Source organism: Agrobacterium tumefaciens (assembly GCF_013318015.2).
Classification (GTDB): Bacteria; Pseudomonadota; Alphaproteobacteria; order Rhizobiales; family Rhizobiaceae; genus Agrobacterium; species Agrobacterium tumefaciens.
Genome location: NZ_CP115842.1, coordinates 1,277,772 through 1,335,442 on the forward strand (window position 1 = coordinate 1,277,772; position 57,671 = coordinate 1,335,442).

General features: G+C 58.9%; 51 protein-coding genes (2 of these 51 cut by a window edge). 17 read left to right on the top strand and 34 right to left on the bottom strand.

The features are described from left to right. A protein-coding gene (locus G6L97_RS19345) for an ABC transporter substrate-binding protein (RefSeq protein WP_004431723.1) crosses the window boundary here: on the bottom strand, positions 1-392 show its start. 607 nt of this gene lie to the left of the window's left edge; the window shows 392 of its 999 coding nt (coding positions 1-392); the start codon lies at positions 390-392; its stop codon lies off the left edge, out of view. 317 nt (positions 393-709) lie between these two features. On the opposite strand from G6L97_RS19345, the gene G6L97_RS19350 reads away from it, so the two are divergent. Continuing rightward, positions 710-3,685, top strand: coding sequence for a PAS domain-containing protein (locus G6L97_RS19350; protein WP_013762051.1), 2,976 nt, complete (start codon positions 710-712; stop codon positions 3,683-3,685). Positions 3,686-3,703: 18 nt separating this feature from the next. Here G6L97_RS19350 and G6L97_RS19355 read toward each other — a convergent pair whose 3' ends face one another. The 10 genes from G6L97_RS19355 to G6L97_RS19400 all read right to left on the bottom strand — a co-directional run bounded on the left by G6L97_RS19355 (position 3,704) and on the right by G6L97_RS19400 (position 16,213). Next, entirely contained in the window at positions 3,704-4,648 is a 945-nt protein-coding gene (locus G6L97_RS19355; protein WP_174003601.1) for a 2-hydroxyacid dehydrogenase, read from the bottom strand. A gap of 133 nt (positions 4,649-4,781) precedes the next feature. After that, positions 4,782-7,130, bottom strand: coding sequence for a polysaccharide biosynthesis tyrosine autokinase (locus G6L97_RS19360; protein ID WP_004431729.1), 2,349 nt, complete (start codon positions 7,128-7,130; stop codon positions 4,782-4,784). A 107-nt stretch (positions 7,131-7,237) separates the two neighbouring features. Continuing rightward, entirely contained in the window at positions 7,238-8,143 is a 906-nt protein-coding gene (locus G6L97_RS19365; RefSeq protein ID WP_004431732.1) for a UTP--glucose-1-phosphate uridylyltransferase, read from the bottom strand. Between the two features lie 81 nt (positions 8,144-8,224). After that, positions 8,225-9,220, bottom strand: a complete 996-nt coding sequence (locus tag G6L97_RS19370; protein WP_174003603.1) for a glycosyltransferase family 2 protein — start codon at positions 9,218-9,220, stop codon at positions 8,225-8,227. Beyond that, complete coding sequence (locus G6L97_RS19375; RefSeq protein ID WP_013762054.1) at positions 9,220-10,164, bottom strand: glycosyltransferase family 2 protein; 945 nt, start codon at positions 10,162-10,164, stop codon at positions 9,220-9,222. The genes G6L97_RS19370 and G6L97_RS19375 overlap by 1 nt, the downstream gene beginning before the upstream one ends. Further along, the gene (locus tag G6L97_RS19380) at positions 10,161-11,159 is read right to left on the bottom strand and encodes a glycosyltransferase family 2 protein (RefSeq protein ID WP_013762055.1); all 999 of its coding nucleotides are present in this window, start codon (positions 11,157-11,159) and stop codon (positions 10,161-10,163) included. Before G6L97_RS19380 ends, G6L97_RS19375 begins: the two co-directional genes overlap by 4 nt. A gap of 17 nt (positions 11,160-11,176) precedes the next feature. Continuing rightward, positions 11,177-12,358 carry a glycosyltransferase family protein gene (locus tag G6L97_RS19385; RefSeq protein WP_060641910.1) on the bottom strand — a complete coding sequence of 394 codons (1,182 nt, stop codon included), beginning with the start codon at positions 12,356-12,358 and terminating at the stop codon, positions 11,177-11,179. Between the two features lie 60 nt (positions 12,359-12,418). Beyond that, entirely contained in the window at positions 12,419-13,210 is a 792-nt protein-coding gene (gene exoK / locus G6L97_RS19390) for an endo-1,3-1,4-beta-glycanase ExoK (protein ID WP_004431747.1), read from the bottom strand. 4 nt (positions 13,211-13,214) lie between these two features. Next, positions 13,215-14,363, bottom strand: a complete 1,149-nt coding sequence (locus G6L97_RS19395) for an acyltransferase family protein (protein WP_004431750.1) — start codon at positions 14,361-14,363, stop codon at positions 13,215-13,217. 371 nt (positions 14,364-14,734) lie between these two features. Further along, complete coding sequence (locus G6L97_RS19400; protein WP_174003605.1) at positions 14,735-16,213, bottom strand: lipopolysaccharide biosynthesis protein; 1,479 nt, start codon at positions 16,211-16,213, stop codon at positions 14,735-14,737. Between the two features lie 119 nt (positions 16,214-16,332). Here G6L97_RS19400 and G6L97_RS19405 point away from each other — a divergent pair, with 119 nt between their 5' ends. Then, positions 16,333-17,298: a glycosyltransferase family 2 protein gene (locus G6L97_RS19405; RefSeq protein ID WP_004431756.1), complete on the top strand. Its 966-nt coding sequence runs from the start codon at positions 16,333-16,335 to the stop codon at positions 17,296-17,298. Between the two features lie 51 nt (positions 17,299-17,349). After that, positions 17,350-18,303, top strand: coding sequence for a polysaccharide pyruvyl transferase family protein (locus tag G6L97_RS19410; protein ID WP_004431759.1), 954 nt, complete (start codon positions 17,350-17,352; stop codon positions 18,301-18,303). Positions 18,304-18,495: 192 nt separating this feature from the next. On the opposite strand, the gene G6L97_RS19415 is transcribed toward G6L97_RS19410, so the two are convergent. Both G6L97_RS19415 and G6L97_RS19420 read right to left on the bottom strand, forming a co-directional pair. Then, entirely contained in the window at positions 18,496-19,485 is a 990-nt protein-coding gene (locus G6L97_RS19415) for a glycosyltransferase family 2 protein (protein ID WP_004431762.1), read from the bottom strand. A 110-nt stretch (positions 19,486-19,595) separates the two neighbouring features. Further along, positions 19,596-19,874: an exopolysaccharide production repressor protein gene (locus G6L97_RS19420; RefSeq protein WP_004431765.1), complete on the bottom strand. Its 279-nt coding sequence runs from the start codon at positions 19,872-19,874 to the stop codon at positions 19,596-19,598. A gap of 338 nt (positions 19,875-20,212) precedes the next feature. Here G6L97_RS19420 and G6L97_RS19425 point away from each other — a divergent pair, with 338 nt between their 5' ends. Continuing rightward, on the top strand, positions 20,213-20,479 hold the full coding sequence (locus tag G6L97_RS19425; protein ID WP_004431768.1) for a DUF6074 family protein: 267 nt from the start codon (positions 20,213-20,215) through the stop codon (positions 20,477-20,479). A 73-nt stretch (positions 20,480-20,552) separates the two neighbouring features. Here G6L97_RS19425 and G6L97_RS19430 read toward each other — a convergent pair whose 3' ends face one another. Both G6L97_RS19430 and rpsU read right to left on the bottom strand, forming a co-directional pair. Continuing rightward, complete coding sequence (locus G6L97_RS19430) at positions 20,553-21,449, bottom strand: tetratricopeptide repeat protein (RefSeq protein WP_025595237.1); 897 nt, start codon at positions 21,447-21,449, stop codon at positions 20,553-20,555. Positions 21,450-21,570: 121 nt separating this feature from the next. Further along, on the bottom strand, positions 21,571-21,798 hold the full coding sequence (rpsU, locus tag G6L97_RS19435) for a 30S ribosomal protein S21 (protein WP_003498359.1): 228 nt from the start codon (positions 21,796-21,798) through the stop codon (positions 21,571-21,573). Between the two features lie 315 nt (positions 21,799-22,113). Between rpsU and G6L97_RS19440 the strand changes: the two genes are divergently transcribed. From G6L97_RS19440 to G6L97_RS19460, 5 genes are read left to right on the top strand one after another with little or no spacing between them, the layout of a single operon-like run. Further along, positions 22,114-23,367, top strand: coding sequence for a sarcosine oxidase subunit beta family protein (locus G6L97_RS19440; protein WP_004431781.1), 1,254 nt, complete (start codon positions 22,114-22,116; stop codon positions 23,365-23,367). Beyond that, on the top strand, positions 23,367-23,777 hold the full coding sequence (locus G6L97_RS19445) for a hypothetical protein (protein ID WP_004431784.1): 411 nt from the start codon (positions 23,367-23,369) through the stop codon (positions 23,775-23,777). The genes G6L97_RS19440 and G6L97_RS19445 overlap by 1 nt, the downstream gene beginning before the upstream one ends. A gap of 13 nt (positions 23,778-23,790) precedes the next feature. Beyond that, positions 23,791-24,105: a sarcosine oxidase subunit delta gene (locus G6L97_RS19450; RefSeq protein ID WP_004431787.1), complete on the top strand. Its 315-nt coding sequence runs from the start codon at positions 23,791-23,793 to the stop codon at positions 24,103-24,105. Further along, the gene (locus tag G6L97_RS19455; RefSeq protein WP_004431789.1) at positions 24,102-27,062 is read left to right on the top strand and encodes a sarcosine oxidase subunit alpha; all 2,961 of its coding nucleotides are present in this window, start codon (positions 24,102-24,104) and stop codon (positions 27,060-27,062) included. Before G6L97_RS19450 ends, G6L97_RS19455 begins: the two co-directional genes overlap by 4 nt. Continuing rightward, positions 27,055-27,609, top strand: coding sequence for a sarcosine oxidase subunit gamma (locus G6L97_RS19460; RefSeq protein WP_004431791.1), 555 nt, complete (start codon positions 27,055-27,057; stop codon positions 27,607-27,609). The genes G6L97_RS19455 and G6L97_RS19460 overlap by 8 nt, the downstream gene beginning before the upstream one ends. Here G6L97_RS19460 and G6L97_RS19465 read toward each other — a convergent pair. From G6L97_RS19465 to G6L97_RS19515, 11 genes are all read right to left on the bottom strand, one after another. Continuing rightward, positions 27,606-28,646 (bottom strand): DUF2332 domain-containing protein, encoded by a 1,041-nt coding sequence (locus tag G6L97_RS19465; protein WP_035199923.1) that lies wholly within the window; start codon positions 28,644-28,646, stop codon positions 27,606-27,608. The two genes, G6L97_RS19460 and G6L97_RS19465, sit on opposite strands and share 4 nt — an antisense overlap. 28 nt (positions 28,647-28,674) lie before the next feature. After that, complete coding sequence (locus G6L97_RS19470; RefSeq protein ID WP_309509976.1) at positions 28,675-29,403, bottom strand: transporter substrate-binding domain-containing protein; 729 nt, start codon at positions 29,401-29,403, stop codon at positions 28,675-28,677. A 30-nt stretch (positions 29,404-29,433) separates the two neighbouring features. Continuing rightward, positions 29,434-29,922, bottom strand: coding sequence for a MaoC family dehydratase (locus tag G6L97_RS19475; RefSeq protein WP_004431798.1), 489 nt, complete (start codon positions 29,920-29,922; stop codon positions 29,434-29,436). Positions 29,923-29,976: 54 nt separating this feature from the next. Then, the gene (gene glgX, locus G6L97_RS19480) at positions 29,977-31,932 is read right to left on the bottom strand and encodes a glycogen debranching protein GlgX (protein WP_174003608.1); all 1,956 of its coding nucleotides are present in this window, start codon (positions 31,930-31,932) and stop codon (positions 29,977-29,979) included. A 133-nt stretch (positions 31,933-32,065) separates the two neighbouring features. After that, positions 32,066-33,694, bottom strand: coding sequence for an alpha-D-glucose phosphate-specific phosphoglucomutase (locus G6L97_RS19485; RefSeq protein WP_004431805.1), 1,629 nt, complete (start codon positions 33,692-33,694; stop codon positions 32,066-32,068). A 4-nt stretch (positions 33,695-33,698) separates the two neighbouring features. Beyond that, positions 33,699-35,141 carry a glycogen synthase GlgA gene (gene glgA / locus G6L97_RS19490; protein WP_004431807.1) on the bottom strand — a complete coding sequence of 481 codons (1,443 nt, stop codon included), beginning with the start codon at positions 35,139-35,141 and terminating at the stop codon, positions 33,699-33,701. A gap of 5 nt (positions 35,142-35,146) precedes the next feature. Continuing rightward, entirely contained in the window at positions 35,147-36,409 is a 1,263-nt protein-coding gene (gene glgC, locus G6L97_RS19495) for a glucose-1-phosphate adenylyltransferase (RefSeq protein ID WP_004431809.1), read from the bottom strand. A 22-nt stretch (positions 36,410-36,431) separates the two neighbouring features. Beyond that, the gene (glgB, locus tag G6L97_RS19500) at positions 36,432-38,639 is read right to left on the bottom strand and encodes a 1,4-alpha-glucan branching protein GlgB (RefSeq protein ID WP_004431812.1); all 2,208 of its coding nucleotides are present in this window, start codon (positions 38,637-38,639) and stop codon (positions 36,432-36,434) included. Next, the gene (locus tag G6L97_RS19505; protein WP_004431815.1) at positions 38,639-41,101 is read right to left on the bottom strand and encodes a glycogen/starch/alpha-glucan phosphorylase; all 2,463 of its coding nucleotides are present in this window, start codon (positions 41,099-41,101) and stop codon (positions 38,639-38,641) included. Before G6L97_RS19505 ends, glgB begins: the two co-directional genes overlap by 1 nt. 442 nt (positions 41,102-41,543) lie before the next feature. Continuing rightward, complete coding sequence (locus tag G6L97_RS19510) at positions 41,544-42,314, bottom strand: class II glutamine amidotransferase (RefSeq protein ID WP_004431819.1); 771 nt, start codon at positions 42,312-42,314, stop codon at positions 41,544-41,546. Beyond that, entirely contained in the window at positions 42,315-43,028 is a 714-nt protein-coding gene (locus G6L97_RS19515) for an aspartate/glutamate racemase family protein (RefSeq protein ID WP_004431822.1), read from the bottom strand. Positions 43,029-43,196: 168 nt separating this feature from the next. Here G6L97_RS19515 and G6L97_RS19520 point away from each other — a divergent pair, with 168 nt between their 5' ends. Further along, complete coding sequence (locus G6L97_RS19520; RefSeq protein ID WP_003498392.1) at positions 43,197-43,658, top strand: Lrp/AsnC family transcriptional regulator; 462 nt, start codon at positions 43,197-43,199, stop codon at positions 43,656-43,658. A 20-nt stretch (positions 43,659-43,678) separates the two neighbouring features. Here the strand turns inward: G6L97_RS19520 and G6L97_RS19525 are convergent, their stop codons facing one another. From G6L97_RS19525 to G6L97_RS19535, 3 genes are all read right to left on the bottom strand, one after another. Then, positions 43,679-44,662 carry an aldose 1-epimerase gene (locus tag G6L97_RS19525; RefSeq protein WP_127966396.1) on the bottom strand — a complete coding sequence of 328 codons (984 nt, stop codon included), beginning with the start codon at positions 44,660-44,662 and terminating at the stop codon, positions 43,679-43,681. A 172-nt stretch (positions 44,663-44,834) separates the two neighbouring features. Continuing rightward, on the bottom strand, positions 44,835-45,728 hold the full coding sequence (locus G6L97_RS19530; protein ID WP_127966417.1) for an NAD(P)-dependent oxidoreductase: 894 nt from the start codon (positions 45,726-45,728) through the stop codon (positions 44,835-44,837). 43 nt (positions 45,729-45,771) lie between these two features. Next, entirely contained in the window at positions 45,772-46,527 is a 756-nt protein-coding gene (locus tag G6L97_RS19535; protein WP_025595224.1) for an SDR family oxidoreductase, read from the bottom strand. 220 nt (positions 46,528-46,747) lie between these two features. Here G6L97_RS19535 and G6L97_RS19540 point away from each other — a divergent pair, with 220 nt between their 5' ends. From G6L97_RS19540 to cydX, 7 genes are all read left to right on the top strand, one after another. Further along, positions 46,748-47,779: an L-idonate 5-dehydrogenase gene (locus tag G6L97_RS19540; protein ID WP_127966395.1), complete on the top strand. Its 1,032-nt coding sequence runs from the start codon at positions 46,748-46,750 to the stop codon at positions 47,777-47,779. Between the two features lie 291 nt (positions 47,780-48,070). Then, a complete protein-coding gene (locus tag G6L97_RS19545; RefSeq protein ID WP_013762080.1) occupies positions 48,071-48,646 on the top strand; it encodes a GbsR/MarR family transcriptional regulator in 576 nt (191 codons plus the stop codon). Positions 48,647-48,663: 17 nt separating this feature from the next. Continuing rightward, positions 48,664-50,448, top strand: coding sequence for a thiol reductant ABC exporter subunit CydD (gene cydD, locus G6L97_RS19550; RefSeq protein ID WP_127966416.1), 1,785 nt, complete (start codon positions 48,664-48,666; stop codon positions 50,446-50,448). Next, positions 50,445-52,136, top strand: a complete 1,692-nt coding sequence (gene cydC, locus G6L97_RS19555) for a thiol reductant ABC exporter subunit CydC (RefSeq protein WP_035199932.1) — start codon at positions 50,445-50,447, stop codon at positions 52,134-52,136. The genes cydD and cydC overlap by 4 nt, the downstream gene beginning before the upstream one ends. A gap of 69 nt (positions 52,137-52,205) precedes the next feature. Continuing rightward, the gene (locus G6L97_RS19560) at positions 52,206-53,783 is read left to right on the top strand and encodes a cytochrome ubiquinol oxidase subunit I (protein ID WP_013762083.1); all 1,578 of its coding nucleotides are present in this window, start codon (positions 52,206-52,208) and stop codon (positions 53,781-53,783) included. Between the two features lie 6 nt (positions 53,784-53,789). Next, positions 53,790-54,947, top strand: coding sequence for a cytochrome d ubiquinol oxidase subunit II (cydB, locus tag G6L97_RS19565; protein ID WP_004431850.1), 1,158 nt, complete (start codon positions 53,790-53,792; stop codon positions 54,945-54,947). 27 nt (positions 54,948-54,974) lie between these two features. After that, entirely contained in the window at positions 54,975-55,097 is a 123-nt protein-coding gene (cydX, locus tag G6L97_RS19570) for a cytochrome bd-I oxidase subunit CydX (protein ID WP_004431852.1), read from the top strand. 87 nt (positions 55,098-55,184) lie between these two features. On the opposite strand, the gene G6L97_RS19575 is transcribed toward cydX, so the two are convergent. The 5 genes from G6L97_RS19575 to G6L97_RS19595 form a co-directional block, all read right to left on the bottom strand. Next, entirely contained in the window at positions 55,185-55,373 is a 189-nt protein-coding gene (locus G6L97_RS19575; protein WP_174003611.1) for a hypothetical protein, read from the bottom strand. 22 nt (positions 55,374-55,395) lie between these two features. Beyond that, positions 55,396-55,815, bottom strand: a complete 420-nt coding sequence (locus tag G6L97_RS19580) for a DUF3597 domain-containing protein (protein ID WP_004431862.1) — start codon at positions 55,813-55,815, stop codon at positions 55,396-55,398. 12 nt (positions 55,816-55,827) lie between these two features. Next, positions 55,828-56,079 (bottom strand): GlsB/YeaQ/YmgE family stress response membrane protein, encoded by a 252-nt coding sequence (locus tag G6L97_RS19585; RefSeq protein ID WP_004431872.1) that lies wholly within the window; start codon positions 56,077-56,079, stop codon positions 55,828-55,830. 135 nt (positions 56,080-56,214) lie between these two features. Next, complete coding sequence (gene nadC / locus G6L97_RS19590; RefSeq protein WP_174003614.1) at positions 56,215-57,072, bottom strand: carboxylating nicotinate-nucleotide diphosphorylase; 858 nt, start codon at positions 57,070-57,072, stop codon at positions 56,215-56,217. 1 nt (position 57,073) lies between these two features. Then, positions 57,074-57,671: the final stretch of an L-aspartate oxidase gene (locus G6L97_RS19595; RefSeq protein WP_127966392.1), read on the bottom strand. Its footprint extends 968 nt past the window's final position; only the last 598 of its 1,566 coding nucleotides appear in the window; its start codon lies beyond the right edge, outside the window — the gene reads right to left on this strand; its stop codon occupies positions 57,074-57,076.

Consider the following 57,671-nt stretch of genomic DNA (forward strand, 5'->3'; position numbering starts at 1 on the left):
TTGAGATCGGGGTTTGCATCGGCGACATATTTCGGGATCCACCATCCCTGCACAGCGCCGTCCGACAGGATCTTGGCGGCCGCCACGACCTTGCCGCCCTCAAGTCCCTGTTTGACGATTTCCGGCTGCAGGCTGACCCAGGCCTCCGGCGCGATATCAGGCTGGCCCTTTTCGGCCATGGAGGTCAATGTCGGTACGGTGTCGCCTGTGACGATTTCAGCGCTGCAACCGTAACCCTTTTCCAGAATGATCTTGTCGAGATTGGCGGCGACTTCAGCGGATTGCCAGTTCATGCTGGCGATCGTGACGTTTCCACAGTCCGCAGCAAAGGCTGCACCGCCTGTAAGGGCGAAGCCGGCGGAAAGAATTGTGGCACCCAAAAGTATTTTCATTTTTGTTCCCTCTGGTCGCGGTGTGCGAAGACCCGGGCGCTGACGGCACCGCGACCGCCAGCACCCGCATTGAGCGTTAATAATTACTTTGTTGCCGTTCCGTTTGCGGCAGTTTTTGGCGTATTGAGGATGGCAATCGTCAATCAATCATCACGCTTGTGGGGTGCTTCTGCGAAATTTGCGGCGTGCGAATTCCCCAGTCTTGCCGGTCGCGCTTCTGAAAAGCCGTGAACAACAAGCAGAAGTTTCTGTTTTCTTGGACATTTATTCCGTTCTGTACTACGGAAAATTTCGTCTCTTTTTTGTGGTGATATTGAATGACCAATCTTCGTGCTGCCCCGGTATGGCCGATCGGCGGCGGTGAAACGGGTGAGCTTGTGCGTGGCTTCGACTGGTCGAAGACATCGCTCGGTCCGATTAGCGACTGGCCGCAGAATTTGAGGCAGAAGGCCAATTCCGTCGTCAACTCTCCCATTCCGCAGGTGCTGATGTGGGGTGCGGATCATGTGATGATCTACAATGACGGCTATGCGGAAATTGCCGGCAATTATCACCCGCGGGCGCTGGGCGGAACGGTGCCAGGTATCTGGCCCGAGATCTGGGACTGGAACAGCCGCATTCTGGAGGCTGGCTTTCGTGGCGAGGTCATGGCTTATCGCGACCAGCCGATGACGCTGATGCGGCACGGTCAGCCGGAAGAGGTGATCTTCGATCTGTTCTATACGCCGATCTACAATGATGGCGGCGCGGTGGACGGCGTCCTGTGCACGGTGCTTGAAAACACCGAAAAGGTGAAGGCCGTGGAGGCGCTGGAGCAGAGCCGCAAGGAGCTGAGCCGGCTTACCAATGCCCTGCCGATCCTGGTGGGATATGTCGATCGCGACTATGTCTATAAATTCGCCAATGACGGTTATCTGGAGTGGTTCGGCCGCAGCGCCGAGGAGGTGATCGGCCGCAGCGTTCCGGAAATTGTTGGAGACGCGTTCTTCAGTTCGCGCAGGGCCTATCTCGATCGTGCGCTCGGCGGCGAAAAGATCGTTTCGGATACGGTGATCAGCAGACCGGATGGCAGCAAGCGAGCCGCCGAAATCCGTTATGTTCCCCGCTATATCGCCGATGGCTCGGTTGACGGCATTTATGTGCTGATCATCGATATCGAGGACCGGAAACGTTCCGAGCACGAAATCGTGCTTAGCAATAACCGTTTCCGCGCCGCTGTTGATGCGGTCCACGGCGTGCTTTGGACCAATACCGCCGACGGCATGATGCTGGGTGAGCAGCCTGCGTGGGGTGCACTTACCGGGCAGAGCTTCGACGAGTATCAGGGGTTCGGCTGGGTCGAAGCGGTTCATCCCGAAGACAGGGACCATTCGCTGGAAAGCTGGACAAAAGCCGTTTCCGCGCGGGCGACCTATATTTGGGAGCATCGCGTTCGCCGCCATGACGGCGTCTACCGCACATTTGCGATCCGTGGCGTTCCGATTTTCGACAATTCCGGTGATATTGCGGAATGGGTGGGTGTCCACACGGATATCACCGAACAGCGGCTGGCCGAGAACACGCTTAAAGAACATGCCAGCAATCTGGAACGCGAGATTCGCCACCGCATAAGAGCGGAAGAGCAGCTTCGCCAATTGAATGAAGGGCTGGAAGCGCGGGTCGAGACGGAAATCGCCGAGCGCCGCCAGACCGAAAGAGCGTTGCAGCAGGCGCAGAAAATGGAATCCATCGGCCAGTTGACCGGTGGCGTCGCGCATGATTTCAACAATCTTCTTCAGGTAATCGCGGGCAATCTGCAATTGCTGTCAAAGGACGTGATTGGCAACGAGCGTGCCGAACGGCGGCTGGAAAATGCGCTGGCCGGCGTTCATCGCGGTGCCAAGCTTGCAAGCCAGCTTCTGGCCTTTGGCCGCCGTCAGGCGCTGGAACCGCGCGTTATCAACATCTCCCGCTTCGTTACCGGCATGGACGATCTCCTGCGCCGTTCGCTTGGTGAGGCGATCGAGGTTGAGGTCATCACCTCCGGCGGCCTGTGGAATACCTATGCCGACCCCAACCAGGTGGAAAACGCTCTCCTTAATCTGGCGATCAATGCGCGTGATGCCATGGAAGGGCACGGCAAGCTGACAATCGAGGTCGGCAATGCGGTTCTCGATCGCGATTACGCGCGCAAGCATTCGGAAGTCTCGCCGGGGCAATATGTCATGCTGGCTGTTACCGATACCGGATCGGGCATGTCGCCGGACATTCTGGAAAAGGTGTTCGAGCCGTTCTTTTCGACGAAACCGGAAGGCAAGGGCACCGGTCTCGGCCTTTCGATGGTCTACGGTTTTGCAAAACAGTCCAGTGGCCATGTCAACATCTATAGCGAGGTGGGGCAGGGCACGACGGTGAAGATGTATCTACCGCGTTCCGCCGCCGACGAGGACAGGGAAGTGGTGATACCGACTGGCCCCGTCGAGGGTGGCACGGAAACGATCCTTGTGGTGGAGGATGACGAGGAGGTGCGCAGCACCGTCGTCGAGACACTGAGCGATCTCGGTTACCGCGTGCTCACTGCCCGCGATGCGCAGGCTGGTTTGACGGTGGTCGAAAGCGGCATTCCGATTGACGTCATCTTCACCGATGTGGTGATGCCGGGACCTTTGAAAAGCCGGGAAATGGCGCGCCGGGCGCAGGAAAGGTTGCCTAATCTCGCCGTTCTCTTCACATCCGGTTATACGGAAAACTCCATCGTGCATGGCGGCAAGCTGGATTCCGGGGTGGAACTGCTCTCCAAGCCTTACACGCGCGAAGCGCTGGCGCGGCGCATCCGCCATGTCATCGCCAATCGCAAGCAGGTTTCTCTCGCCAAGACGAGGCCGGTATCATCACCGCGTCATTCCAAAACCCCCGAACCCGCGCAGGTCGTCGGAGACGAGACCAGATCGGTTTGCGTGCTTCTTGTTGAGGATGACGAGTTGATCCGGATGAATTCGACCGAGATGCTGGCCGATAACGGCTTTGCCGTCGTCGAGGCCGGAAATGCTGTGCAGGCGCTAAAGGCGATCGAGACGGAAGAGATCGATGTTCTCGTTACCGACATAGGCCTGCCGGACATGAAGGGCGGCGAGCTGGCGGTTGAGGCATTGCGCCGGAAACCAGGACTAGCCATTGTGTTTGCCACGGGAGACAACCAACTGCCGAACGGCGCGCCGGAAACGGCAGTGCTTTTGACCAAGCCCTATGACGAACAGCAGATCGTCTCAGCTGTCGAACTGGCCCATACGGCAAACACGATGGCGGGCGAATAAACCGCCCGCCATCGTGTCTCAATAACCGCGCGTCATATCGACCGTTTCCGGTAGCGTGCCTGTTTCACGCCATGTCTTGACATTGCCTGCCACTATTTTCGCGGAACTTTCCCGGCTTGTCGGCGCGGAAATATGTGGCAGGACGGTCACTTTCGGGTGCTGCCAGAATGCGGAGGCGGGAGGTAGCGGCTCCTGTTCGAAGACATCGAGAACCGCATGCGAAAGCTGGCCGGAATCAAGCGCCGCGATCAGGTCATCGGCGACGACGACGGCTCCGCGGGCAAAATTGATGAGTGCGGCTCCCTTTTTCATGGCGCCGAGACGGTCGGCATTCAGAAGGCCGCGCGTCGCATCGGTCAGCGGCACCAGACAGACGAGAATGTCGCTTTTTTCCAGCAAGTCCTCCAGCCCGTCATCGCCCGTCAGCGTTGCCACTCCCTCGATTGCCTTGGCCGAGCGGCTCCAGCCGGAAACGTTGAAGCCTGCATGAAGCAGGCGTTGCGCCGCAGCCGTTCCAAGCGCGCCGAGGCCGAGGAGGCCGATGGTCATCTCGCCCGGATGCCGATAATCGAGTTCCTGCCAGAGGGCTTTTTGCTGGTTTTCGCGATAGGCCGGCATGTCGCGTTGCAGGTAATAGGTCCATGCCAGCACGGCTTCCGCCATCACGCGTGAAAGCTCCGGGTCTTTCAGCCTGACGATCGGCGGCGCCTTGTCTCCCAGTTCCAGCACGAGCCGTTCGACACCTGCCCACAGGCTGTGAATCCACGAAAGACCCGGCAAGGCGGCAATGTCGACTGGATCGGGATTGGCGACGATGGCGAAGTCCACCGCGCGTTTCTGCTCCCCGCTCAATTCGGAAAAGGAGAGGATTTCCTCTTCCGGCATGGCGTCGCGAAGCTCTTGCTTCCATATGGCCTCCGCTTGCGCATTCATCCGCGAAACAAGGGCGATGGGTGATGGCATGAAACTGGTCCTGCTTGCTGGCGATTGGTTGGTCGCCATCAATGCGTAATTTTGCGGGCAACGCCATAGGCTGGATGGCAAAATTTGAGCTGCAAAAAAAAGCGGCCCGGTTTGCACCGGGCCGCTACACCATTCAGGCGTTTTCCTTCACCGGCGGTTTGGCGTCGCCGTAATAGGCCGCGAATGTCTCGTGATAATGCTCAGAACCACCGGGGCCTGCATAACGCTGCAATTCCGTCATATCGGTCTTGTTGAGCACGATACCCAACGTCTTGTTGGCAATCTGTGGTTCGTTGGCCATCAGGTTCTGCACCATCTGGATCGGCGTCTTGCCCCATTCCGTCACGAAGACGAAACCATCGACCTGCGGTGCGAAGGCTTTTGCGTCGATGACGGGAACGACGGGTGCAAGGTCGACAATGATGTAGTCGCAGGCCTCACGCGCCGATTCGATGAATTTGCGCATGCCGGAGGAGGCAAGAAGCTCGCTTGAATGGGCAAACTGGTTGCTTGTGGAAACCGGAAGGATGCCCATTTTCGTGCGGGTATCGACCTTTACCGCCTGCGTCCACGGTATCTCGTCAAGCACGACCTCCACCAGACCGGCGGATTGCCGCGTTGTCAGCATGCGGCTAAGGCCAGGGTTGCGGATGTCGGCATCCACCACAAGCGTGCGCTTGCCGGTGGAGGCGATCAGACCGGCGAGATTGAGCGCCACGACCGATTTACCCTCGTTCGGCAGGCACGAGATGACGCCGATTACCCGGCACTGTCGTTCCTGGATAACGACATCAGCCGTCAGCTTCACGTTGCGCAGCGTCTCGGCAAAGCTTGAGCGCGGGCTGTCGACGGCAAGGCGCAGCATTTTCTGGAACGAGACCTGACCGTTTTCATCGATGGTCGTGCTCTCGCTGCCGGGGGTGGCGGCAGGGGTACCCGACTTTGCGGTTTCTGCACCCCGTTCCCCGATAAAGGGCAGGTAGCCCAGAAAACGCATGCGCAGATTGTCGCGCACATCGTTGCCGGTGTGGAAAAAGCGATCCCGGAACTCAAGAAGCGCTGCGATGCCGCCGCCCAGCATAAGGCCGAGAATGACGGAAAGCGCCATGGTCATCGTCTTTTTCGGGCTGGACGGAGCTGTCGGCAGACCCGCTTCGGAGATGATGCGGGCCTTGGCGATCGGCAGCGACTGTTTCTGGGATGCTTCTTCGAAGCGGCCGAGGTAGGACTGGTAAAGTGTGCGCAGAGCGGTTGCCCGCTGCTCCAGCTCACGCAATTGCACCATGGTGATATTGGCCTGCGAATTGCGGCCCGCCACGCGGTCGATATTGTCGCGAAGCGATTGCACACGGGAATTGGAGACGTCGTATTCGTTCTTCAGGCTGCCCGTAACCTGCTGCAGTTCCTGGAAGATCTGCCTTGCAATCTCTTTCTTCTCACTCTCCAGCGCTACCGCCTGAGGGTGGTCGGCGCCGAATTGCTGGACGACGCCCTGCAATCGGTCAGAGATCGTGATGTAGCGCTTGCGAAGGTCCTGAATGACCGAGTTATCGGCATCCCGCGCGGAAACGACTGCATTGTCAACGGCTGCATCCGGTCCCCGGTCGATGATGGATTTGTACTGGCCATAACGTGCAGCAGCCGTCGCGACATCCGCCTGCGCGGCAATCAGCTGGCCGTTGAGATCGGCCAACTGGCCTTCCGACATGAGCTCGCCGCGCGAAGAAACGATATTATTGTCCGTCTTGAATTTTTCGACGGCAAGCTGGGCGGCCTGCGCACGCTGGTTCAGGTCGCTCATGCGCTCCTGAAGCCACACGGAAGCGCGCTCGCTGGCGTCGAAATTGGCGTTCAGCTGTTCGGTCAGATAGGCCTGCGCATAGGTCTTGGCGATGAGCGCGGCAAGCTGCCGATCCGTCGAACGGGTGGAAATGGCGATGACCGAACTGCGGCCGACACGCTCTACGATCAGCGATTGTTGCAGCACGGCGGCTGCCTTTTCGCGGCGTCCGGCGCGGATTGCCGCTTCGGAGGCCGGCGGATCTCCGGGCAGGATGAGATCGACGATACCGCGCACGGAAGATTTCACGAGATCGACCGGCGACAGCGACGGATTGACGATGGTGTCGTTCTCGTCGAGCTTGGCCTTGTCGACCACGGTCAGCGCCATTTCCTTGGATTTCAGAATTTCCACAGCACTGGCGATACGGTTGTCGACGATCTGGGCGGCAGGTACCGGCGATTCCTCTTCCGCGTAACGGGAAAGGCTTTCATCCAGAAGCACCTGAGTCATCGCGGTGTAAACGGGGGTTGCAAGCACCAGATAAAGGCCGGCCAGAACCACAGCGGCGATGACCGAGGCGGCAATGACATTGGCGCGGCGCACCACGGCTGCCCAGAGGCGATCGAGGTCAATAAATGTGTCGGCATCCTTGCCGGGATCCGGAAAACCGATGCTGGATTTAAAGGTCTTGTGGTGCATGGACCTACCTTGTGAATTAAAAATGGTACGCGGGAAGCCGAGCAACGCTCGGCTTCCCGCCCCCCGTTATTGATGTGCCGACCGCCTCCCCGGCAGCACGATTAAAGTCAGGCCGCCTGAACGCGGCTTTCATGGTTTGCGACGAGTTCCTTGACGGAAGCGAGAACCTGCGCCTCCATGTCGGCACGCATCAGCGAGAAAGCGACATTGGCGGCGATGAAGCCCTGCTTGCTGCCGCAGTCGAATGTGCGACCGCTATACTTCTGCGCATGGAAGGCCTGCTTCTCAGCGAGCCGCTTCATGCCGTCAGTCAGCTGGATTTCGTTGCCCGCGCCACGCTCCTGTTTGGCGAGAATGTCGAAGATTTCCGGCTGCAGAATATAACGGCCGTTTAGATAATAATTCGAAGGCGCCCTGGATGGTTCCGGCTTCTCGACCATTTCGGTCACCGCAAAGCCGTGATTGACCTTCTGGCCGACACCAACGACGCCGTAGGATGACACTTCTTCCGGCAGGCATTCCTCAACACCGAGGATATTGCCGCCGACTTCGTCGTAGAGTTCCATCAACCCGGCAATGCAGCCGCGTGCGCCATAGGAAACCATATCAGGCAAAAGCAGCGCAAAAGGCTCCTTGCCCACCAGTTCGCGCGCGCACCAAACCGCGTGGCCGAGGCCGAGCGGCACCTGCTGGCGCGTGTAGCTGACTGTGCCTGCGACTGGCAGCATCTTTTCAAGCTGCAGCACCTGCACCGTCTTGCCGGAGCGGGTGAGCGTGTTGATAAGCTCGGGCGCGCTGTCGAAATAGTCTTCGATGGCGGTCTTGTTGCGGCTGGTTACGAAAATAATGTGCTCGATGCCGGCCTGCATTGCCTCATCGACGGCATATTGCACGACCGGCCGGTCGACGATCGTGAGCATTTCCTTCGGCATCGCCTTGGTGGCGGGCAAAAACCGCGTGCCGTTGCCGGCTACGGGAATGACGGCTTTTCTGACAGTTTTGTTCAGGTCCATCGCGTTCTCCTTCATCAAGGTTTGATCTGTCCCCAGTCCGCTTGCAGATTTTTCGCGCACAGATTTGTCCGCTCACAAATTTTACGAAATCTGCCTTTTCACCCCAGTATTTGCCGCGGGCGCAAACATCGCGTTCCGCAACCTCTTCAGCCGCACGGCAATGGGCATTCTCAAATGGCCCAGCACGGCGGGATCTCTGATCGTTGTCTTCAGCGCGCCGATAATCGAGCGGCGCTTGATGTCTTCCACCAATGTCAGGAAGTTACGGGCCAGTTGCAGGCTACGGCTTCTGGCCTGCTGCGCATCCATGGCGGCGGGCAACAGCGCGTAGTGGCTCAGAAACTCCTGGTCCGCCCGCATCATTCCTTCGACGTGGTGGATTTCGAGGACGCGCGAGATCGAACCTTCGCGACTATTATAGATGTAGCCCGGTTTCGGCTCGATGACGCAGAGGCCGCCGGCGGCAAGCGCCGAGGCAAGCAGGATGTAATCCTCGCCGATGCGGATGTCCTCGCGAAAACGCAATCCCTCGCTATTTAGGAAATCGCGCCGGAACATCGGCTTCATGTAGCCGAAGTTGAAGGTGGAGCGGAAAAGGATGTTGGAGGAAATGAAGTCCTCAAGGGTAAGGACGGGTCTTTCCTCCAGAAACTCTTCCGAGAACATCGTTTCCATCGGCCTGCCGTCCGTATAAGCGACATCGAGATTGTCTACAGCGATCACTGCATTCGCCGCATCTGCCCGGCACATCATGCAGGCGGAACGGTCGGGGCGGATGACGTCGTCCGAATCGAGAACGGCGATAAAGCGTCCGGTTGCTGCGTCGATACCGGCATTGCGCGCGCCTCCCGGTCCGAGGTTCTGTTCAAGGGCAAGCAGCCGGACACGCGGATCGTTGGCCGCAATGGCCTCGACGAGCGAGATCGTCTCGTCGGCGGAGCGGTCATCCACGACGATCACCTCCAGCGTCACGCCCTGCTGGTCAAGCGCACTTTGAATGGCGGCTTCGATCGTCTCGGCGGCATTATAGGCGGCAATGACGAAGCTGATATCGGGCTGAGGGTTAAGGTTCTCCATCAGGTTGCCTCCACCGCGCCGTATTGGCGGATTTCGCGCACTCCGAAGGCGCCGCTTACCGAGCCGAGATGCAAGGCGCCGCGCAGGGCATAGCGGTTGCGGCGCACGGCGTTGAAACCGTTCAGGGCGGCAAAGACGGCGCAATAGAGAACTTTCGATCCTGCCTTCAGCACCTGCATCACGCGTCTTGCGCCGGGTTTCTTTTCGGCAAGCACACGGCCATGGGTCTGGCCGGAGCGGAAGCGACGTTTGGCAAGCCACATGAAACGGGCGCGGTTTTCCGGCACCGGCTCGGAGAGCACGGCCTTTTGCGCAAAGACGATGCGACCGCCCGAAGCATGGAGATGCGAGAAGAAATGCGTGTCCTCACCGCCGCTCTGGCCGAGCGCCAGCGCAAAACGCCGGTCCTTTACCGATGGGGCGTCCATCTTGAGAAGCGTGTTGCAGGTGTAGCCGGTGATGATCTCGCCATTCACCCAGACGGGCACGGTCGAGTGAAAATCGCCACGTTTCATCCAGCCCGGCGCATTCTCACGGTAAACCGCCGTCACTGGGCCAAGAACGACATCCGCGCCGGTTTCGCCTGCCTTTTCCAGAAGTGCGGCCAGCCAGTGCGGCGGGGCGGTCTCATCATCGTCGATAAAGGCCAGATAGTCTGCCCGGCATTCAGAGAGGCAGGCGTTGCGGGCAATCGAGATATTCGATTTCGGGCAATGGACATAGGCGATCTCGAAAGGCGAAGTTTCACGCAGCCGATCCACACTTGCCTTGGCACTCGGTTCCTCATCATTGTCGGCAACGATCAGGCGAACTGTCACGCCTTCGGGCACTTCCAGTTCGAACAGTGACAGAAGTGTGGCGACCAGCGCCGGACGTCTGTAGGTACAGATGCCGATATCGACGGTCTTTGAATTGTGTGGTTCGGTGACGATGAGGTCGGTCATGAGACAGCCTTTTTTCCCCGGAATTTCAGGAGTTCCAGCCAGAAGCCGGTGGACCACGCCAGATGCATCACCATTGCGGAAAAGGCGGCGAGCGGGCCGTATGGGTTTTTCTGACCTATTGCCATCCACAAGCCATAACCCACACATGCGGCGATCCAGAGGCCGAGCGGAATAAGTGCTGCCCAATGCACAAGCGACAGCAGGGCAAGCACGAAGACCGGCAGGACAGCCAGCGGAATCATCTGGCGGATCTTCGGGATCGAGCGATGTTTCAGCAGGTTCTTTGCCCGGCCACGGCCATAGGCGAGATATTGCTTGAACAGAGGCATGACGCTGGCGCGCGGATAATAGGTCATGCGGGTCTTGTCGGTCATCCATATACGGAAACCGGATTTGCGCAGCCGGAAATCCAGTTCGGCATCCTCGTTGTGGCTGAAGCTTTCATCGTAACCACCGACCGCGTCGAAGGCGGCGATCCGCATCAGCGCGTGGTGGCCATGGTCGATCCAGTGTCCCTTGGCGCCTTCGCGGTGCTTGGAGCCGCCATTGCCGAGTTTGGAATTCTGCGCAATCGCCGTCGCTTTCTGGAACAGGCCGTGCCCGACCGTATCCATGGCGACCACGACGGAATCCGCGCCGGTGCGATCCGCGTCCTCGATTAGCCGCTGGCAATAATCATCCGGATAATCGCCATGGGCGTCGATGCGGATGAGGTAGTCGAAATCCTCGCCGAAAGTGGATACGGCCAGGTTTATACCGGCGCTCTGGATGCGCTTGGGATTGGGAAGGAGCGTAACGCGGTCATCCGTTACGGCGAAGGCGGAAACGATGTCGCGCGTGCCGTCCGTGCTGCCGCCATCGGCAACAACGATGCGGAAAATACGTCCGTCCATCGCGCCGGTGAATTTTCGCAGCAAGGCCTCGATCGTCTTTGCCTCGTTGAGGCAGGGAATGACGATCAGAGTTTTGATGCCGGAATGACCAAGACCTTCCATGATTTGCCCCCTACGCACTACACGGGTGAAAACGCAGCTTCACGGGCATGGCCGGAAGCGGATTTTGTAAGAGAGGACAATTGCTGGACCAGCTGACGGCAATCGTCGCGGTCGGTCAGCCATTGTTTCTTATCGAGTGCCGAGAGGGCGTCGAAGGCGTCCGTATACGTTTGTGGAGTCATAGTGTTGAAAAGAGCGGCCAGATCATCTGCGCCGGCATTTTGCAGAACAAAACCGATATTGCGCTTTTCGATGAAACGAGCCGTTTCCGTGCCTGCAAGTGCAATCGGCAGGGTGCCGTAAAGGCATCCCTCATAGAGCCGATTGGGCAGCAGCCAGCTTGAATTCTGGCCTTCCTCGAAGAAGTCGATCGCCCAGGTGAACTGCACTTCATTATAGATGGTGGCCAGATCTTCAGGGTTCTTGTAGGCCCCGTGGAAATGCACATGCGGCGCGGCAGCCACGAAACCATCGAAATCCGCAAATTCCGAATAGGCCGGCCGGCCGCGCAGGATGATCTCGACCTTGCCATCCATGCGCCTTGCAAAATCGGCGAGTATTTCGAGCGATTTGCGGCATCGAAGCGCCCCAAACCAGCCGATTTTCCACGGTTCGCCGGAGGCAGGCGGGCGCGGTTGTGGGGTGGCTGCTACAGCGGCATCAAGCGCCAGCACCCTGTTTTCCTGCAACAGCACGGGAAGGTTCAGGCCGGAAACGGGTTTGAAATAATGCTCGACGAAAGCTGGAGAACTCGTCATCAGCAGCTTGGCATCCCGGGCGAAATAGCGCTGGGCCGCATTGAGAAGCTGCCCCGGCTTGCCCTCATTGAGAAGCAGGCGGTGAATGTCGAGACATTCGTAAACCAGTGCCGGCTGGCGGTCGTAAAGCGACATGGCCCGTTTTGCGAGAGCCAGCATTTCCAGGTTTCTGGCAAGAATGACGTCGGGCGTGGGGGTGCCGCGTAATGTTTTGCCGAGCGAGAGGCTGGCTTTGGCGACGGCTGCCATGCGCTGAAGAAACTGCCCATCGGCGGTTTCTCCGAGAATGACCGGCACCACGCCCTCGATCTCTGCAAGCCGGTTCTGTCCGCGCCGGAAGCCCGCCAGCGTGACCCGCGCGCCGCCCGCAACCAAGGTCAACACCCGCCGGCGAATGGCGGGGTCCGACAGATCATGCGCGAGATAAAGAACATGGATCATGCATGGGTTCCGGTTGGTTTCATGCGTCAAGGACGCCGAGGCTCAGGTTTAAAAAGGCAATCAGTTAAGGGCGCAGGCGATGGATTCGGGAAACTGGCATTTGTCGCCGAGCGCCGTGAAGGCGAAGCGGTCAACAATCATCTGTGTTGCGCCGGAATAGGAAAAGGCACCCATCCAGTCCTTCAACGTGTCGGTTCCCCACAGGCTGAAGAAAATCTTCTGGGCATTCTGCGGAATCTTGGTCTCATCCGTGACTTCGTGAACGAGCTTGCCGTTGACGTAGTAACGCAGGCGCTGAGGCTCCCACACGAAGGCGTAATCGTTGAAGCCAGCATCAGCTCCGCCTTCTACCGGCACCAGTTTCTCATTGCCGCCCTTGGCGGAAATATACTGGTTCAGCTGCACCTTGCCCGTATTCTTGCCCAAAACCTCGAAGTCGATTTCATCATGGGGCTTTTTGTCGGTCGGGCCGATATAGGTGAAAAAGGCGGAGTTCAACCCGGAGCCGGTAGCGGCTTTCATCCGTGCTTCATAGGTGCCGTAGCGATAACGCCCCTTGGTCTGGATTTCACCGCAGGCGAAGTTGCGGTCGCCGGACTTTGCTTCCTCAAAACCAAGCGTCAGCTGGCCGTTTTCCACCGTGGCCAGTTTCTTCGACCAGGTGCAGTTCTGATGCGCACCGTTGTTCCAGCCGTCGGAGACGTACCAGAACGACCGGTCCATCTGATCGAAATTCTCGATGAAGGATGCACCGTTGCCTTCTTGTGCCTGGCTCGGTGTCGTGAAGGGTGTCGCCAGCAGGGCGGCGGCGAGAAGAATGCGTGTCTGAACGCGGGTGACAAATGTTGTCATTGGTTCACCTCTGTCGTTGCGAATAAAGTGTTTCGGATGTGGGCGGGCCGATCATGGAGGCCCGTTTTGCAGCGAATTCGGACGTTGTCTTGCGTTTGCCGTTCCGGCTTCCGGTCAGCACGGCATAGACGGCCGGCAGGTATTTGCGGGTTTGTGCATTGCTCACCACCAGAATGACAAAGGCGGACAGCGTGGCGATGACATAGAAGGCGGGGTAGAAATCGGGTCCGCCCTTGTTCCAGACCATCCACATGATGACGAGCAACGGATAGTGAGCGCAGAATATCCAGAAGCTGAGGCTTCCGGTCTCGGAAAGCCGCTTGCCGAGCCTGCTCCGGATCAAAAGCGCCGACGACGCCCAGAAACCGAGCGCGCCAAAAACAGCGAGCAAATTGCGCGACATGTTCAGCCAGAAGGTGAACTCCGGGCCGGTGAAATAGAGGCCTGTTGCCAGCATGGCCGCAGCGACAAAGGTCAGCGCCATGATCGGGAAGGCGTAGGGATCGAGTGCCTTGACATCGACGCGGTGCAGCGCAAGTGCGATGCCCAGCGAGAAGCTGAACAGGATCGATTTCTTCTGGACGATGAAGATCGTCAGATCAGGCATGGCGGTTATGAAGAGCAGGATAGCGAGGGTTGGCAGCGCAAAGCGGCGCATGAGAAATGCAAGCACCGGCGACAGCAGGATGCAGACGAACAGGTCACGCAGGAAATAAAGCGGCACGTTTACCGGCAGTTCTTCGAGCGCCGTGCCATGGCTGATGATTTCACGCGGGCTGGCGTTCCAGAGGTCCGGGAAATAACCCACACCAACGTCAAACAGCTGGATAAGCAAAATTGCGGCAAACAACGCGCCATTCCACAGCAGGAAGGGCAGCAGTACCGTTTTCGACTTCGAACGGATCGTCGCCGGATAATCGAACCCGCTCATGCCGCGACGAAACAGCAGATAGCCGGATATCGCGCTGAGACAGGGCACACCGATGCGAAACAGGGCGTCGCCCAGAAAAACACGCAGCCAGTCGAAGAAGCCGTAAAGGCCAAGAAAAGGGCTGGTTTCGGCATCGTGCGGCACATGGACGAACACGATTCCAGAGATCAGCAATATACGCATCAAATTGATACGGGAGGATAGGTTCTGATCGACAGTCACATCAGTCACCCCTATTGGGCGGCGTCCACCCACGCCGCGTTGCAACCAGAGCGAACTTAAGCCCGCACTCGTAAGTCTGGTTTCGACTTTAGGGTAAAATGTGGCGACGCGGGAAAAACACAAGCTTAGATATTGCGGGTGATTGTCTGGCGTTCCGGCATTCCGTGCGACTTAAAAAAATTAAGCAACTGAAAATATTTAATTTTTTCTAGATTTAAGTCGTCGCTAAAAATCGCCAGAGGAAGCGTTATTATCATTGTAAGCGATATTGCATCGCAAAAAAATGGTTTTGCCATGCCGTCACGGAACACATATCCGTGACGGGTGAGACCTGTTAACGGCCGAAATGAGGCGCTTTCAGTGACGAGCCGCTAACCTTGGGTTGCGTTTTCACGCATTCGCCGCGATTTGACCATCCCGTGGATTTTTCCAAGCAGGGCGCGTTCCGTCAACAAAATCAGCACCGCATAGATGATACCGCCGACTGCGGCGCCAACGAGGACCTGAAGCGTTGCGCTAGGGATGCGTTCGGCAAGGATGTGAAGCAGGTAACGCACCGAAACGGCCATGACCAGCGCTGCAATCATCGGTCTGCTGCTGACATAGAGGCCGCTAAGAAAGGGTGTATCGCTTGCCTTGAACACCGCCCATGAGTAGGCAACCAGCGTCACCGCATTGACGATGCAGAGCCAAATCATCGCGTCGATCAGGCTGCCGTAGACGGCTGCAGCCCAGACGGCAACCGTGGTGACGATGGCACGGATCGTGGCCGACCAGAACAGAACACGCCCATAGCCGGCACCCTTGAGATAGGGGATAAAGGTGCTGCATGGGGTCAGAATGGCTTTCGAGAGGGCAAGGAGACCGAGAACCGGCCAGGCATAAGCCCAGTTCTGCCCGAAAATCACCAGCATGGCCGGTTCGGCCACCGCCCAGAGGCCGAACATCATCGGCGCAAGCAGGACGGTCAGAACCTGCGTGCTGAACATCAGGGCATCACGCCGGCGCTGCGGATCGTCCATCATACGGCTGAAGGCGGGAAACAGCACGCCCATGACGGCCGACAGCACGACCTGATTGGGAATGCTGGCAAAACGGTTGGAGGCGGAATAGGCGCCCGCATCGGCAAGGCCGAGATGCCGGGCGATCACCACCATCGGCGACTGGAAGGTGACGAAATTGGCGATTTCCGATCCCATCAGGCCGGAGCTGAAACCGAGAAGCGGCACCAGACGGCGCGGTTTCATGACGAAACGCGGGCAATAGCGGGAAACGGCATATAGCCCGACAAGCCTGATGAGTGCGGCGGCGAAAAGCTGGATGATGAGCGCCCAGACGCCGAAGCCGAGAAGCGCCATAGCCACGGCGACAACCGCCGCGATGCTTTCAGACGCCATGCTCCACAGCGCATCCTGGCTGAAGTTCATGCGCCGGGCAAGCAGTGAATAGGCGACATCACCCGCAAGTTGCAACGGAATGAGAAAGGCCATGATACGCAGCAGATAGGCACTTTCCACCGCACCCAGAAGCCCACCGAAGAACTCCGCGAAAATGTAGAGCGCAGCGGCCATGGTGCAGGAAATCGCCAGATTTGCCCAGAAAACGGTATGGATTGTATCCATATCCTCTTCTTTCTCGACGATCAGCGCCGAGGTCAGCCCCGCTCCGGCTATCATGGTCAGGAATTGTACAACCGTTAAGCCGACTGCAACCACACCAAATTCTTCCGGTGTCAGCAGTCGTGCAAGAATGGGAACGGTGACAAATTTAAGCCCGAATGTCCCTGTCTTAGACAAGACGCTCCAGCCGACATTCGTGGTGATGGTCTTTACATTTGGAGCTGGGGGCATACAAGCATCCTGTTTCTGGAGGCCGGCGGGGAGGAACGCCGGTGGGGAGTTGCCGATACCATCGGGGCCGCTTTTAGGATCGGGCCCGACACTTCTTGATCAACGCAAGGGGCGAAACAATGGCAAGATTTACTGTCGTCATTCCCTATTACCAAAAGCAGCACGGAATTCTTGGACGTGCGCTCGCATCGGTTTTTGCGCAGACTTACCAGGATTTCGATCTTGTCATCGTCGATGACGAATCGCCATATCCGATAGACAATGAGCTTGCAGAACTTTCGCAAGCGCAGAAAGAGCGGATTCTCGTCATTAAGCAGGCCAATGGCGGGCCGGGTGGTGCGCGCAATACCGGTCTCGACCACGTTCCTGCTGGCAGCGATTACGTCGCATTTCTTGACTCGGACGACATCTGGACGCCCGATCATCTCCAGAATGCGGCCTTCGCGCTGAAGACATTTGGCGGTGAGTGCTATTGGGCATCCATGCAGGCAAGTGACGAATTTTATTATCATTTCGCCATTTCCGAGCTGGAGAAGAACGAGGGCGCCGCAAGGCTTTCCGAGCGGCCTCTGGTGATCGAGCTGCCGGATCTGGCGAGCGTGATGCTGCGCAACTGGAGCTTCTTGCATCTCTCCTGCATGGTGATCGGCCGCCCGCTTTTTGAAAAGATACGCTTCGATCCGGCGCTCCGGCTTGCGGCGGAAGATGTGCTGTTTTTCTGCGATTCCATCCTCGCATCCAAGCGCACGCTTCTGTGTGACGATGCCGGTGCCATGCGCGGAATGGGCGTCAATATCTTCCACAGCATCGACAATACCTCGCCGGAATTCCTGCGCCAGCAGTTCAATACCTGGGTTGCGCTCGATACGCTGGAGGGGCGATTTTCGCGGCGGCCGGACGATGTGGCCTCGATCGCTTCCTATAAAAATACGGCGCGCAAACAGGCGCTCTGGAGCCAGGCGGGCAATCTGAAACGGCGCAAGGTGCCCGAATTCGGACTGCTGCTGAAGTGGGCGATGCGCGATCCGGCACTCCTGCGAGCGGCTTTTGAGCTCGGCGCAGGCAAAATAGTGCGGACAAGATGATCGAATTCTTGCCTGCAAGAATTTATATGTTTTTCACCCAGGAGTGACTTCATGAAACCTTACCACTGGGAATCGCATCACGGAAATTTTGGCGACGATCTCAATCTGTGGCTGTGGGACTTTCTGCTGCCCGGGCTGCGGGACGTGCATGACGATGTGATGCTCGTCGGTGTCGGCACGGTTCTCAATGATACATTGTTGCCCGCAAAGCAGCGCAAGCTTGTGATCGGCAGCGGTTATGGCTACGGCGCGGTGCCGGATACAAGCACCGGATTTTGGGACATTCGCTGCGTGCGCGGCGAAAAAACCGCAGCCAAATTGGGACTTTCTCCCGAAAAGGGCATTGTCGATCCCGCCGTGATGGTGACCGAGATGCCGGAGTTCAAAGGCCTGCAGAAACTCTACAAGAAAACCTTCGTTCCCCATTGGGAATCGGCGGAATTCGGCATGTGGGAAACGGTTTGCGAACCGGCGGGACTAACCTATCTCGACCCGCGCGGCGAGGCGATGTCGGTCATCCGCGCCATCGCCCAATCTGAATTTATCGTGGCCGAATCCATGCATGGCGCCATTCTTGCCGATGCGTTCCGCGTGCCATGGGTGGCGGTGAGCACATCTCCCTCGATCAACAGTTTCAAGTGGAGCGATTGGGCAGGCACGGTCGGTGTGGAGTATCAGCCGCGTTACGTGCCAGTTTCCACCCGCGCCGAGGCGGCGAAAAAGGGGTCGCGTTTCTGGGGTATGAGCTTCCCGCCGCCGCCAGCCCCCGTCATTGCCGAGGCTGGATCCGGTCCGGCGCATGAGGGCGATGTGCTGGTGCGGCCGCAGGCAAGCCAATCCCTGTCGCTGCGCAAACTGGCCAAGCAAGTGCTGGCAGCACCTTCCACGCTGGCGCTCTGGCAGGCAAGCCGTGCCGAACCGCGTCTCAGCCCGGATGGCAGGCTGGAGGAACGCAAGGAGCGTTTTTCCGCTGTTCTGGAAACGGTCAAACGCGATTATCTCTGAGGGCGGGTTGCCTCAGCAATTTCGGACACAGTCACCCCGGCCTGGGTCCGGGGTCCAGCGCGCTCAAGTCCTTGATCGCAAAAGACTCTCTTCATGGCGCAGACGCGCCATGACTGGATGCCGGATCTAGTCCGGCATGACGAATGAGAGAATATCGAACTTGCTATCATCCTCGCCGCTGGAGGTTTTCCCTCAGGAAACCGGCGTACCGTCCAGCAGATAACGAATATCCCGAACCGGCGCCGGTTTGCGAAAACGGGCGGTCTTGTCGGTCCAGATGCCGCGCGTGATGGCCGGCAGGGCAGGCAGGCGCGCAAGAGCGTGGCTCAACGCGCCGCCCATCCCTTTCTGCTTTTTCGCATCGAGAAAATGGCGAAGCTCGAATTTCGCGCGGATGTGTTTTTCGTGCTCGAGCAGGATCGCCGTCTCGCTGGCCGACAGCTTGCAGCTGGTGAGAATGTCCCTGTCCGCTTCGTATAAACGGCGAAGATCTTCCGTGCTGTGACGGCCGCTCAACGAATTGCCGCGGACAATCGCCCCGTAACCGCAATGACGGATGACCTTGTAACGGGCACCGGCGGCAAGCGCGCGGGTATAAAGTTCGTAGTCTTCGCCGAGACGCAGACGCTCGTCGTACCGCAACGCATGTTTGTCCAGAAAGGCGCGGCGGATCACCGGTTTCAGAAAGCCGGTTTCCCCGCGTTCCACGCCGGGTCTGGAAATATTGCCTTCCACGAACTCCGTCAGCGACAGAAACCGGGCCTGTGGTTCGAAGCGGGCCGGCTGCATGGACGACGCGCCCGGAACCGATTGCTGGATGAAGGCGATATTGTCGGCCACCAGATCCCAGTCGTCATTTTCCAGCATGGCGGCAAAACGGCCTTTGAAAAAAAAGTCGTCCGCATCGAGAATGCTGATGAGCGGTGCGGATGAAATCGAGATCGCATGGTTGCGGGCGGCCGAAGGGCCACGATTGACGTCGAATCGCACGACCCGCAAACGGCCGGTACCGTCATCCGCCGCATGTGCGACATCGCTGGTCGTATCGGTGGAGCCATCGTCGATCACCATGACTTCGGCGACCTCCGGCTCCACAAGGGCGGAGCGGATGGCGATATCTATCGTATCAGATGCATTTTTCGCAGCGATGATGACGCAAATGGGCTGTGAACCGCTCACCATGTGTTGTCCTTCTGCTGTGACGAACCGTCAGGATTTGGTCAGCAGAAAGTGTCAGGGGTGTGGATGCAAGTGATTTTTTTGCGGCGCAATAAAAGAATGTGCGTGAGAGGTCACATATCGGTCAGTTTCGCGCCATGTGGCGGGGCGCTGCTTACCGTGTCCGGCGTCATGATCTCGGCGCTGCGATCAAGCGCGAAGGTTTCGCGCATCCGGCGTTTCTCCCGGGCGACCAGAACCAGAAGTGCAATAAAATAACCGGTTTGCAGAATGACGGCGCAGATGAGGGTCTGGATGAATGCCGTATAGAACGACCCCTGGATGAAATATGTAGCGACCGCAAAGGCAAGCAATGCACCAATCATGCTGAAAAATACACGAGGTGCATACATGGTGCTCTCCTCCCGAGAACGATTTCTCCGTTTTTGGCTGCGCTGCGGCATTTTTTTTCTTTGCAAGAATATACGATGAGACCGGTGTTGTTTCAACACACATATACTTCTTCTATCTCCCACGGCATGAAATTTCGGTAATCTTGATTGGTAAATTCCTTGGTAATCGGCGATTTGCCCGAATCGGTGTCCTCTGGCACCGCAGATTCTTGCGTCTGACAGGCTGCAGAACCCGTCCCTGCAAGGCGTTAGCGGCCTTCTCTCCTGCGTAGCAGACTTCGTTAACCATCCAGCCTTTAAAAAGTCGGTATTGATTCCTCGAAGAGCAAGGTGCCCGCGTGACGACGAATTCGGAAGTAATCGCCTTTCCGGCAAAGAACCGTATTGCCAACGTAAAACGGTGCGCAACCATGCTCGACCGGCTGCATGGTGTGGAGGCGAATGATTTCTGGCGCAGGGAGTGCCGTGAACTGGCCGCCTATCTGACGGGCCTCGGCTATGAGGACGCCGCCATGCGGCGCGAGGTCATGGAGTTTCAAAATGCGGTGCAGGCGGAGTTGTGGGCGGGGGATGCCACGCCCGAGGCGCGCCGCGACAGCCATTGAGGCTTTAAAAGTTTCCCATAAAAAAGCCGGCAGGTGTCGCACCGCCGGCTTTTCTGTTCGTATCTGTTTTTGATCAGGATGCGCCGGCACCGCGCGTGCGGGCAACGCCGTCGAGCGCGGGCTTATATTTCGGATCAAGCCGTGCCGCATGTGAATAGGACTTTGCGGCTTTCGCCATCTCGCCGCGGCGCTCATAGACCAGTGCCTGGTTGGCCCATGATTCTGCGACGTTGCCATCAAGCGAAATGGCGTGGTTGAAATCGGCGAAAGCGTTTTCGTCGTCGTTCAGCGCGACATAGGAAAGGCCACGGCCGTTATAGGGTTCCGGCGAGGTTGAGGACAGCGAGATGGCCTTGGAGAAGTCCTCGATGGCCTGGGCATGCTGGTTGCGCAGCTGGTAGATCAGGCCACGATTGTGCCACGCGCGGCCATCGGTGGTTTCGAGTTCGATGGCGCGGGAGAAGTCGTTGAAAGCTTCGTTGACGCGGCCGGACTGGCGGTAAAGATTGCCACGGCCGATCAGGGCTACGTCATAGCTCGCATTGATCTGTAAAGCGGCGTTGTAATCCTGCAAGGCCTGCTGCTGCTGGCCGGAATTGCGATACACGAGCGCGCGGTTGGCATAGGCCTGATAAAAGCGCGGGTTCAGTTGCAGCGCCTTGTTGAAATCCTCGATAGCGCGGCGCGAATCGCCGGCGCGGCCGTAAGCGGAGCCACGGACGTTATAGCCTTCCGGATCCTGAGGATTGGCGTTGATGACCGAGGTGAGCGAGGCAATGTTTTCCTGCGAGCCCTGGGCACGGTCGATCCTGAAGACATCGTCAGTCTGGTTGGACGTAGCGCAGCCGGAAAGACCGGCAAGGACGGTACAGACGACAAGGGAAACACGGAATCTCTTGTTGTTTTTCAGGAGCACCCGGCGCGTGGAGGCATCGGAGTTTTTCACAACACAGGCATCAACAGCGGTCATTCGGTGGGGGTTCCCTCGCAGGCCGGTCTCAAGATCATTCTCCGGCCACAAACACAAAGAGCGGCGGCGAATTGATCGCCCCCGCCCAACAAGCATTCAAAAACGTCCAAAAGACGGCCTATTAACGGCCTGCGCGCGGAGCTGCAACCAGACCTTCGCGCTGTGCGCGCTTGCGTGCCAGCTTGCGAACGCGACGAACAGCTTCAGCCTTTTCGCGGGCGCGCTTCTGGGAAGGCTTTTCGTAATAATCGCGCATTTTCATTTCACGGAAAATGCCTTCGCGCTGCATCTTTTTCTTGAGAGCGCGAAGCGCCTGATCAACGTTATTGTCGCGGACTAGTACCTGCACGTGAAACCCGTTCCTTTTGTTTGGTTGTCTTGCTGTGAGAATAAAGGCATTCGCACGCAAATAAAATCGTTCGTTCGGCCGTCGAGCCTAGCGATTGGTGACGTGCAATATCAGAACATTTGCAGCAAGTCCATACGGTACCGCATATTCAACAGCCAAAATCCAGCTATCCCGGCATTCTGCCTGCAATGTCGAAACAAAAGCATTGCGGCGTCGCAAAATGGATATTGCCTCCGATGCCGATTTGCCATGTGTATAATATGTGCCGGAGCTATGCTTTCGGCTTCTGGCCGGTTCTTGAGGAGCAGACTGCGAATGCGCAAATATTCCGTTTTTGCCGTGGCGCGCGAGGCGTTGCGGGGTCATAAGGGGTGGGATGCGCAATGGGCGTCGCCCGAGCCGCGCAAGGAATATGACGTCATCATCATCGGTGGCGGCGGCCACGGTCTTGGGGCCGCCTATTATCTTGCCAAGGAACACGGCATTACCAATATAGCGGTGCTGGAAAAGGGCTGGCTAGGCGGTGGCAATACCGGCCGCAACACCACCATCATCCGCTCCAATTATCTCTATGAAGAGAGCATGGATATCTACGAGCATTCCCTGAAATTATGGGAAGGCCTGAGCCAGGATCTCAATTACAACGTCATGTATTCGGCGCGCGGCGTTATGATGCTGTCGCACAATATTCACGACCAGCAGTCCTTCAAGCGCCATATCAATGCCAACCGTCTCTATGGCATCGACAATGAATGGCTGACGCCGGAACAAGCCAAGGCCTATTGCCCGCCACTCGAGATTTCCGGCAATGCGCGTTATCCGATCAACGGTGCTGCCCTCCAGCGGCGCGGCGGCACGGCGCGTCACGATGCGGTGGCCTGGGGATATGCGCGTGCGGCTTCCGATCGCGGCGTGCACATTATCCAGAATTGCGAAGTCACGGCCATCAGGCGCGGACCTGATGGCGCGGTCACGGGCGTCGAGACCAATCGCGGTTTCATTGGCGCAAAGAAAATCGGCGTTTCCGCCGCCGGCCACTCCTCCGTTCTGATGAAAATGGCGGATGTGCGTGTGCCTCTGCATTCCAACCCGTTACAGGCGCTGGTATCAGAGCCGCTGAAGCCGATCTTCCCCTGTGTCGTCATGTCCAATACGGTGCATGCCTATATCTCCCAGTCGGACAAGGGCGAGCTGGTCATCGGTGCTGGCACCGACCAGTATAATTCCTACTCCCAGACTGGCGGCCTGCAGATCATCACGCATACGCTTGACGCCATCTGCGAGCTGTTCCCGATTTTCCGCCGCGTCAAGATGATGCGCCAATGGGGCGGCATTACCGACAACACACCCGATCGCTCCGCCATTCAGAGTGTGACGCCGGTGCCAAATCTCTTTGTCAATTGCGGCTGGGGCACGGGCGGTTTCAAGGCGACGCCGGGCTCGGCCAATCTGTTTGCGCATCTCATCGCGCGCGGCGAACCGCACCGTCTGGCGGCGGGGCTGACGCTCGATCGTTTCCGCACCGGACGCCTCATCGACGAGGCCGCTGCCGCCGCCGTGGCGCACTGATGCTGGCGGCGGTTATGCTTTCGGCAAACATGGGTGTTGCGGCGGCGGTCGTGCCGGCGGGCAATCTCATCCCCGAGATGGGGGATTTTCGTAGCCAGAAAATCCAGAGAATGCAGGGTGAACGCGACTGGCCTTTCGTGGCGGAAAAAGGCCTTTTGCTCTGCGCGCCGAGTCTCGCGGACAAGCTGGTCTATTTCGTCGGCGAGAAGGAAAATGGTGCGCAGGACGAGCCCTTCGCGATCGACACCGACATGATGGCGGTTGCCATCATCAATATGGGTCGGGCCTCGGCGCTGAAACCATTCGATAATTTCGAGCAGCTCTTGAAGCGGCTTTCCCCCTTCGTTGCGATGGGAAAGCGGCTGTGTGACCAACCCGCCGGAAGCATGCTTCCGGAAAGTTCTCTTTGAAGGTGGAGCCACGATGCTTCTGATCCATTGCCCTTATTGCCGGGAAGACCGTTCCGAACTCGAATTTCGCTGGGCGGGCGAAGCCCATATCGCCCGGCCGGAAAACATTGCCGATATTTCGGACGAGGCCTTTGCCGAATATTTCTTCATTCGCGACAATGACAAAGGTCTCGTTTTCGAGCGCTGGCGCCACATTCACGGTTGCGGCCGCTTTTTCAACGCCGCGCGCGATTCCGTCAGCGACAAATTCCTGATGACCTACAAGGCAGGCGAGCCGAAACCGGATGCCGACGCGGTTCTTTCCGCCCAAAAGGGAGCTGCGCAATGAGCGGCGATTATCGTATCAAGGGCGCCGGTCGCCTGACACCTGCCAGAACGGCACGCTTCACCTTCGACGGCAAGATCTATCAGGCGCTGGAAGGCGACACCGTTGCATCCGCACTTCTGGCGAATGGCGTGCATCTGATTGGCCGTTCGTTCAAATATCACCGGCCGCGCGGTTTCCTTTCCGCCGGCCCGGAGGAGCCGAATGCGCTGATCGACGTGTCGCGTGACAGCCTGCGCAAGCAGCCGAATGTGCGCGCCACGGTGCAGGATGTATTCGACGGCGCCATCATCGCCTCGCAGAACCGCTTTCCGTCGCTGTCCTTCGATATCAGTGCGATCAACGATTTCCTGTCGCCGATGTTTGCGGCTGGTTTCTACTATAAGACGTTCATGTGGCCGAAGGCCGCGTGGCACAAGATTTATGAACCGATCATCCGTCGCGCAGCCGGTCTCGGCAAGGCGCCGACCGAGCCGGATGCGGATCATTATTCCGGCCGCTATGCCCATTGCGACGTGCTGGTGGCCGGTGGCGGTGTGGCCGGGCTGACAGCGGCGCTCACCGCTGCAAAAACTGGCGCCAGCGTCATTCTGGTTGATGAGAATGCCGAAGTTGGCGGCGCGCTGCGTTTTGATACCGGTGCGGTCATCGACGGCCTGTCCGGATATGACTGGGCGCAAAAAGTTTTGACTGAACTGAAATCGCTGCCCAATGTGCGTGTTCTGACCCGCACGACAGCGTTCGGTTATTACAACCACAATTTCGTGGCGCTGGCCGAGCGTGTGACCGATCACCTCGCCACGCCGGCCAAACACCAGCCACGTGAAAGACTGTGGCAGGTCCGCTCCAAGAAGGTCGTTCTGGCGGCAGGCGCGATCGAGCGGCACATGGTCTTTGCCAATAATGATCGTCCCGGCATCATGCTGGCTTCTGCTGCGCGCATCTATCTCAACCATTACGGCGTGACCGTCGGCAATAATGTCGGTGTCTACACAGCCCATGATTCTGCCTATGAGACGGCATTCGATCTCAAGAAAGCGGGTGTGAAGATCGCCGCTATCGTGGATTGCCGCGAGAACCCCGATCGGCGGCTGCTGGACGAGGCGCGGGCGCTGGGCATCGAGGTACTGGCGGGTCACAGTGTTTACGATACGTCAGGGCGGCTGCGCGTTTCTTCCATGAGCGTTGGCCGCAATGGCGGCTCTAACAAGCGCAAGATCGCCATCGACGCGCTCGTCGTTTCGGCGGGCTGGACGCCTTCGGTGCATCTCTTCTCGCAATCGCGCGGCAAGCTGAAGTTTGACGCGGCAAACCAGCGGTTCCTGCCTGACATCCATGTGCAGAATTGTGTGTCAGTCGGCGCCTGCAACGGCACGGACGATCTCGCCGCATTGATCGCCGAGGCTGCTGCCGCAGGTGGCGGTGCAGCGGAATTCTCCGGTGAGAATGCGCGCGCCTGGACCGGCGGCATGATCGGCGCTGCGGAAGGGGCAGGCGAAGGCACCGGCGTCAAGGCCTTCATCGATTTCCAGCACGATGTCTGCGCCAAGGATATTCGCCTGGCCGTGCGTGAAGGCATGCATTCGGTCGAGCATATCAAGCGCTTCACCACCAATGGCATGGCGTCCGATCAGGGCAAGATGTCCAACATGCATGGCCTTGCCATTGCCTCGGAAGCGCTTGGGCGGGATCTGCCGAAGGTCGGTCTCACCACTTTCCGCCAACCCTATACGCCGGTCACCTTCGGCACGCTCATCAACCATTCGCGCGGTGCGCTGTTCGACCCGACCCGAAAGACGCCGATGCATGACGAAGAGGCTGCGGCAGGCGCCCTTTTCGAGGATGTCGGCAACTGGAAGCGCGCATGGTTCTTCCCGCGCGGCGGTGAGGATATGCACGAGGCGCTCAACCGCGAATGCAAGACGGTGCGGACAAGCGTCGGCGTGTTCGATGCCTCCACGCTCGGCAAGATCGAGGTGGTCGGCCCCGATGCGGCTAAGTTCCTGAACCTCATCTACACAAATGCCTGGGACACACTGAAACCCGGCCGTTGCCGCTATGGCATCATGACGCGCGAGGACGGTTTCGTTTACGATGACGGTGTTGTCGGTCGTCTTTCCGAGGACCGTTTCCATGTGACGACGACGACGGGCGGCGCACCGCGCGTTCTCCAGCACATGGAGGATTATCTCCAGACCGAATTCCCCGAGCTGAATGTCTGGCTGACATCGGCGACCGAACAATGGGCGGTGATTGCGGTGCAGGGACCGAAAGCGCGCGAGGTGATCGCGCCTTTCGTCGAGGGTATCGATATTTCGCCCGAAGCCTTCCCGCATATGGCGGTCGCGGAAGGCACCTTCTGCGGTGTGCCCACGCGTCTCTTCCGTGTATCATTCACGGGTGAGCTTGGTTTCGAAATCAACGTTCCGGCCGATTACGGCGCTGCCGTCTGGACCGCGATCCGTGAACGGGCCGAAGCGGTGGGCGGATGCCTTTATGGCACCGAGACCATGCACATCCTGCGTGCCGAAAAGGGTTACATCATCGTCGGACAGGATACCGACGGCACCGTGACGCCTGACGATGCCGGGCTTGCCTGGGCCGTTTCCAAGAAGAAGACGGATTTCGTCGGTATTCGCGGTCTGAAACGCCCGGATCTCATGCGCTCCGGTCGAAAGCAGCTTGTGGGCCTCAAGACGAAGGACCGGCTGACTGTTCCCGAAGAGGGTGGCCAGATCGTTGCTGATCCAAACCAGCCGAAACCCATGACCATGCTCGGCCATGTCACTTCCGCCTACTGGTCGGAAAATCTCGGCCACTCCATCGCCTTTGCGCTGGTGGCGGATGGCAGGGCGCGCATAGGCGAAACGCTCTACATCCCGCTTGCCGATAAAACAATTGCCGTCGAAGTGACCGACATGGTCTTCCTCGACAAGGAAGGAGCCCGTCTCAATGGCTGACACACTTCACGCAAAACGCAAATCCGTACTCGAGGATTTCCACGGTGGTTCGCCCTTCGTCTCGCTGAAGCCCGCCGCCTCGGCGTCGCGGCTGTCGCTGCGCGCAAGGGAAAGCGCACTGCCGGCCCTCTCGGATGCACTCGGCCTGTTATTGCCCAACAGCCCGAAAAGCTCTGTCACATCGGGTTTGCGCTCCGCTCTCTGGCTTGGTCCGGACGAATGGCTGGTGATCGATCAGGGCGAAAGCGACCTGATGGCGGCGCTCGCCACCGTTCCCGGCCTGTTTTCGGCGACCGACGTTTCCCACCGCAACACGGCTGTCATCGTTTCCGGCCCCGGCGCGGAGGTAGCCCTGAACGCCGGTTGCCCGCAGGATCTGTCTATCGCACAGTTCCCGATCGGCGCCTGCTCGCGAACGGTTTTCGGCAAGGCGGAAGTGGTGCTGCTGCGCGTGGCTGACGATACGTTCCGGGTAGAGTGCTGGCGCTCCTTCGCCGAATATGTCGGCGGCCTGTTGCAGGAAGCGGCGCAGGATGTGGCGGTCTAGCTTTTCCACCCCTGCCATTCCACCCATCGCCCATGGAAATCGGCGCGGCCGATTTCCTGTTTCTTACCGGTCGGCCAGATTTGCAGGGTGATTGCGGCGCTTCCCGGCGTCGTATCTGCCTCCATCTGCAGGCGGGCAAGCGGAGCCTCAGGGGTGGCACGGCTTCCAGCCTCGGCGATCAGCGTTTCGCCGGCCTCTTTCAGCGCATCGGGAAGATATTGCCAGGCGACAGAATGGTAGACCACATGGGCAGCGCCCGAATGTTGCGCGGCAAGGCGGCGTTGCAGCCAGTCAATTGCGTCAGCCTTTTCAACGTGCAAGCCGTTCTCCACCGCAATACGCAGGGCGGCCGCCGTGCGCTCCAGCCTGTCGGTCTGATCGGCCCAGACATATGACATCAGCCGCAACCGGTCCTCGGCAGACGACGGATCGAGTGGGTTAAGATCGCAGCCGGCGCGCTCGATGACCTCTATCCGCTTGTCGGGCGGGGTGTCTCCGCGCCATTCCGGCGACATGGACACTTCGGATTGCCTGCCCCAGGCAAGATCGCCAAGACGATACTGGTAGCGGTCAAATTGCAGGTTCAGACCGGCGCTGGCGCCGACCTCTGAAAGGACCATCGGCTTGCCAAAAAGCTCCGCAATGGAAAGAAAACCCGGCAGCAGCACAGCGGAACGGCGGACTTCGTTGGTCTGCGGCGGCGATTTCAGTCTTTCGAGGATGAAGCCCGAATGGAAGCGCAAGGCACTTGCGCAAGCCTGCCAGAGCGCATTCTCGTCTTCGGGTGCTATATCGACAAGAGGAGTGATCTTGTCCTCGATGACAAGCGCATGCAGGGCACCGGCAAGCCGCAGTGGGACGGAATCGCCGGACGGGCCAACATCGCCAGGCCAGGACAAAATCATCTCGCCAACGTCCGTCTGGCGATCCAGCCGCGCCGCCACCGCGCGGCAAAGCCGTGCGGTAAAGGGCGAACCGAGGCTGTCGCAGGCTCTTGCCTGTGCGAGAAACGCGTCTCTTACGGCTTCATCATGCATTGGGCCGTCTCCTTTGCGCAGTCTGGCGTTACTTTGCCAGACTGGCCTCGCGGTTGACGAGGGCTTGATCATCAAAACCAAAATTGCGCATCAGCACACGGTGCTCGTCTGATCCGATATAACAAAGGAGCGCCGCATCGACCGCGCTCTGGAGTTCCCGGTCGGATTGGCGGAAAGCAAATGCGCCTGAGGCTGCTGGTCTCTCTTTCGGTAAAACGGAGACAACTTCCAAATCGAGCTCTGGATTTTGCTGCATAAAACCGAGATGGGCCATGGCCACGCTGGCATAGGCGTCGGCACGCCCATCCAATACGGCCTGAGCGGCCTCGTCGTAGGTCTCGCAAATGAGAATGCGGTCATCGGGCACGCCCGCTTCCATAATTGCGCGATGTTGGATCTGATCACGGATCGCGACCAGCGTACATTCCGGATTTTTTGCTGCCGATGCGTATCCGTCCAGATCTCTGAGGTTGCCCTTCCTCACCAACAGTCCATCAGGCAACGCCCAGATGGGATGGCTGAACGTCACGATCTTTCTGCGTTCAGCGGTATCGAAGAGGCCAGTAGTCATATCCCAAAGGTTTTCGTTCAGCCCAGGCAACAATTGCGAGAATTCGGCTTCGATGAATTCAATGTCATGAATACCGATCATGGCTAGAATGACTCGCGCCAACTCCACATCGCACCCGGTCACATCGCCGCATTCGTTCCTGTAGTTGAACGGAGGTTCTATCAAATATGCGAATCTCACAGACACTCCGATCTCAAATTGGGATTTACTTCGCCATCAGGCGTCTTGCGGCCTGTCCTCGGGGTTGAACTGGGTGATGGTTGTCCAGCGGGCAGTGAGCGCCGGTTTTTTCTCGTTTTCTATCTCCACCGTAACATCATAGGTCGTCACCAGCATGGCGGCGCCGCGAAACCGCGCCTCAGCCAAAGTGAAACGGCCACGCACCCGTGCTCCGCTTTTGACCGGCGTGACGAAGCGGACGGCGTCAAAGCCGTAGTTGATGCCCATGGTCGTTTCGCGAATGCGGGGCAGGGCATCGTAATTCAGAGCCGAAAGCAGCGAGAGCGTCAGGAACCCATGCGCGATGGTGCCGCCAAAGGGGCTTTCCGCCTTGGCGCGTTCCGGGTCGGTGTGGATGAACTGTTCGTCCAGCGTCGCTTTTGCGAAGGCGTCGATCATTGTCTGGTCGACGGTGATCCAGTCGGAAACGCCCAGCTCCGTGCCGACGAAATTTTTCATTTCCGCCAGCGCTATTTCCTTTGCCATGTTACCTCTTCTCGATTGCCTTTCGGAACTTATAAAGGTGCCGGGGCCAAGCGATCAACCGCGCAGATAAAACACCACCGAGCGGGCAGGCAGGAAGGCCGGATTGCCGAAATCCGTGCCCATCGCTTGCCAGTCGTCGCCCGGCAGGGTGAAGGGCACGATCTCATGGCTGCGGTTGATGAGCACGGCAAGCTCCGCGTCGTTTTCGGTCTCGTGGTCCGGCGTGGCAAGCACCATGGCGAAAGCCGGCATGTCCGGCCTTTCCCATTCCGCGACCGTCATCGGTTCTCCGCCGGGGGCAAGCCATGCCACATCGCCGTTGCCGGAGAAAAACTCGGTTTGCGAAAACACGCCGAAGCGTTTGCGAAGTGCGGCAAGAAATGCGGTGTGGTCAGTCAGCTCCTGGGAGAGCGACGACCAGTCGACCCACGTTATCTCGTTGTCCTGGCAATAGGCATTGTTATTGCCATACTGGCTGCGGCCACCCTCATCGCCGGCGGTCAGCATCAACGTGCCGCGACTGACGAAGAGCGTGGAAAGCAGCGCTTTCACATCCGCGTGGCGGGCGGCCACGACGGCAGGATCGTCCGTCAATCCCTCCAAACCATTGTTCCAAGAATGATTTTCATTATGCCCGTCGCGATTGTTCTCGCCGTTTTTCTCATTGTGCTTGTGTTCGTGGCTGACGAGATCGAACAGGGTGAAACCGTCATGGGCGGCAAGGAAATTGACGCTGCGGCTTTTCGAACGTCCATGGCGGGAAAAGATCGGCGAAGAGCCGGAAAGCGCATTGGCCAGCGCCCCGGTCGTTCCCGCATCGCCGCGCCAGAACCGGCGCATGTCGTCGCGGGCGCGGTCGTTCCATTCCAGAAAGCTCTCCGGAAAATTGCCGAGCTGATAGCCGCCGGGGCCGATATCCCATGGTTCGGCGATCAGCACGCGGTCGTATAGTACCGGGTCAGAGTGCATGGCGGCAAGCGTTTCGCTGGCCATGTCGAAGCCACTAGCCGTTCGTCCCAATATGGGCGCGAGATCGAAACGGAAGCCATCGATACCGGCATTGAGAACGAAATGCCTCAGGGAATCGATAATGAGCTGGCGCACATAGGGATGATCGCAGGCCACCGTGTTGCCGGTGCCGGTGTCATTGACCAGCACGCCCGGCTTTCCTTCCGGGTGACGGAAAGCGGTGAGATTGTCCAGTCCGCGCAAAGACAGGATGGAGCCTTCGCTGTCGCTTTCACCCGTATGGTTGAAGACCAGATCGAGAATGACGCCAATGCCTTGCGCGTGCAGGGCTGCAACCGTGTCGCGCAGCTCCCGCACTCCGCCGGGGCAGAGGCGCGGATCGAGCGCCATGAAGCCGACGGGATTGTATCCCCATGCATTGGAAAGGCCAAGCGGCGGCAGGTGGCGCTCGTCGATCCAGGCGGTGATCGGCATCAGCTCCACCGCATCGACACCGATTTTTTTCAAATGCGCGATAATGGCAGGATGAGCCAGCGCTGCCACCGTGCCTCTCAGCTCTTCCGGCACGGCAGGATGCAATTTGGTGAAGGATTTAACCGCGAGTTCGTAAATCAGCCCGCCTTCGGCAAAGCGTGGCGGCTGGCGCCTGACCTGCTCATATTGCGACAGGATCGCCTTTGGCATGATCGCGCCCGTGTCTTCGCCATAGGCCAAAAGCGCGGCATCATGCCGGAATGGCCGGTCTATCTCCGTGGCATAGGGGTCGAGCAGCAGTTTTGCGGGGTCGAACCACAAGCCATGTTCGGGGGCATAAATGCCGTCGGCGCGGTAGCCATATCGCGCACCGGGGCCGGTCTCGGCAACTGTCAGCCGGTGAATGTCATTCTCATCGCGCCTCATTGGCAAACGCGCCGTCTCTTTTTCGCCCGTCGCATCAAAAAGGCAAAGGTCGATTTGTGAGGCGTGCCGGGAATAGACCGCAAATTCCGTTCCGTTTTCCGTCTGGGTTATGCCTTTGGGGAAAACGGCTGGTTTCTGCATGGTCTCTCTCTCCGGAAGATGATGATATCGAGTCTGGCGGGGAGGTTAGTCAGTAACCTCAGGCGGCCTCATGGCCGCCTGCCAAGTTTTTCGCTATGCCCGTTGCCGGAAACGGTGCGTGCAATGCAAAACCTTACGTGATGACGGTCGGTTCGTTGCGGCCGGTATGGGCCTTGATGCCGGCGATCGTATCGGCAACGGAAATAAGGTCGGCAAGCGCCGCCTGCGTTTCGATGCCGTGACGGGCCGCATCCGGCTCATAGCGCTCGACGTAAAGTCTGAGCGTTGCGCCCGCAGTGCCCGTGCCGGAAAGGCGCAGCACGATGCGCGAACCACCTTCGAACAGGATGCGGATACCCTGGTTCTTGCTGACGGACTGGTCGACCGGGTCGAGATAGGCGAAATCATCAGCAGCTGCGACCTTAAGATTGCCGTAGCTGGTGCCGGGAAGTGTTGCGAGTTTTTCGCGCAGGATGGCCACCAGAGTGTTTGCTGCGTCCGAATCCACTTCCTCATAATCGTGGCGGGAATAATAGTTGCGCCCATATTCGGCCCAGTGCTTGGTAACGATGTCCTTCACGCTTTCCTTGCGGGCGGCGACAATGTTCAGCCAGTAGAGCACGGCCCACAGGCCATCCTTTTCGCGCACGTGGTTGGAGCCGGTGCCGAAGCTTTCCTCACCGCAGATTGTAACCTTGCCGGCATCCATGAGGTTGCCGAAAAATTTCCAGCCGGTTGGCGTCTCGTACATGCCAAGCCCAAGCTTTTCGGCGACGCGGTCGGCTGCGGCACTTGTCGGCATGGAACGGGCGATGCCGGAAATGCCGGCGGCATAACCGGGCGCGAGCCGCGCATTGGCGGCGATGATCGCCAGGCTGTCGGACGGGGTGACAAACATGCCCTTGCCGACCACCATGTTGCGGTCGCCGTCGCCATCCGACGCCGCGCCGAAATCGGGACCTTCCGGGCTCATGACATCGTCATAAAGCTCCTTGGCGTGCACCAGGTTGGGGTCGGGATGGTGGCCGCCGAAATCGGGCAGAGGCGTTGCGTTGCGGACGGAGCCCTTCGGCGCGCCGAGACGCTTTTCGATGATTTCCACGGCATAGGGGCCGGTGACGGCACTCATGGAATCGACGACAACCTTGAAGCCGCCGGCAATCAGGGCGCGAATGGCGGCAAAATCGAACAGTTCTTCCATCAAAGCGGCATAATCGGCGACCGGATCGATGACGTCGACCGTCAGTTCATCCACCTTGAAGCTGCCCACCTTGTCGAGATCGACGTCGGCAGCGTCGGAAATCTTGTAGCTGTCGATGACCTTCGAGCGGGCATAGATCGCGTCGGTGATCTTCTCCGGCGCTGGGCCGCCATTGCCGATATTGTATTTGATGCCGAAATCTTCGGTCGGGCCACCAGGATTATGGCTGGCGGAAAGCACGATGCCGCCGAAGGCTTTGTATTTGCGGATGATATTGGAGGCGGCGGGGGTGGAGAGAATGCCGCCCTGACCGACCAGCACCTTGCCGAAACCGGCGGCGGCCGCCATCTTGATCGCCTTCTGGATGACTTCGCGGTTGTAATAACGGCCATCGCCGCCGATCACCAGCGTCTGGCCCTGAAAGCCCTCAAGCGAGTCGAAGATCGACTGGATGAAGTTTTCGGCATAATTTTCCTGGGCGAAGACGGGCACCTTCTTGCGCAGGCCGGATGTGCCCGGCTTCTGATCCTGAAAGGGTGTCGTCTGAACGGTCTTGATCATTGTTTCAATGGCCTCTCGAAATAAGCTGGCTGTAAAGCGCGGCGTAGAGCGCAGCGCTTTTTTCCCAGGAAACATCGGATTTCATGCCGAGTTTCTGCATTTGTGTCCAAAGTTTCGGGTCGTGATAATAACGCACGGTCCGGCGGATCGCCTGTTTCAGACCGTCGAGCGTGACGGGTGAGAATTGTACACCGGTCGCCGATTTATTGGCGATGGCGGCATGGTTGGCGTCGATCACCGTATCGGCAAGGCCGCCGGTTCGGGCAACCACGGGAACGCAGCCATAACGCAGCGCGTAAAGCTGGGTGAGGCCGCAGGGCTCGAAGCGTGAGGGGATGATGATCGCATCGCAACCCGCCTGCATCAGATGCGATAGCGGCTCATTATAACCGATGGCGACACCGACGCGGCCATGGTGGCGGGATGCCGCCGCCAGTAGCGCGCCTTCCAATGCCACATCGCCGGCGCCCAGCACAACCAGACGGCCGCCGAGGGAAACGATCTCGTCCACGGCTTCCGCCATCAGATCGATGCCCTTCTGCCAGGTGAGGCGGGATATGACGCAGAAAAGCGGGCTGTCATCCTGGTCGATGCGGAAATGTTCTGCGACGGCCTTCTTGTTCAGCGCGCGGTTCTTGAGATTGGTGGCGGAATAGTTGTCGTGGATCAGATGGTCGGTGGCCGGGTTCCAGACATCGGCGTCAATGCCGTTGACGATACCGTGCAGCACATGGGCGCGGCTGCCGATCACCCCTTGCAGCCCCATGCCGAATTCCGCGGTCAGGATTTCTTCCGCATAGGATGGGCTGACCGTGCTGAGCGCGGTTGCCGTCTGCAAGCCGCCCTTGAGGAAGCTGACATCGTTATAATATTCGATGCCTTCCATGCCGAAGGCGTGGGCGGGCAATTCGAGCTTGCTGAAGATGTTGGCCCCGAACTGACCCTGAAAAGCAATGTTGTGGATGGTGAGAAGGCTCGGAATCTCCGGCGTTTCGGCATAACGCATATAGACCGGGGTCATCGCTGCCTGCCAGTCATGGGCGTGCACCATATCCGGCCGCCAGCCGGGAAGCACACCGGCGCCGATTCGTGCCGCTGCCAGCGAGAGCGCCGCAAAGCGCTTCCAGTTATCAGGATAATCCTTGCCGGTCTGGCCGAGATAGGGGCCGCCGGAACGCTCGTAATAGGCGGGCGCGTCAAGGATCAGAAGGTCTAGCCCCTCATGTTGGACTTCGAGCAGATCGGCCTTTTCGCCAAGCAGATCGGTGAACTCAAAACATTTGACGGGGTCCGTCACGGCGGCTTTCACCGCCGGATATCCGGGTATCAATGTGCGCGTTCTCACGCCATAGGCTTCGAGCGCGATGGGGAGGGCGCCGGTAACGTCGGCGAGCCCTCCGGTCTTGATCAGGGGATAAATTTCGGATGAAACCGAAAGGACATTCATGGGCTCTACAGGTCCAGCTTGTCGATCATCGATTGGGTGATAAGGCAAATGCCGTTTTCCGTGCGCCGGAAACGTTTGGCATCCAGTTCGGGGTCTTCTCCTACAATCAGTCCTTCCGGAATGACCACTCCATGGTCGATGACGACGTTGCTGAGCTGGGCGTGGCGCCCGATCTTTACACTCGGCAGTACTACGGCATTCTCAAGGCGGGAGTATGAATTGGCGCGCACGCCTGTGAACAGAAGGCTACGGTTGAGGGCGGCGCCGGAAATGATGCAATCGCCTGACACAACCGACGACACGGCAGAACCGCGGCGGTCCTCATCGTCATGCACGAATTTCGCCGGCGGAGTGATTTCCGCATAGGTCCAGATCGGCCAGGACTTGTCATAGATATCGAGGTCAGGCACCACATCCGTCAGGTCGATATTGGCCTGCCAATAGGCATCGATGGTTCCGACATCGCGCCAGTATGGTCCGTGCTCGAAATCCGAACGCACGCAGGAGTCCGCGAAACGGTGGGCGACGGCTTTGCCGTGCTGGACAATATAGGGAATGATGTCCTTGCCGAAGTCGCGGCTGGAGGTTGGGTCGGCGGCATCGCGACGCAGCGCTTCCATCAGGAATTTCGTATGGAAGACGTAGATCCCCATCGAGGCAAGCGCGAAATTCTCATTGCCGGGAATGCCGGGCGGATCGGCCGGCTTTTCGATGAAGTCGATGATCTCGTCTTTTTCGTTCACATGCATCACGCCGAAGCCCGACGCTTCCTTGCGTGGCACTTCAAGGCAACCGATCGTTACATCCGCGCCGGAATCGACATGCTGTTGCAGCATGTATTCGTAGTCCATCTTGTAAATATGGTCGCCGGCCAGAATGACCATATATTCGGGCGCATAGGGCTCGATAATGTCGATGTTCTGGTAAACGGCGTCGGCGGTGCCTTCGTACCATTGCGTTTCGGACACGCGCTGCGAGGCCGGCAGAATGTCAAAGCTTTCGTTACGCTCTGGACGGAAGAAGTCCCAGCCGCGTTGCAGGTGGCGGATGAGGGAGTGAGCCTTGTATTGCGTGGCGACGCCGATGCGGCGAATGCCGGAATTCAGCGCGTTCGAAAGTGCAAAATCGATGATGCGGGCCTTACCGCCAAAATAAACCGCTGGTTTTGCCCGGCGGTCCGTCAATTCCTTCAAACGGCTTCCTCTACCGCCCGCGAGAACATAGGCCATTGCATCACGCGCCAGGGGCTGAACTCTTTTTTCCGACATGGTTGTCCTCCCGTTCTGTCTGTCAGTTTTCCGGTTCGAGCATGATCGTTGCCAAGGGCGGCAGGACGAGCATCGCCCCTATCTCCCCACCGGCATTGACCGCCTGAACGCGTCCGCCATTTCCCTTGCCGCTGCCGCCATAAATTTCGGCATCGGTGTTGAGAATCTCCCGCCACCGCCCCGCAACAGGAAGCGGCACATAATAGTTTTCCCGGTAGACCGGGGTCAGATTGCAGATAACCGCAACCGGTTTTTCGCCGGGCGCCGAGCGCAGCCAGGCGAAGACCGAGTTTTCGTGATCATCGACCACCAGCCACTGGAAACCTTCGGGTTCGCAGTCACGGGCGTGCAGAGCGGCTTTCGAACGGTAGGTGAGGTTGAGATCGCGCACGAGGCGGCGCATACCCTCATGCATCGGATATTGGCGAAGGTTCCAGTCGAGCGATCCCTTTTCGCTCCATTCGCTCCACTGGGCGAACTCCTGCCCCATGAACAGCAGCTTCTTGCCGGGATAACCCCACATGAAGCCGTAATAGGACCGGAGATTGGCAAATTTCTGCCAGTCGTCGCCGGACATCTTGGCGATCAACGATCCCTTGCCGTGCACTACTTCGTCATGGGAAAGCGGCAGCACGAAATTTTCGGTGAAGGCATAAAGAAGGCCGAATGTCAGTTCCTGATGGTGGAACTTGCGGTGCACCGGCTCACGTGAGAAATAGCTCAGCGTGTCGTGCATGAAACCCATATTCCATTTGAAGCCGAAACCGAGGCCGCCCTCGTGAACCGGCTGCGACACTTTCGGCCAGGAGGTAGATTCTTCAGCAATGGTCATGACGCCCGGATGGGTGCCGTAGACGAGCGAGTTCATTTTCTGCAGGAAGCGGACGGATTCCAGGTTCTCGCGCCCGCCATATTCGTTGGGGATCCACTCGCCTTCCTTGCGGGAATAATCGAGATAGAGCATCGAGGCGACGGCATCGACGCGCAATCCATCGAGATGGAATTTTTCGGCCCAATAAAGCGCGTTGTTGACGAGGTAGGACAATACCTCGATGCGCCCGAAATTGTAGATGGCCGTGTTCCAGTCGGGATGAAAACCCTGACGCGGGTCGGCATGTTCGTAAAGCGCTGTCCCGTCAAACAGGCCCAGGCCGTGCTCGTCGGTTGGAAAATGCGCAGGAACCCAGTCGAGGATCACGCCGATGCCGACCTTGTGGGCGCCGTTGACGAAGCGGGCGAAACCTTCCGGATCGCCGAAACGGGCGGTCGGGGCATAAAGCCCGGTCGTCTGGTAACCCCAGGACGGATCGTAGGGATGTTCGGTGATCGGCAGAAACTCGATATGGGTGAAGCCCATATCCGTGCAATAGGGAATGAGCTGGGTGGCCATTTCGTCCCAGCTGAGGAAGGTGCCGTCCTCGCGACGCCGCCAGGAACCGGCGTGCACCTCGTAAATGCTGATCGGCTGCCGGCGCTGGTCCACTTGCGCCCAATGTTCCCGGTGGGCCTGATCTTCCCATTTCTGCGCCAGTTCTGGTGCGGTGACGGAGGCGTTCTTCGGCCGCAGTTCACCACGCCGTGCATAGGGGTCGGCCTTCAGCGGCATAAGCTCGCCGTTTGCGCCGAGAATCTCGAATTTATAGGCGCAGCCGGCATAGACGTCAGGTGCGAAAATTTCCCAGATGCCGGTATCCTTGCGGAAGCGCATCACATGTCGTCGGCCATCCCAATTGTTGAAATCGCCGACGACGGAGACGCGCCGCGCATTGGGAGCCCAGACGGCGAAGTGGAAACCTTCGACGCCTTCAAGCTTGAGCGGATGAGCGCCCATCTTGTCGAACAGTCGCAGATGCGATCCCTCGCGGACGAAATAATCGTCCATCGGTCCAAGAACCGGACCAAAGCTGTAGGGGTCGGTCACTGCCCATTCCGCATCGTCGCGACAGGCGCGATAACGCACCGGCTGACGCGAGGTGAGATCGACCGGGCCTTCGAAAAAACCCTCCGGATCGAGCTGCTTCAGTTCGCCGACGAAAGATCCGTCCAGTGTGAGGACAGATACTTCTTCAGCCCCCGGAATGAAACACCGTGCAGAAAAACCTCCCGGCGTTTCGTGAACGCCGAGAAGTGCAAAGGGGTTGGAATGCAAACCGCTCTTGATCGCCTCGATTTCAGCCTTCGTGATTTCGCCAGTCTTTTTCTCTTCGGCCGAATTGAGCGGTTTTTTCATCAGGCTCTCCAGATATCGGCGGCGTATTGCCGGATCGTCCTGTCGGACGAGAACCAGCCCATACGCGCCGTGTTACGGACTGTTTTCGCATACCAGCTTTCCGGATCGCTCCAGATCGCATCCACCTTGCGCTGCGCTTCGGCGTAGGCGTCGAAGTCGGCCGCGACCATGAACCAGTCGCTGTTGTAAATGCCGTCGATCAGCCCGGCAAAGCGGGAGCGGTCGTCGGGTGAGAATACGCCGGAGGCGATGGATGACAGCGCCTGCGACAGTTCCACCGACTGTTCAATAATCGCGCGGGGGTTGTGGCCCTCGGCGCGCGCTTTCGACACCTCTTCCGCCGTCATGCCGAAGATGACGATGTTATCCTCGCCGACATGTTCGAGCATTTCGACGTTCGCACCATCCAGCGTGCCGATGGTGAGCGCGCCGTTCAGCGCAAACTTCATGTTGCCGGTGCCCGAGGCTTCCATGCCAGCCGTCGAGATCTGTTCGGACAGATCGGCGGCCGGAACCATGATTTCCGCAAGCGAGACGTTGTAGTTCGGAATAAACACCACTTTCAGAAGCCCGCGCACGGCCGGATCGTTGTTGATGACCCGGGCAATATCGTTGGCAAGTTTTATGATCAGCTTCGCGTTGTGATAACTCGGCGCTGCCTTGCCTGCGAAGAACTTAACGCGCGGTACCCAATCCAGTTCCGGGTGAGAACGGATCTGGTCGTAAAGCGCCACCGTTTCGATAAGGTTCAGAAGCTGGCGCTTATATTCATGGATGCGCTTGATCTGGATGTCGAACATGGCCGAGGGATCGACACGGATGCCCATGCGTTGCGCCACCGTATTGGCAAGCCGCACCTTGTTCAGACGCTTCACTTCGGCAAATTTTTCGCGGAAACCGGCATCGTCGGCGAAGCGGTCGAGCGCTGTCAGCTTTTCCGCATCGTCGAGGAAATCGTCGCCGATCGCTTCCCGGATCAATCCGGTCAGGCCGGGGTTGCACTGCATCAGCCAGCGGCGCGGGGTGATGCCGTTGGTCTTGTTGTTGATGCGCTCGGGATAAAGGCTGTGCAGGTCGGCAAAGACCGTTTCCTTCATCAGTTCGGTATGAAGTGCCGAGACACCGTTGATGGAATGCGAGCCGATGAAGGCGAGATTGCCCATGCGCACGCGCCGCTCACCGTTTTCGTCGATCAGCGAGATGGACCGGATCTGCTGATCCGGCATCTTCTTTTCCTTGCGGGCGTATACCAGCGTATTGGCATTGATCGCATAGACGATCTGCATGTGCCTCGGCAAAAGCCGCTCGAGCAGCGGGACGGGCCAGCTTTCCAGCGCTTCGGGCAAAAGCGTGTGGTTGGTGTAGGAGAAGGTGCCCTGCGTGATCTTCCAGGCTTCGTCGAATTCAAGGCCGTGGACATCGCATAGCAGGCGCATCATTTCGCAGATGGAAATGGCCGGATGCGTGTCGTTGAGCTGGATCGAAACCTTGTCGGGCAGCGAGGTGAAATCCGGATATTGCTGCAGGTGACGGCGCAGAATGTCCTGCAGGGAGGCGGAGGAGAAGAAAAACTCCTGCCGCAGACGCAATTCCTGGCCGGCCGGGGTCGCATCGGCGGGGTAGAGAACGCGCGTCAGGCTTTCGGCCTTGTTGCTTTCCCGCAGCGCGCCGATGTGGTCGCCGGCATTGAAGGCGGCAAGCAGAATGGGGTCGATAGGCTGCGCCGACCATAGGCGCAAGGTGTTGACGCGGGTGCCGCGCCAGCCGACGACAGGCGTGTCGTAAGCCATGGCAATGACGCGTTCGGCCGGTTTCCAGACGAAGCGCTGCGGCTCCTCATATCCACCGATGGTTTCCACCGATCCGCCAAAGCCGATTTCATACGAGCTTTCGCGACGTTCGAATTCCCAGGGATTGCCGTGCGCCAGCCACGTCTCCGGCAATTCCACCTGCCATCCGTCCGCCATCTGCTGGCGGAAAAGGCCGTGCACATAACGGATGCCGTAGCCATAGGCGGGAATATCGACGGTTGCCATCGATTCCATGAAACAGGCAGCGAGACGGCCAAGGCCGCCATTGCCAAGTGCCGCATCCGGTTCCAGTCCGGCAATGACATCGAGATCGACGCCGAGCGAAGAAAGCGCGTCCCTGATTTCGTGCATCAGCCCGATATTGGAGATCGCATCGCGCATCAGGCGACCGATCAGAAACTCGAGCGACAGGTAATAAACGCGCTTGGAATTGTTGGCATAGGCCTTGCGGGTGGAGGCCATCCACTTGTCGATGATGCGGTCACGGACGACGAGAATGGTCGCGGTCAGCCAGTCATGCGGCTTGGCAACTTTTACGTCCTTGCCGATACGGTAGGTGAGGCGCTCGATGATTTCCGCTGCCATGATTTCCGGGTTGGAACTGCGCGGGGCGGGACGGGGAAGATCGGCGGCGTTTAGATTATTGATCATTGGTCGGTCAGCACCTTGGTGGGAGGAGAGGGTCTGATGAGGTCGATCCGGTTTGCCTTTACTGACGCCAGTTTATGCATCGATATGGAGGCGTGGCAACAGCATTTTTTGTGGAAATTTGAACAGCTTAGGGTAATGAAAAATAACACTTTTTCTTCAGCGTCCCGAGGATCGCCAAAGGCATTGCCTGCCCATTGTCCGTCATTCATGAACGGGTTTGCATGGTCCTTGCGATGCAGGGCATCGTTCAAGAAAGGGAGAGGGGCTGCAACACTTCTGAAATGGTTCACCGGTCCTGAAATCTGTTTCGGTCTATCGGATCACACACTAGCCTTCGCGGCGGAGATAATTCAATGAAAATAAACACGACGCTGCCGCAGCCGCGCCCACCGGTGGCGGCCAAACTGAAAAAAATGGCCTCGGTCGTCATGAAATGCGACGTTTACGGCAGGGAAAAAGGTTCAGTGGTCATACCGCCAGCGCGGATCGTCACCCGGGTATTTGGCGGCACCGCACACCACGGGGTGCAATCGAAGGAAAAGGGTTCCGAGCTTAGCGCGATGCCCTCTTCAAGCCCGCGCCAGTAAAGCGTTGGCGGCTTGTCGTCGCTTGACCAGCGGAAGGCGTGCAGGCAATCGCCATCCATCAACACGGCGCTGAACCGCAACGCGGAAGAAACACCCGCCGCGATCATCTTTTCCAGGCAGAGGCGCAGCGCGGTGGAAATGGCCCGAACCGGGTCCGCATCAAGGCCGTGGCCGGCGGCAATCAGGAAGATGGCTTCGCTGTCGCCGGTGCCGCGCCGGGCGGAATAAATATCATCGGGTATGAGGGAATCAATGTCGCGCCTGATCTGCTCGTAGCCGCCGATCTGGCCGTTATGCATGAACAGATATTGACCATGCGCAAAGGGGTGGCAATTGGCACGGGATACTTCGCCTGATGTGGCGGAGCGGACGTGGGCCATGAACATGCCCGAGCGGAGCTGGTGGCAAAGGGCGGCCAGATTGGCGTCGGACCAGGCGGGTCTGGTGTCGCGAAAAACGCCGGGCGTTCCGCGCTCGCCATACCAGCCAAGACCGCAACCGTCGCCGTTGACGACGGTTTTAGCTTCCCTTGCGGCCATGGACTGGCTGACCAGCGATGCTTCCGGCTCGATCAGAAGACTGTCGAGCCAGACCGGTTTACCGGAATAGGCAAAAAGGCGGCACATTCATGCAGCTCTGTTCAGGGCCTTGTTTTCGAGCGCGAAGCCGACAGCGGCCTGGGCGTGAATGGCGGTCGAATCGTAGCCCGGCAAAGGCAGGGCATCGGGATCGATCAGCAGGGAAATTTCGGTGCAGCCGAGAATGACGGAATCGACGCCGAGCGCACGGGCTTTCTCGATGACCGACATGTAGCGCTCGCGCGAGCACGACTTGATCTCGCCCTGGCACAATTCGCCAAAAATGATGTCGTGGATGGCGGCCCTGTCTTCCTCATCCGGCACGACCACATCGACGCCGTGGCGGCGCATGCGGTCGGTGTAGAAGCCATGTTCCATCGTGTAGCGTGTGGCGAGCAGAAGCGGCTTGCGGCGTCCATCCGCCTTCAATGCGGTGGCAGTTTCGTCAATGATGTCGATGAGAGTGACGCCCGACATTTTTTCAACGGTTTCCGCAACGAGGTGCATGGTGTTGGTGCAGATCAGCACACAATCGGCACCCGCATTGGCAAGACGCGCACCCGCAGCGCCCAAAAGCGCGCCGGCCTCATCCCAGCGGTTAGCCTTCTGAAGGGCGACAACCTCGGAAAAATCGAGCGAATGCATGACGATATCGGCGGATACGAGCCCACCGCGGCTGTCACGAACGGCCTCGTTGATCATGCGATAATAGGTTGCGGTGGATTCCCAGCTCATGCCGCCGATCAGACCGATCCGTTTCATAGGCGTTCCCTTATAAAAGTTTGATTGATGACAAGAATGCCATTGCCGCGATGAAAACGGCATGCGTTTTTTCAGGGATTTAGAAGGCAGATTGCAAATTCTGGGCGTGCATTATGCTCAGCTCGCAAATTTCTTGCGCCACTACGTTAACTGATGCATTCTTGAGCAATGATTGACGACCGTGACCGCCGAATCCTTGCGATTCTCCAGGAGAATGCAGAAACACCTCTCGCCGATATCGCGGATGAGGTGTCATTATCGCTTTCCGCCTGTTCCCGCCGTATCACGCGTCTGCGTGCGGAAGGATATGTGACCGGCACGATGGCGCTGCTCGACCGGCGGAAAATCAACCTGCCGACCACGGTTTTCCTGCTCGTGAGAACCGGCCTGCATGCGGAGGACTGGCTGGACCGGTTCCATGCCGCCGTCAGCACCATACCGGAGATCGTCGAGGTGCACCGGCTGACCGGCAATTTCGATTATATTCTGAAACTCGTGCTGCCAAATGTCGAATATTACGACACCATCTACAAACAGATCCTCCGGCGGGTCGAGCTTTACGACATGTCCGCCTATATCTCCATGGAGACGGTGAAGCTGTCGTCTTCACTCCCGACGACGCATATCTGATCGCAATATTTGGTCTTTTTTCAGCGCCCGGCTTCAAAACGGAAACCAAAGCGGAAACTTCGGGTCTCACCCGGTTGAAGGGTAATGTCCGCTTCAAGTTGCGGCTGGTTGAAGGCGTTTGTCGGTGTTTCCACAGGTTCGAGCGCGATGGATTTTCGCCTGTCGCGGGCAAGCGTATCGCCGGTAAAGACATGCATGTGGCCGCGCTCCTGCCAAACGGTCAGGCTCGAACCATCGTTCCGGTTTTCGATCCTAGTCTCGTAAAGCCCGTTTGCGGATGGGATCAGATCGGTAAAGCAGACATCCAGCACATGGCCTGCGAGCGGCGCGGCAGAAAGAAACGCTGCATCGTCCCGTTTGAGAATGCCCGTCTCACTGTCGGTGAGTGGTATCAAATTCTCGTCCGTTTCGATCGCTGTTTGCGACGGTAGGGTGAGAAGGAGATCGTCGATGGAGGATATGCCGGGCAGACGGAAATAGGGATGCCAGCCGGCCGCAAAGGGCAAAGGCCGGTCGTCGCCATTGATGCCGCGTATATCGATGGTAACCGCATGGCCGGCAAACCGGTATTCCACCTCGATGGCGAGATGGTAGGGATAGCCCTTGAATTCGGCCGGCAATATCTCGGCACGAAAGACGATAATGTGCGCGTCGTTTTCCTCGAAAGATCGGTCGAGGGCGAAGGGCAGGGCACGGGCAAATCCGTGGAAGACGAGGTCCTCGTGGGCAAGCACCGGCTCGATACGGTGCATCTCCCCGCCAAATTTAAATTGGCCCTGAGGAATGCGATTGGTGAACGGGGCGAGAATGCCGTTTCTCACGCCGTTCTGCGACTGCAATTCCTGAAGCGACGAATAGCCGTCGACAAGGTTTTTTTCATTGCCATCGGCATGTCGTGGCCGCCAGCTCAGAAGGGTCGCGCCCTCATAAGCGATCTCGGCGCTGAAGCCGTTTCCGGAAACGGTCAGGCTGGCAATCCCCGTGCCTGTTGCGGAAGTGGTCATCGGGAAATTGTCCTTCATGCGAGCGTCTGCGGCCGTCGGGCCGATTGCGCCGCCGATTCGCCCGATCATCTTCGCTGCGGAGACATTTCGCAATGGCCATGACGGTGGCACACCTTAATGACCTCGCGTCAGCTCGGCCTCTAAGGTGTTATTGCCCTGGCCATGGCGCAAATCATTCCGTGAAGGTGCGTTTCGCGCCGGTGAAAAATTCCATTAGGGCGGCCTGATCCTCGCCGCCAAGTCCCGCCGCTGTCAGCATGCGGTGCACCTCGGCGCAAACCGCCGTCAGCGGCATGGCCGTGTTGGTGCGTCGAGCCAGATCCTGCGCGCCGTTCAGGTCCTTGACCATATTGTCGATGCGGCCAGTGCGGCGGTAATCCTTCGCCACGTAACGTGGCATATATTCCTGAAGGATTGCGCTGTCGGCGCGGCCGCCTTTCAGCGCCTGCGGAATTTTGGCGGCATCGACGCCGGCATCCAGCGCAAGCTGCGTTGCTTCCGCTACGGCAAGGAAGTTCAGCCCGCAAAGAACCTGATTGATGAGCTTCGTCGTCTGGCCTGCGCCGCTTGGACCCATATGGGTGTAGTTGCTGGCCACGTGCCGCAGCACGCGATGGGCATCGGCCACATCCTTTTCGGTGCCGCCGGCCATCAGGGTCAGTTGCCCGACGAGTGCCTTCGGCGCGCCGCCGGAAAGCGGGCTGTCCACCCAGCGCAGCCCTTTTTCAGCCGCATCCGCCGCCAGTTCTTTTGTCGCTTCCGGATCGATGGAGGACATGTCGATGATCAGCGTGCCGGGCCTGGCCCCCGCCGCCACGCCATCTTTGCCGAAAACGGCGGCGCGGACGATTTTCGGCGAATTGAGGCTGAGGATCACGACATCGGAGAGCGAAGCCGCTTGCGCCGCCGTCTCGGCGCTATGCGCACCAAGTCTGGTCAAAGCCGCCACCTTTTCCGCGTCCAGATCGAAAACCGTCAGGTGATTGCCGGTCTCGATCAGCCGCGTACCGATCGCGCCGCCCATCGCGCCAGCGCCGATGAGGGCGATTTTGTTCTTCTCGGTCATGGTGCTCACGGTCTCCTCCCAAAGCGTCGTGGTTACGGCTTCTTCAAAGCGAGGCGGTAATGCCGCCGTCGACGTAAAGAATATGTCCGTTCACGAAAGACGAGGCATCGGACGACAGGAAAATGCAGGCGCCGACAAGCTCTTCGACCTTGCCCCAGCGGCCGGCCGGCGTGCGTTTTTCAAGCCATGCTGAAAACGTCTCGTCTGCCACCAGGGCCGCGTTGAGCGGCGTGTCGAAATAGCCCGGCGCAATGGCGTTGCACTGCAGGCCATATTTCGCCCAGTCCGTCGCCATGCCCTTCGTCAGATTGCCGACGGCGCCCTTGGTGGCGGTGTACGGCGCGATACCGGGGCGGGCAAGAGCGGTCTGGACGCTGGCGATGTTGATGATCTTGCCACGTCCACGGCTGATCATATGACGCGCGACGGCTTGCCCTGCGTGGAACACCGAGGCGATGTTTGTCTGTAACAGGCGCTCGAAGGCGTCGGCCGGAAAATCCTCCAGCGGTGTGCGGTGCTGCATGCCGGCATTGTTGACCAGAATATCGATGGGGCCGACTTCCGCCTCGAAACCGTCGATGGCCTTGCGCACCGCATCATGATCGGTGGCATCGAAGGCGAGCGTCTTGGCACCCTTGATGCCTGCGGCGGCTGCTTTCAGCTTTGCCTCGTCGCGGCCGTTCAGCACCACTTCGGCTCCCGCCTCCACCAGGCCCTGCGCCAGCGCAAAGCCGATGCCCTGCGACGAGCCGGTGATCAGGGCGCGGCGGCCGGAAAGATCGAACAAATTAAGGCCCACTGTTTCCTCCAGTCTCTCGACATTGCTTTCATGCCGGTTTATGTTATCGATAACATTCATCCCTTTCAGACGTGGATGTCAAGGCTTAAACGCCTGTTTCCGGTACGCAACATGCGCGCGGGGAGGCTGCAGGGCGGCGGAGACGCGGCCGGCGGCAATGATTGGGATAGGGATTATTTTGTTGCGCCGTTTAAGGCGCGATATCGAACGGGAGATATTTATGAGAGCGATTGTCGCCCACGGGGCAAAGGATGTGCGCATCGAGGAGCGGCCGGAGGAGGCGCCGGGGGCAGGAGAAGTGCGTCTTCGTCTGGCTCGGGGCGGGATTTGCGGCAGCGATCTTCACTATTACAATCACGGCGGTTTCGGCGCGGTACGGCTTCGCGAACCAATGGTGCTGGGACATGAGGTCTCCGCCATTGTTGAGGAGCTGGGCGAGGGCGTCGAGGGGCTGAAGGTTGGCGGTTTGGTCGCGGTTTCGCCGTCCCGTCCGTGCAGGACCTGCCGCTTTTGCCAGGAAGGCCTGCACAATCAGTGCCTCAACATGCGCTTTTATGGCAGCGCCATGCCGTTTCCGCATATTCAGGGCGCTTTCCGCGAGGTTCTCATCGCGGATGCCCTGCAATGCGTTCCGGCCGACGGTTTGAGTGCCGGTGAGGCAGCTATGGCGGAACCGCTGGCGGTAACACTCCATGCTACCCGCCGCGCCGGCGATTTGCTCGGAAAACGCGTGCTCGTCACCGGCTGCGGCCCCATCGGCATTCTCTGCATCCTGTCTGCCCGCCGTGCCGGTGCCGCTGAAATCGTCGCGACCGATCTTTCGGACTTCACGCTTGCCAAGGCGCGGGAAGCTGGCGCGGACCGCGTCATAAACAGCAAGGATGAGCCTGATGCGCTGGCGGCGTACGGCGCGAACAAGGGAACCTTCGACGTTCTCTATGAATGCTCCGGTGCCGCCGTTGCACTTGCGGGCGGGATTACGGCGTTGCGTCCGCGCGGCATCATCGTCCAGCTTGGCCTTGGTGGCGATATGAGCCTGCCGATGATGGCGATTACTGCCAAGGAACTCGATCTGCGCGGCTCTTTCCGGTTCCACGAGGAATTCGCGACGGGCGTCGAACTGATGCGCAAAGGCCTGATCGACGTCAAGCCGTTCATCACCCAGACGGTGGACCTCGATGACGCCATCTCGGCCTTCGAATTTGCCTCCGACCGCAGCCGCGCCATGAAGGTGCAGATCGCTTTTTCGTAAGCGCCTATTGCGCACGCCGGTTTGTCGACGTCTTGATCGGCGGTGGATTAATCCGCCGCCGATTTTTCATGCGCGCGCTTCCATCTACAACAAGACGTCTTTGATGTTATCGATATCATTTCGTGCATCGCGGGCTGTGAAAGTGTGCCAGAGGGCGCAGCCCTGATCCCCGGCAGACGCTGCCTCTTCTGATTTGCACATTTTGACGCAGGTCAAAAAGATGATTTGCCGATTGCCATTTTTTGCTTTATCGAAATTTCAGAAATTACTGAAAATACAGGAAGCAAAGAAATGCCCACCAATCTTTCTCCGCTCGTTCAGTCCTTCGTGCTGCATTTCGGCGAGATGGGCAGCCGCTGGGGCATCAACCGCACGGTCGGCCAGGTCTATGCTTTGCTTTACATCTCGCCGAAGCCGCTCTGCGCGGACGACATTGTCGAGTCGCTCGGCATTTCCCGTTCCAATGTGTCGATGAGCCTGAAGGAGCTTCAGGCGTGGAACCTTGCAATTCTCAAGCATTTCCCCGGCGACCGGCGCGATTTTTTCACGACGCCGGAGGATGTGTGGCAAATTCTGCGCACCCTTGCCGAAGAGCGCAAGAAGCGCGAGATCGACCCGACACTCAGCGTGCTTCGTGAAATCCTGATGGAGAAGCCGGAAAACGAAGAGGAGCGGCATGCGCAGAAGCGCATCGATGAGATGAAAACGCTGATCGAGCAGCTCACCGGCTGGTATGACGATGTGAAGAAGCTGGAGACGGAGCGGTTGGCTTCGCTTCTGGCACTCGGCTCGAAGGTCACGAAGCTTCTGGAGGCCAAGGACAAGATCGTCTCTCTTGCCAGACCCCGTGCCAAGAAGGACAGGTGAGGAGATCGTCCGTGAGCATGTCCGCAGAAATCCGGCAATCCGCCAATGGCGATGATGCAGACTGTCCAGTTCCAGCGGCGGTCTCTCCCGATAAGGCACGGCGGCGCTTCTTCGGTAAATCCACCAATGACAAGGGTGTCGGTATGGCGGAAATCGCGAAGGCACCCGCGGTAGGAAGATCGGTCGCCCTGCTGCATGTCCTGCCGGCTCTGCTCTGGTTGCCGCAGGCGGGTTTGCTTGCATTTTCGGTCGGAAACATTGCCGACGGTGCGCCGATAACGGCGATCCTGCCGGCGGCCGTGGCTGTTCTCATTCTCGGTCTCATCAAGGCATGGCTGGAAAAAGTTGCCGCGAGACTGTCGTTTCGCGCCGCGCGTGCCGCCCTTTCGCGGCGGCGGCTGCAAGCGCTTCATGCCGTTGCGGAGGTGTCGCCGCTTGATCTGGCGCGCACGGCCTCCGGCGAGGCGGCAAGCGTCATCGCGGAGGCAGCCGAAGCGCTGGTACCATATTTCTCCAGGTTCCAGCCTGCGCGGATGAAAGCTACCATTGTACCCTTGGTTTTCGTGCTGGCAGTCCTGCCATTTACCTGGATTGCGGCGCTTGTTCTGCTGCTTTCCATGCCCACTATCCCGCTTTTCATGGCGCTGATCGGCTGGCAGGCGAAGGCTGCCAGTGAAAAGCAGCTGGCCGAGACCGGCAACATGAATGCTTTCCTGCTCGATCGCCTGCGCGGTCTGGAAACGATCCGCGCACTGGCAGCCGTTGATCTGACCGCTGGACGCCTGCGCACGGACGCAGAGAACCTCAAGAAGCGGACGATGGCTGTCCTGCGGATCGCCTTTCTGTCCTCGGCGGTGCTGGAGCTTTTCGCTGCCCTCGGCGTTGCCATGACCGCCGTTTATATCGGTTTCCATCTGCTCGGTTTTCTCGATTTCGGCGCGTGGGGCGAGAAGCTGACACTTGCCGAGGGGCTGTTCATCCTGCTTCTGGCGCCTGCCTTTTTCGAACCGCTGCGGGAGTTGTCCGCCGTCTGGCACGACCGCGCAGCCGGCGAGGCGGCGCTGGGCGCGCTCGACACATTGACGCGGGCTGGCAAAGCCATCGTGGGTGAGGGTAAGGAGGTCGCAATGGCCCCTTTTCCGACGCCCGGTCTGGTGGAGTTGGCTAATCTCTCCTTCGCCTATCCGAATGCTCCGCCTGTCATTCGGAATCTAAATCTTGCGGTCCAGTCAGGTGAGACAGTCGCGATTCTTGGGCCTTCCGGTTGTGGTAAATCCACTGTACTCTCCTTGATTGCCGGTTTGGCCGAGGCTGACAGCGGTACAATAGGGATCGGGGGCGTAACGCTTGGTCATGCGACTGCCGATGGACTGCGCAAGACAATCGGCTGGGTCAGCCAGAAGCCGTTCTTTTTTGCCGGTTCCCTGAAGGCGAACATTCGCTTTGGCCGCGCCGGTGTCAGCGAAGGCATGGTCGATGAGACGCTGCGCTGCACCGGGCTGGATGCATTGTCGAAAGCACGCCGGCATCTGCCTATAGGAGACGGTGGCTATGGTATTTCGGGCGGGGAGGCGGTGCGCCTCGCCATTGCGCGTGCTTTCGCAGATCCTGCGACGCAGCTTGTTCTGGTCGATGAACCGACAGCGCATCTTGACCGGGAGACGGCTGCGCTCGTGACCGAAAACCTGCTGCAACTCGCAAAAGGCAGGACATTGATCGTCGCAACCCATGATCCTGTGCTCGCCGCGCGCATGGACAGGGTCGTGGATATGACGACGATCCATTCGAGGGGGCAGTCATGATCGCGCGTTTTGCCATATTGAAACCTGTTATTTCCCTGTTCTGGTCGGCGCGCCGCGGCATGCTGCTCGTTGGCGCGGTTCTGGCAGCAACCACGGTGCTGGCGGGTATAGGCCTTCTCGGCGTTTCCGGCTGGTTCATTACTGCGACCGCGATTGCCGGTCTGGTCCCCGCGACGGCCTATGCTTTCGACGTCTTTGCGCCATCGGCGGCCATCCGTCTGCTGGCGTTGTCACGCACCGCTGCCCGTTATGGCGAACGCATGACCACCCATGAGGCGACGCTGTCCGTGCTTGCAGCGCTTCGCGAAAAGCTGTTTCGTGGCTTTGCCGCACCGCAGGCGGCGAAACATCTGGAGGCGAGGCCCGCCCGCCTGCTGAACCGGCTGACTGCGGATATCGACGCGCTGGATTCGCTTTATCTGCGCGTGCTGGTACCCGCCGCCGTCGCAATCCTCGCCGCAATCGCAACAGGCATCGGTCTTGCCCTCCTCAATCCGCTTGCGGGCGTTCTGGCGGCCCTCTTCCTCATTGCGGCGGGTCTTGGCATTTCAGTGCGCTCGGCGTTGACGGCGGAAAAATTTGCGCGTCGCCGGGCAATCGGGCTTGAAGCGCTTCGTGCCCGCACGGCGGACTTGGTCAACGGACAGGTGGAATTGCTCACGACTGCCCGTCTCTCCGCGCAGGTTGCGGCGATTGAACGGGCCGACAATTATCTGCTCGCCTGCGATGACCGCTTGAACCGGATCGAAACCAATGCCGGTTTTTCATTCGGCATCTCAGCGGCGGTTCTTTTGAGTGCGGCTCTCCTCGGCATGGCCTGGCTTGCGGAGCAGGACGTTGTGACCGCGCCGACTGCCGCCCTCGGCCTGCTTGTCTGTTTCGCCGCGCTGGAGCCCTTCACGGCGCTGCGCCGTGGTGCAATGGAACTCGGGCGCACGCTTTTTTCGGCAAGACGCATTGCGCCGCGTCTTTCCGCCGAGGCAGCCGCCAACTGTCCGCGCGTGCCTGCCATGGGCCTGGTGGCTGAGCTTGATGGTGTGCGGCTGGAGCGGGATGGGAACGAAAATCCTGTCCTGACGAATATCAACCTTGCAATCGCCGCCGGAGAGACGATTGCGATTATCGGGCCGAGCGGTGCAGGCAAGACCAGCCTCATCCAGCTTCTGGCTGGTGAAGTGCAACCGGCGGCGGGCAGGGTCAGCGCTTTGCCTTGCTCGCTCATGACGCAGAGAAGTCAGCTTTTCCGAGACAGCATCGCTGATAATCTGAGGCTGGCAAAACCTGCCGCGACCGAGCGTGAACTGTGGGATGCCCTGCAATCGGCAGGCCTTGGCGAGCATGTCAAAACCTTGGCCGCAGGGCTGGATACGAGACTTGGCGAGGCGGGGCAGGGTCTCTCCGGCGGTCAGTCACGACGGCTCGCCCTTGCCCGTTTCCTTCTACGCGACAAACCACTCTGGCTTCTCGACGAGGTGACGGAAGGGCTGGACGGGGAAACCGCCCGTGACGTGCTCGGCCGGCTGTTTGCAAGGGCGGAAGGCAAGACTGTCGTGATGATAACCCACAATCGCCGTGAGGCGGAATTTGCCGATCGCATCATCGTGCTGAGAGAGGGGCGCCAACTTGATCAATGTCAAAGCGGCACCCCGGAATACGACGTAATGCTGCAAACATTGCGTCCGGACTGAGTGATTTTTTCAGGGCCGGCGCCGTTTCGTAACAGAAGGCCGGCCTTTCCTGAAAGGTGGGGTAAAAACATGGAACTCGACATCGTGGCGCTATCGCGCCTGCAATTCGCTGTTACCGCTTTATATCACTTTCTATTCGTTCCCCTGACGATCGGACTGTCCGTGGTGATCGCCATCATGGAAACGGTCTATGTCATGACCGGCCGCACTATCTGGCGGCAGATGACGAAATTCTGGGGTACATTGTTCGGCATCAACTTCGTACTTGGTGTTTCCACCGGCATCGTCATGGAATTCCAGTTCGGCATGAACTGGAGTTATTACAGCCACTATGTCGGCGATATCTTCGGTGCGCCGCTAGCGATCGAAGGGATGATGGCTTTCTTTCTGGAAGCCACCTTCGTCGGTCTGTTCTTTTTCGGCTGGGACAAGCTGTCCAAGCTCGGCCATCTCATCGCAACATGGTGCGTGGCGATCGGCTCGAACTTCTCGGCGTTGTGGATATTGATCGCCAATGGCTGGATGCAGAACCCGACGGGATCGGCCTTCAACCCCCAGACCATGCGCATGGAGGTGACGGATTTCTTCGCGGTGCTGATGAACCCTGTCGCCCAGGCGAAGTTCGTGCACACGGTTTCTGCGGGTTATGTCACTGCCTCCATCTTCGTGCTCGGCGTTTCCGCCTGGTACGTGCTGAAAGGCCGCCATGTCGATCTCGCCAAACGGTCTATGACGGTTGCCGCTTCTTTCGGCCTGGCTGCTGCACTGTCGGTCGTCGTGCTGGGTGATGAAAGCGGTTATCTTTCGACCGAACACCAGAAGATGAAGCTCGCCTCGATCGAAGCCATGTGGGAAACGGAACCGGCACCCGCCCCCTTTACCGCCATCGGTTTTCCTGATCAGGAAGCCCGCGAGACGCATTTCGCCGTGAAAATTCCGTGGGTGATGGGCCTTATCGGCACGCGCTCGCTGGACACCGAAATCCCCGGCATCAACGATCTGGTGGAACTCGCAAAGACCCGCATCCGCGATGGCATCAAGGCCTATGATGCGCTGATGCAGATACGTGCCACCGGCAAGGGCGCGGAACTGCCCGAAGAAGTGCGTGGCACCTTTGCGGAACTCGGCCACGAGCTTGGTTACGCCCTGTTGCTGAAACGTTATGTCGACGATCCGCGCCAGGCGACGGAGGAGCAGATTGCCAAGGCCGCCGCCGATACCATCCCGCATGTGCCGACGCTGTTCTGGGCGTTCCGCATCATGGTCGGTCTTGGCATGTTCTTCATCCTGTTGACGGCGACCTTCTTTTATCTCTCGGCACGGCGCCGGCTGGATCACTATCCGTTCTTGCTGAAGGTGGCCGTCTTCGCCATTCCGCTGCCGTGGATTGCTGCGGAAATGGGCTGGGTGGTCGCGGAATTCGGCCGTCAGCCATGGATCATCGAAGGCGTGCTGCCGACGGCCGCCGCCGTCTCCAGCCTCAGCGCTTCAACGGTTCTGATTACGCTTCTCTGCTTCATCGCCATCTATACGGTGCTGTTCATCGTCGAAATGGGGCTGATGCTGAAGGCGATCCGCAAGGGGCCGGATCCGGATCACGAGCCGGAAGCGCCGCTCGTTCCTGAAAAACTCGTCGCTGCGGAGTAAACGATCATGATATTGCATCAACTCATCGACTACGAAGTCCTCCGCGTCATCTGGTGGCTGCTGCTTGGCGTGGTGCTGATCGGTTTTGCCGTGACCGGCGGTTTCGATCTTGGCACGGGCGCGCTGCTGCCTTTCGTTGCGAAAACGGATCTCGAGCGGCGTGTCGTCATCAATTCCATCGGCCCGGTATGGGAAGGCAATCAGGTCTGGCTCATCCTTGGCGGCGGCGCCATCTTCGCCGCGTGGCCGCCGCTTTATGCGGTGTCGTTTTCAGGTTTTTACCTGGCGATGTTCGCCACACTGTTTGCGCTGATCCTGCGGCCGGTGGGGTTCAAATACCGCTCCAAGCGCGAGAGTACGACATGGCGCAATACCTGGGATTGGGCGCTGTTTGTCGGTGGCTTTGTTCCCGCCCTGATTTTCGGTGTGGCGATCGGCAATGTGCTGCAGGGCGTGCCCTTCCGCTTCAACGATGACCTCAGGATTTTTTACGACGGCACGACTTTGTTCGAGCTTCTCAACCCTTACGCAATCCTTTGCGGCCTCGTTTCTGTTTGCATGCTGGTGATGCATGGTGCGGCCTGGCTGGTGCTGAAGACCGAAGGGCCGGTCGCTGCGCGTGCCCGCAGTTTCGGCAGTATTGCAGCACTTGCCACCACAGTTCTCTTTGCGCTTGGTGGCGTATTGTTGTGGCTCGGTATCGACGGGTATCGCTTCACCTCGGAAGTTGTGACCGACGGTCCGTCCAATCCGTTGTCAAAGACGGTCGAGGTCGCAAGCGGCGTCTGGTTTGCGAATTACGCGGCCCATCCATGGATGATGCTGGCACCGGCGCTCGGTCTTGCCTTCCCGCTCGTCGCCTTCCTGTTGTTAAGGGGCGGGCGTGAGGTGCTGGCGCTGCTTTCCAGTTCGCTTGCCATATTCGGCATCATCTCGACGGTCGGTCTGACGATGTTTCCCTTCATCCTGCCCTCTTCGATCGATCCGAAATCGAGCCTGACGGTCTGGGACGCATCGTCGAGCCATATGACGCTATTCATCATGCTGGTCGTCGCCCTCATCTTCATCCCCATCATCGTCGCTTACACCTCATGGGTCTATCGCGTGCTGTGGGGCAAAGTGGATGAAAAGGCGATCCGTGAAGACAGCGGCCACGCTTATTAATATCGAACAAATACAAGGAGATCGAACATGTGGTATTTCGCCTGGCTGCTCGGCCTGCCTCTCGCCGCCATTTTCGCCGTCATGAACGCCATGTGGTATGAGCTGATGGAAGAAAACGCCAGAAAGGCCGGGGCCAAGCCGGAAAAATAACGCTTCGGGGCACGGGGCAAAAAAGGGCGGCGTCCTATCTGGATGCCGCACTTCTTGTAGAAATCGCCGCGATTGACACGCGCGGTTTCAGTGGATCGCGATGCCGCGCTTGTCCGCTTCTTCCTTGATGATGTATTCGACCAGCGCTCTCTTGAGATTTGGGTTTCCCAGAAGATAGTCGTCGGCAATCTCAAAAATCGATTTCGGATTCTCGGTCCTGTGCAGGGTGTCGAGGTCCTGGCCGATCTGCTCTCGCAAGTTTGAATAGTCGTCCATCGCGGTTCTCCCGGTCACCGGTTCAATGCAGAAGTTCTGCCGGAACCTTGCCGCCGTTTTCAGACAGCTTCTTGATGACAGCCTTGTGCAGCCAGATGTTCATTGTGGCTGAGTCCGAGGTATCACCGGTATAGCCGAGTTCGCTTGCCAGTTCCTTGCGAGCGGTTAGGCTGCTGTCCAGATCGAGCGCTTTCAGAAGATCGACGATCGAATGTTTCCAGTCGAGTTTCTGCCCGTTCTGCTTGACCGCCGCGTCCAGAATGGATGCGACATCGACGCTGCCGGTGGATGCCGGAGCAGCGGCTGTCGGTGCGGGTGCTGCTGGCTGAGCCGGAGCGGCCGGGCTTGCGCCTGTCGTGGGCGCGCCAGCTGGCGCCGAAGTCTGCGGTGCAGCCTCTGCCTTGCCAAAAATCGCGTTCTTGATCTTGTCGAAAAAGCTCATTGTGTCCTCCCTCTATCGGCGAAATGCGCGCCCGATGGCAATGAGAATGCATGCGCCGATGAAACCGGCGATAAGGTATCCAATCCAGCCTCCGAGCGAAATGCCCACAAGCCCAAGCAGGAAATTGGCGACGATGGCGCCAACGATGCCGAGAATTATGTTCATGAAAAGACCCATGTTGCTTTTCATGAACTGTTCGGCAAGCCAACCGGCTACGCCGCCGATGATGATTGCTGCAATCCAGCCGATTTGTGCGTCTTCCATAACAGGCCTTTCCTTTGTGAGAGAGGTCCGCAGGCATATGGACAGGCTTTTGCGCGCACTGATCCCCCCGCCTCTTGACCCCAGGCAGGGAATTAACGGCCAATCGAGGATTTTGTTCCGGTCTCCTTGCTTTCGTCAGCTTTGGCTTTGAAAGTCCAGCCCGATATCCAGAACCGGCGCGCTGTGGGTCAGCCAGCCGACGGAGATGAGATCGATGCCGGTTGCTGCAATGGCTGCTGCGGTTTGAGGGGTGATGCGTCCGGAGGCCTCGGTGATGGCGCGTCCGGCGACGATCTGCACCGCCTCGCGCAGCTGTTCCGGCGGCATGTTGTCGAGTAGAACCGCATCGACTCCTTCCTCCATCGCCTCGCGCAATTGCAAGAGCGTATCGACCTCCACCTCGATCTTGACCAGATGTCCGACACCCGCCTTGGCGCTGCGGATAGCGTCACGCACGCCGCCGGCAACGGCGGTGTGGTTGTCCTTGATGAGAACAGCATCATAAAGGGCAAAACGGTGGTTCATGCCGCCGCCGGCGCGCACGGCATATTTTTCCAGCGCCCTGAGGCCCGGCGTCGTTTTGCGCGTGCAGGCAACCGAGGCTCTGGTGCCGGAGATGGCGGCAGCAATTGTAGCGGTGACGGACGCGATGCCTGAGAGATGGCCGAGAAAATTAAGGGCGGTGCGCTCCGCCGTCAAAAGACCGCGCGAGGGACCCTCGATTGTCGCGATAATATCGCCCGGAGCGACCGCCGCGCCATCCTGCACCTGACGCCTCATCACGATTATCGGGTCCACCAACTGGAAAGCCAGTTCTGCGGCATCAAGACCTGCGATGACACCTGGTTCACGCGCCGCCATGACGACGACTGAGCGATGATCGGCGGGGATGACTGCGGCAGAGGTGATGTCGCCCGCCAGACCCAGGTCTTCCAGAAGGGCGTTGCGGACAAGCGGCTCCACGATAATGCGTGGCAGAGGGGTGAGGGTCATGTCAGGCGCTCCGCGCAATGCTGGAAGAAAAAAGATTGGACGATGAGAGGTCATGGGCAATGGCGATGACATCGGACAGGCAAAGCCTGCGCCTTGTGGCGGTCGCGTCCTTTTCCGGGAAATCGTTACGGAAATGGGCCCCGCGCGATTCTCTTCGCAAGGCGGCGAAGACGGCGATTGCGAGCCCGACGATGGCGGGATCGGATGCCGGGCCGTTCTGTTCGGCCAGTGGGAGAAGTTCGCTGATCGCGCTGATCAACCCCGCTTCATGTCTGGCGATGCCGAGATGGCGGGAGACGATGGGCCGGACGATAGACGGGTCTGCTGCCGAAAGAACAGGCGTTGCGAATGGCGTGACAGCTGTCACCCGTTTTGATGCCGGTCGGGCGGCAATATCTTTTGCCGCACGCATGCCCATGGCAGCCGCCTCCAGCAGGGAGTTGCTGGCCAGCCGGTTAGCCCCGTGAAGACCGGTGCAGGCGGTTTCGCCCGCAACCCATAGGCCCGGCACGGAACTACGGCCATTACCATCCGTGGCGACGCCGCCCATGTGGTAGTGCACGGCGGGACGGACGGGCACGAGTTCGCGGGCGGGGTCT

Bases quoted from the DNA above. Each gene is read 5' to 3' on its own strand.
- G6L97_RS19350 (WP_013762051.1), top strand. From the start codon at position 710: ATGACCAATCTTCGTGCTGCCCCGGTATGGCCGATCGGCGGCGGTGAA.
- G6L97_RS19355 (WP_174003601.1), bottom strand. From the start codon at position 4,648: ATGCCATCACCCATCGCCCTTGTTTCGCGGATGAATGCGCAAGCGGAG.
- G6L97_RS19360 (WP_004431729.1), bottom strand. From the start codon at position 7,130: ATGCACCACAAGACCTTTAAATCCAGCATCGGTTTTCCGGATCCCGGC.
- G6L97_RS19365 (WP_004431732.1), bottom strand. From the start codon at position 8,143: ATGGACCTGAACAAAACTGTCAGAAAAGCCGTCATTCCCGTAGCCGGC.
- G6L97_RS19370 (WP_174003603.1), bottom strand. From the start codon at position 9,220: ATGGAGAACCTTAACCCTCAGCCCGATATCAGCTTCGTCATTGCCGCC.
- G6L97_RS19375 (WP_013762054.1), bottom strand. From the start codon at position 10,164: ATGACCGACCTCATCGTCACCGAACCACACAATTCAAAGACCGTCGAT.
- G6L97_RS19380 (WP_013762055.1), bottom strand. From the start codon at position 11,159: ATGGAAGGTCTTGGTCATTCCGGCATCAAAACTCTGATCGTCATTCCC.
- G6L97_RS19385 (WP_060641910.1), bottom strand. From the start codon at position 12,358: ATGATCCATGTTCTTTATCTCGCGCATGATCTGTCGGACCCCGCCATT.
- exoK (WP_004431747.1), bottom strand. From the start codon at position 13,210: ATGACAACATTTGTCACCCGCGTTCAGACACGCATTCTTCTCGCCGCC.
- G6L97_RS19400 (WP_174003605.1), bottom strand. From the start codon at position 16,213: ATGCCCCCAGCTCCAAATGTAAAGACCATCACCACGAATGTCGGCTGG.
- G6L97_RS19405 (WP_004431756.1), top strand. From the start codon at position 16,333: ATGGCAAGATTTACTGTCGTCATTCCCTATTACCAAAAGCAGCACGGA.
- G6L97_RS19410 (WP_004431759.1), top strand. From the start codon at position 17,350: ATGAAACCTTACCACTGGGAATCGCATCACGGAAATTTTGGCGACGAT.
- G6L97_RS19415 (WP_004431762.1), bottom strand. From the start codon at position 19,485: ATGGTGAGCGGTTCACAGCCCATTTGCGTCATCATCGCTGCGAAAAAT.
- G6L97_RS19420 (WP_004431765.1), bottom strand. From the start codon at position 19,874: ATGTATGCACCTCGTGTATTTTTCAGCATGATTGGTGCATTGCTTGCC.
- G6L97_RS19430 (WP_025595237.1), bottom strand. From the start codon at position 21,449: ATGACCGCTGTTGATGCCTGTGTTGTGAAAAACTCCGATGCCTCCACG.
- G6L97_RS19440 (WP_004431781.1), top strand. From the start codon at position 22,114: ATGCGCAAATATTCCGTTTTTGCCGTGGCGCGCGAGGCGTTGCGGGGT.
- G6L97_RS19445 (WP_004431784.1), top strand. From the start codon at position 23,367: ATGCTGGCGGCGGTTATGCTTTCGGCAAACATGGGTGTTGCGGCGGCG.
- G6L97_RS19450 (WP_004431787.1), top strand. From the start codon at position 23,791: ATGCTTCTGATCCATTGCCCTTATTGCCGGGAAGACCGTTCCGAACTC.
- G6L97_RS19455 (WP_004431789.1), top strand. From the start codon at position 24,102: ATGAGCGGCGATTATCGTATCAAGGGCGCCGGTCGCCTGACACCTGCC.
- G6L97_RS19460 (WP_004431791.1), top strand. From the start codon at position 27,055: ATGGCTGACACACTTCACGCAAAACGCAAATCCGTACTCGAGGATTTC.
- G6L97_RS19465 (WP_035199923.1), bottom strand. From the start codon at position 28,646: ATGCATGATGAAGCCGTAAGAGACGCGTTTCTCGCACAGGCAAGAGCC.
- G6L97_RS19475 (WP_004431798.1), bottom strand. From the start codon at position 29,922: ATGGCAAAGGAAATAGCGCTGGCGGAAATGAAAAATTTCGTCGGCACG.
- glgX (WP_174003608.1), bottom strand. From the start codon at position 31,932: ATGCAGAAACCAGCCGTTTTCCCCAAAGGCATAACCCAGACGGAAAAC.
- G6L97_RS19485 (WP_004431805.1), bottom strand. From the start codon at position 33,694: ATGATCAAGACCGTTCAGACGACACCCTTTCAGGATCAGAAGCCGGGC.
- glgA (WP_004431807.1), bottom strand. From the start codon at position 35,141: ATGAATGTCCTTTCGGTTTCATCCGAAATTTATCCCCTGATCAAGACC.
- glgC (WP_004431809.1), bottom strand. From the start codon at position 36,409: ATGTCGGAAAAAAGAGTTCAGCCCCTGGCGCGTGATGCAATGGCCTAT.
- glgB (WP_004431812.1), bottom strand. From the start codon at position 38,639: ATGAAAAAACCGCTCAATTCGGCCGAAGAGAAAAAGACTGGCGAAATC.
- G6L97_RS19505 (WP_004431815.1), bottom strand. From the start codon at position 41,101: ATGATCAATAATCTAAACGCCGCCGATCTTCCCCGTCCCGCCCCGCGC.
- G6L97_RS19510 (WP_004431819.1), bottom strand. From the start codon at position 42,314: ATGTGCCGCCTTTTTGCCTATTCCGGTAAACCGGTCTGGCTCGACAGT.
- G6L97_RS19515 (WP_004431822.1), bottom strand. From the start codon at position 43,028: ATGAAACGGATCGGTCTGATCGGCGGCATGAGCTGGGAATCCACCGCA.
- G6L97_RS19520 (WP_003498392.1), top strand. From the start codon at position 43,197: ATGATTGACGACCGTGACCGCCGAATCCTTGCGATTCTCCAGGAGAAT.
- G6L97_RS19525 (WP_127966396.1), bottom strand. From the start codon at position 44,662: ATGACCACTTCCGCAACAGGCACGGGGATTGCCAGCCTGACCGTTTCC.
- G6L97_RS19530 (WP_127966417.1), bottom strand. From the start codon at position 45,728: ATGACCGAGAAGAACAAAATCGCCCTCATCGGCGCTGGCGCGATGGGC.
- G6L97_RS19540 (WP_127966395.1), top strand. From the start codon at position 46,748: ATGAGAGCGATTGTCGCCCACGGGGCAAAGGATGTGCGCATCGAGGAG.
- G6L97_RS19545 (WP_013762080.1), top strand. From the start codon at position 48,071: ATGCCCACCAATCTTTCTCCGCTCGTTCAGTCCTTCGTGCTGCATTTC.
- cydD (WP_127966416.1), top strand. From the start codon at position 48,664: ATGTCCGCAGAAATCCGGCAATCCGCCAATGGCGATGATGCAGACTGT.
- cydC (WP_035199932.1), top strand. From the start codon at position 50,445: ATGATCGCGCGTTTTGCCATATTGAAACCTGTTATTTCCCTGTTCTGG.
- G6L97_RS19560 (WP_013762083.1), top strand. From the start codon at position 52,206: ATGGAACTCGACATCGTGGCGCTATCGCGCCTGCAATTCGCTGTTACC.
- cydB (WP_004431850.1), top strand. From the start codon at position 53,790: ATGATATTGCATCAACTCATCGACTACGAAGTCCTCCGCGTCATCTGG.
- cydX (WP_004431852.1), top strand. From the start codon at position 54,975: ATGTGGTATTTCGCCTGGCTGCTCGGCCTGCCTCTCGCCGCCATTTTC.
- G6L97_RS19575 (WP_174003611.1), bottom strand. From the start codon at position 55,373: ATGGACGACTATTCAAACTTGCGAGAGCAGATCGGCCAGGACCTCGAC.
- G6L97_RS19580 (WP_004431862.1), bottom strand. From the start codon at position 55,815: ATGAGCTTTTTCGACAAGATCAAGAACGCGATTTTTGGCAAGGCAGAG.
- G6L97_RS19585 (WP_004431872.1), bottom strand. From the start codon at position 56,079: ATGGAAGACGCACAAATCGGCTGGATTGCAGCAATCATCATCGGCGGC.
- nadC (WP_174003614.1), bottom strand. From the start codon at position 57,072: ATGACCCTCACCCCTCTGCCACGCATTATCGTGGAGCCGCTTGTCCGC.